Source organism: Acidobacteriota bacterium (assembly GCA_016196035.1).
Lineage (GTDB): Bacteria > Acidobacteriota > Blastocatellia > RBC074 > RBC074 > JACPYM01.
Genome location: JACPYM010000030.1, coordinates 1 through 57,671, shown reverse-complemented (window position 1 = coordinate 57,671; position 57,671 = coordinate 1). Strand labels below are relative to the sequence as shown.

General features: G+C 57.0%; 34 protein-coding genes (1 of these 34 running past the window's edge). 9 read left to right on the top strand and 25 right to left on the bottom strand.

Features of this window, described 5'->3' with window-relative positions:
• The 20 genes from HY011_10590 to HY011_10495 all read right to left on the bottom strand — a co-directional run.
• A protein-coding gene (locus tag HY011_10590; protein ID MBI3423376.1) for a M20/M25/M40 family metallo-hydrolase crosses the window boundary here: on the bottom strand, window positions 1-802 show its 5' portion. Its footprint begins 575 nt before the window's first position; 802 of the gene's 1,377 nt are visible here — the first part of the coding sequence; it begins with the start codon at window positions 800-802; the stop codon falls past the left edge of the window.
• Window positions 803-857: 55 nt separating this feature from the next.
• Window positions 858-2,783 (bottom strand): CIA30 family protein, encoded by a 1,926-nt coding sequence (locus HY011_10585; protein MBI3423375.1) that lies wholly within the window; start codon window positions 2,781-2,783, stop codon window positions 858-860.
• A 122-nt stretch (window positions 2,784-2,905) separates the two neighbouring features.
• Window positions 2,906-3,604 (bottom strand): FHA domain-containing protein, encoded by a 699-nt coding sequence (locus HY011_10580; GenBank protein MBI3423374.1) that lies wholly within the window; start codon window positions 3,602-3,604, stop codon window positions 2,906-2,908.
• 356 nt (window positions 3,605-3,960) lie between these two features.
• On the bottom strand, window positions 3,961-4,233 hold the full coding sequence (locus HY011_10575; GenBank protein ID MBI3423373.1) for a hypothetical protein: 273 nt from the start codon (window positions 4,231-4,233) through the stop codon (window positions 3,961-3,963).
• Window positions 4,208-4,651, bottom strand: a complete 444-nt coding sequence (locus tag HY011_10570; GenBank protein MBI3423372.1) for a hypothetical protein — start codon at window positions 4,649-4,651, stop codon at window positions 4,208-4,210. Before HY011_10570 ends, HY011_10575 begins: the two co-directional genes overlap by 26 nt.
• A 37-nt stretch (window positions 4,652-4,688) precedes the next feature.
• Window positions 4,689-4,880, bottom strand: a complete 192-nt coding sequence (locus HY011_10565; GenBank protein MBI3423371.1) for a hypothetical protein — start codon at window positions 4,878-4,880, stop codon at window positions 4,689-4,691.
• A 487-nt stretch (window positions 4,881-5,367) separates the two neighbouring features.
• A complete protein-coding gene (locus HY011_10560) occupies window positions 5,368-6,906 on the bottom strand; it encodes a glucose-6-phosphate dehydrogenase (protein ID MBI3423370.1) in 1,539 nt (512 codons plus the stop codon).
• Window positions 6,907-6,964: 58 nt separating this feature from the next.
• Window positions 6,965-7,948, bottom strand: a complete 984-nt coding sequence (gene gnd, locus HY011_10555) for a decarboxylating 6-phosphogluconate dehydrogenase (protein ID MBI3423369.1) — start codon at window positions 7,946-7,948, stop codon at window positions 6,965-6,967.
• A gap of 201 nt (window positions 7,949-8,149) precedes the next feature.
• Window positions 8,150-9,256 carry an SMP-30/gluconolactonase/LRE family protein gene (locus HY011_10550; protein ID MBI3423368.1) on the bottom strand — a complete coding sequence of 369 codons (1,107 nt, stop codon included), beginning with the start codon at window positions 9,254-9,256 and terminating at the stop codon, window positions 8,150-8,152.
• A 111-nt stretch (window positions 9,257-9,367) separates the two neighbouring features.
• Complete coding sequence (locus tag HY011_10545) at window positions 9,368-12,793, bottom strand: caspase family protein (GenBank protein ID MBI3423367.1); 3,426 nt, start codon at window positions 12,791-12,793, stop codon at window positions 9,368-9,370.
• 17 nt (window positions 12,794-12,810) lie between these two features.
• On the bottom strand, window positions 12,811-20,790 hold the full coding sequence (locus tag HY011_10540) for a hypothetical protein (protein MBI3423366.1): 7,980 nt from the start codon (window positions 20,788-20,790) through the stop codon (window positions 12,811-12,813).
• A 259-nt stretch (window positions 20,791-21,049) separates the two neighbouring features.
• Window positions 21,050-25,564, bottom strand: coding sequence for a hypothetical protein (locus tag HY011_10535; GenBank protein ID MBI3423365.1), 4,515 nt, complete (start codon window positions 25,562-25,564; stop codon window positions 21,050-21,052).
• Between the two features lie 20 nt (window positions 25,565-25,584).
• Window positions 25,585-29,373, bottom strand: coding sequence for a carboxypeptidase regulatory-like domain-containing protein (locus HY011_10530; protein MBI3423364.1), 3,789 nt, complete (start codon window positions 29,371-29,373; stop codon window positions 25,585-25,587).
• Window positions 29,374-29,684: 311 nt separating this feature from the next.
• Window positions 29,685-32,960: an NAD(P)-binding domain-containing protein gene (locus tag HY011_10525; protein ID MBI3423363.1), complete on the bottom strand. Its 3,276-nt coding sequence runs from the start codon at window positions 32,958-32,960 to the stop codon at window positions 29,685-29,687.
• A gap of 104 nt (window positions 32,961-33,064) precedes the next feature.
• A complete protein-coding gene (locus tag HY011_10520; protein MBI3423362.1) occupies window positions 33,065-35,653 on the bottom strand; it encodes a cyclic nucleotide-binding domain-containing protein in 2,589 nt (862 codons plus the stop codon).
• Between the two features lie 71 nt (window positions 35,654-35,724).
• On the bottom strand, window positions 35,725-36,735 hold the full coding sequence (locus HY011_10515) for a hypothetical protein (GenBank protein MBI3423361.1): 1,011 nt from the start codon (window positions 36,733-36,735) through the stop codon (window positions 35,725-35,727).
• 56 nt (window positions 36,736-36,791) lie between these two features.
• Window positions 36,792-37,871 (bottom strand): hypothetical protein, encoded by a 1,080-nt coding sequence (locus HY011_10510; protein MBI3423360.1) that lies wholly within the window; start codon window positions 37,869-37,871, stop codon window positions 36,792-36,794.
• Entirely contained in the window at window positions 37,868-38,386 is a 519-nt protein-coding gene (locus HY011_10505; GenBank protein ID MBI3423359.1) for a cytochrome c3 family protein, read from the bottom strand. The genes HY011_10510 and HY011_10505 overlap by 4 nt, the downstream gene beginning before the upstream one ends.
• Window positions 38,387-38,393: 7 nt before the next feature.
• Window positions 38,394-42,485 (bottom strand): hypothetical protein, encoded by a 4,092-nt coding sequence (locus tag HY011_10500; protein ID MBI3423358.1) that lies wholly within the window; start codon window positions 42,483-42,485, stop codon window positions 38,394-38,396.
• A 121-nt stretch (window positions 42,486-42,606) separates the two neighbouring features.
• Window positions 42,607-44,958: a cytochrome c3 family protein gene (locus HY011_10495; protein MBI3423357.1), complete on the bottom strand. Its 2,352-nt coding sequence runs from the start codon at window positions 44,956-44,958 to the stop codon at window positions 42,607-42,609.
• Window positions 44,959-45,869: 911 nt separating this feature from the next.
• On the opposite strand from HY011_10495, the gene HY011_10490 reads away from it, so the two are divergent.
• Window positions 45,870-47,357, top strand: a complete 1,488-nt coding sequence (locus HY011_10490; GenBank protein ID MBI3423356.1) for a heme-binding protein — start codon at window positions 45,870-45,872, stop codon at window positions 47,355-47,357.
• Between the two features lie 408 nt (window positions 47,358-47,765).
• Here HY011_10490 and HY011_10485 read toward each other — a convergent pair whose 3' ends face one another.
• Window positions 47,766-48,305: a hypothetical protein gene (locus tag HY011_10485; GenBank protein MBI3423355.1), complete on the bottom strand. Its 540-nt coding sequence runs from the start codon at window positions 48,303-48,305 to the stop codon at window positions 47,766-47,768.
• A gap of 208 nt (window positions 48,306-48,513) precedes the next feature.
• Here HY011_10485 and xerD point away from each other — a divergent pair, with 208 nt between their 5' ends.
• The 6 genes from xerD to HY011_10455 all read left to right on the top strand — a co-directional run bounded on the left by xerD (window position 48,514) and on the right by HY011_10455 (window position 55,665).
• Window positions 48,514-49,410 (top strand): site-specific tyrosine recombinase XerD, encoded by an 897-nt coding sequence (gene xerD, locus HY011_10480; protein MBI3423354.1) that lies wholly within the window; start codon window positions 48,514-48,516, stop codon window positions 49,408-49,410.
• A 104-nt stretch (window positions 49,411-49,514) separates the two neighbouring features.
• Complete coding sequence (locus HY011_10475; GenBank protein MBI3423353.1) at window positions 49,515-50,669, top strand: methionine adenosyltransferase; 1,155 nt, start codon at window positions 49,515-49,517, stop codon at window positions 50,667-50,669.
• Window positions 50,670-50,696: 27 nt separating this feature from the next.
• Window positions 50,697-51,959 (top strand): adenosylhomocysteinase, encoded by a 1,263-nt coding sequence (locus HY011_10470; protein MBI3423352.1) that lies wholly within the window; start codon window positions 50,697-50,699, stop codon window positions 51,957-51,959.
• Between the two features lie 327 nt (window positions 51,960-52,286).
• Window positions 52,287-52,742: a helix-turn-helix transcriptional regulator gene (locus HY011_10465; GenBank protein ID MBI3423351.1), complete on the top strand. Its 456-nt coding sequence runs from the start codon at window positions 52,287-52,289 to the stop codon at window positions 52,740-52,742.
• A 94-nt stretch (window positions 52,743-52,836) separates the two neighbouring features.
• Window positions 52,837-53,241 carry an ImmA/IrrE family metallo-endopeptidase gene (locus HY011_10460; protein ID MBI3423350.1) on the top strand — a complete coding sequence of 135 codons (405 nt, stop codon included), beginning with the start codon at window positions 52,837-52,839 and terminating at the stop codon, window positions 53,239-53,241.
• A 42-nt stretch (window positions 53,242-53,283) separates the two neighbouring features.
• On the top strand, window positions 53,284-55,665 hold the full coding sequence (locus tag HY011_10455; GenBank protein ID MBI3423349.1) for an LptF/LptG family permease: 2,382 nt from the start codon (window positions 53,284-53,286) through the stop codon (window positions 55,663-55,665).
• A 181-nt stretch (window positions 55,666-55,846) separates the two neighbouring features.
• Here the strand turns inward: HY011_10455 and HY011_10450 are convergent, their stop codons facing one another.
• From HY011_10450 to HY011_10435, 4 genes are all read right to left on the bottom strand, one after another.
• Entirely contained in the window at window positions 55,847-56,074 is a 228-nt protein-coding gene (locus tag HY011_10450) for an IS3 family transposase (protein MBI3423348.1), read from the bottom strand.
• On the bottom strand, window positions 55,977-56,210 hold the full coding sequence (locus HY011_10445) for a DDE-type integrase/transposase/recombinase (GenBank protein MBI3423347.1): 234 nt from the start codon (window positions 56,208-56,210) through the stop codon (window positions 55,977-55,979). The genes HY011_10450 and HY011_10445 overlap by 98 nt, the downstream gene beginning before the upstream one ends.
• A gap of 9 nt (window positions 56,211-56,219) precedes the next feature.
• Window positions 56,220-56,567, bottom strand: a complete 348-nt coding sequence (locus HY011_10440; protein MBI3423346.1) for a hypothetical protein — start codon at window positions 56,565-56,567, stop codon at window positions 56,220-56,222.
• Window positions 56,568-56,718: 151 nt separating this feature from the next.
• Entirely contained in the window at window positions 56,719-57,048 is a 330-nt protein-coding gene (locus HY011_10435) for a transposase (protein ID MBI3423345.1), read from the bottom strand.
• A 32-nt stretch (window positions 57,049-57,080) separates the two neighbouring features.
• On the opposite strand from HY011_10435, the gene HY011_10430 reads away from it, so the two are divergent.
• Both HY011_10430 and HY011_10425 read left to right on the top strand, forming a co-directional pair.
• A complete protein-coding gene (locus HY011_10430; GenBank protein MBI3423344.1) occupies window positions 57,081-57,545 on the top strand; it encodes an RNA polymerase sigma factor in 465 nt (154 codons plus the stop codon).
• On the top strand, window positions 57,517-57,671 hold a 155-nt coding region (locus tag HY011_10425), incomplete at its 3' end, for a transposase (GenBank protein MBI3423343.1). The genes HY011_10430 and HY011_10425, both read left to right, overlap by 29 nt.

Genomic DNA, 57,671 nt, shown 5'->3' with positions numbered 1-57,671 from the left:
AATTGACGAAGCTATTGAGTTCAGTTTTCGTCACCTGCCGCACGTCTTCGTAAAAGCCGGGAATCTTCACCTTGCCCGTCTTGGCGTCGTAACACTGGCTGATGACCTGCGCCAATTCGCCGATGGGATTGCGCGCGGCCCCGCCGACCAGTCCCGAATGCACGTCCTTGCCGTGCGTTTGCAGTTTGAACAAGAACGCTTGCAGACCGCGTAAGCCGTAGGCCACCGCCGGATTTTTGCGTGAAATCCAGATCGTGTCTGACACGAGGAAGGAATCAGTCCGTAAACGGGCTTTGTTGTTCTTGATGAAGTGCTCGAAATTCGGGCTGCCGATTTCCTCTTCGAGTTCCCAGATAAATTTGTAGTTGAGCGGGATGCCGTGTTCGACCGCGTAACGCACCGCGAGCATGGCCGTCAGCGCTGGGCCTTTGTCATCGGTGGTGCCCCGGCCTTCGTAACGGTCGCCTTCTTTGAAGAAAGTGAAGGGCGCTTTGTTCCATTCGTTCGCGTCGGCGGGCTGCACGTCCATGTGGTTATAGATCGTCACGGTCGGATGGTCTTTGCCGGTGACGAGCGAACCGAACACGACCGGATTGCCGGGCGTCGGCACGCATTCGGCTTCTGCGCCGAGCGCGCGCAGATATTGTGCCGCCGTCTCGCCGCATTTTTGGATATCGGCTTGGCAAGTGGGGTCGCTGCTGATGCTGGGGATTTCGACCAGTGTGGCGAGTTTGTCTTCAAACTCGGGGCGCACGTCACGAATGTAGCTCGTCAGGTTTTGATAAAGTCCGTTGGTGCTCAAGGGGTCACTCCTTCATTGATAAGGTTAGTTGACAAAGTTAGTTGTTAATGATGCGTTACTTATAAAACTGCACGTTGTCCAATTCCAGCCAGGCAAAGCTCCCGGCAGGTCTGGCGACTTCAAAGCTCAGCATCAGCAAGTCCGCGCCAGTCCAGACGACCGGGTTGCGCGCATTGCTTTGCTTTAGCGTGGCAAAGTCAATCGAAACAGTTTGCCATTGTGCCGCAGCCAGGAACGGCGCTTGGAAAATCGCATTGTCGCGCACGTTTGCCGTCGGCACGAGCAGCGTGTAAGCGCCTTCGCCCCGCGCGTCGAAGCGCACACCGCGAAATGCGCGCGCATCCACGGGTTCAACCGCACCGCGACTGAGCGGCACGCTGATGCGCAAATAGGGGCGCTCTTTTTCTGATAGGCGACCACTGATGGAAAGCGCGTGGTTGCCTTCCTCTCTGCCAGTTGGGCGCAAGATGCGTCCGTATGTCATCTGCGACGGATCCATTCCGGCGTCTGTGCCATTGACCCAGCGCGTATCGAGCCGGCTGCGGCTATTGGCGCTCTCAAAGTCGTCAATACGTTCCTGCGCCGCGATGGCTGGAAGCCTGGTGATGCCCGGCGCGGCAATGTCGTGGGCCAGGGCCGCACGGTCGAGTTCGCGCCCGCCCAAAAACAGGTGGCGAATCTTTTCGATGTCCTGGATGTTGCGGTGCGGCGCGCCTTCGATCAGCAGCACATCCGCCAGCTTGCCGGGCGCAATCGTGCCGCGCTCTCCATCCACGTGCAGCGCTTTGGCGGCATTGCCGGTGGCGGCGGTGAGCGCTTCGAGCGGCGTCAAGCCGCCCGCGACCAGCAACTGCAATTCGCGTTGTGTCGCCCAACCGTGATGTGTGCCTGTCACACCTGCATCCGTGCCCGTGCCAAAGCGTATGCCTGCCTTGCGCAAGGCTGCCGTGTTGCGTTGCAACGTCGCCCAACGGCGCAAGCGCGACGCATCGCCGTTTTCAGCGGAACCAGCCGCTGGTTTAAGCGGTGGATTCTGAGGCGGCACCAGCGGCGGATTGATGCGCCGCAAGACAGCCGGTTCTAGCACTGCGTTGAGCAACGGCGTCAGGATGTCCCGCCCGCGCGGTTCATATACCGCCAGTGTCGGCGCGTAAGTCGTGCCTTTCTCACGCATGAGGTTGAAAAGCTCTTCATCCGCATCCTTGTCGCCGACGCCGTGGGCAATGACGTCCACACCGGCGCGTGCGGCAATTTTCGCTTTGTCTAAAGAGACCGTATGCGTCAGCACTTCCAGATTATTTTTGTGGGCCTCGTCCACAATGGCGGTGATGGCGTCTTCGTTCATGCTAGTCATATCGGATGCCGCGCCGTAGCGCCAGCCATCGGTGAAAATTTTGATCGCGTCTGGTTGATAGGGCAGGATGTTTTTGACGGCGGCGCGGGCTTCGCGTGGAGTCGAGACTTCGAGCGAAAAGAAATCGCCGCGCCCACCTTCGGCGCCGTGGCCGTGTGGTGTGGTCATACGCACGGCGAAATGGATGCGCGGTCCAACAATAATGCCCGTCTTGATCAGTCGCCGCATCGGCTCGAAAGTTTCCGGGTATGTGCCGAATTCAGTGACCGAGGTAACGCCGCAATATAGATACGCCTTCAAATGTTTTGGCCAATCACCGCTGATGCCGGCCGCCGAGGCGTAAGGCAAATGAGTGTGAAGATCGAATAAGCCTGGCGTCAGTGTCATGCCGACGGCATTGATCCTGCGGGCATCTGCCGGAATGTTGAGGCTTGTGCCCACTGCTTCGATGCGGTCGGCGCGAATGAGCACATCCGCCTGGCGCGGTTCTGCGCCGGTGCCGTCAACCAACGTCGCGCCGATGATGGCGATGGGCACAGCGCTCGGCGTTTGGGCGCTGTGCGGCGCACCGGTGCGTAACAGCAGAAGCTGCATCAGCAAAGCGGCCACTATGAATACGCGAATCATGCGATCTCCGTTTGCAAACAAAAACAACTCTGTACTCGTCTTTCGACCAGCCCGCGAATAAGAAATGGCGCGAATTGTTGAGGCTTGGCTGAATACTGAATGACACCGTCGTCATGGCTGACTTAACACGCGAATTTGAGCGTGGTCTCGCCGATCTTTACCAAATCACCGTTCGCCAGCACCGCCGGTTGCTGCGGTTTCAGCCGTGCGCGGCCATTGATAATGGTGCCATTGGCGCTGCCCAAGTCTTCCAAATAAAACTGGCCGCTCCTGACAGTGATGCGGGCATGGCGGCGCGAAACACGCGAGGCGGGGTCGTACTTTGAAAGGTCAACAGCCGGGCGAATGCCGCGATGTGGGTCGAGCCGCCCGATCAAGGTTTCGCCTTCGAGGTTGATCGGGAATTGCACATTGCCGGCTTCGACATCCAGCACGACCAGGCGGGCGTTGGCGGGTTCGAGCTTGGGCGAACGCTCGCCGAAATAGACGCGGTATAAATCCGCCGGTGTCATTTCGTGGCCGCAATGGTAACAAGAGACGCGCGTCAGCGTGCCGGAGCTGCCGATCTGGGTTGCATACATCTCTTCTTCGCGGATGACTTCATCAAGGAAGGATTCGCGCTGCTCTTCCGACAGTGAGTCCCAGTTCTGATGGCGCGCGGTCGCCAGTTGCCGCAATTGCGCTTCAGCAAAATCCAAGCGGGCCGCGCGCAACAGCTTGTCGTCCTCGGCCAGCATCAGCAACAGTATGTGTTTGTGTTCGGGGGCGAGTTGTCCAACCCAGTCCCGCAGTTGTTGTTCAACAGAAAGTCCGCTCGACATATTGCCTAACCTTTAGCAATTCGTGGGATGCCGCGCGCATTCTAGCCCGGTTTGAGTTGAGAAGAAACAATTGCGCAGTTCTTTTTCCAAATCTATTACTGATTCGTTTGCGCCGCATTTTGCTTTGGCTGAATAACCAGCGTGACCGGTTTGACAGGGAAGCCCGAGCGTTACGGCGAAGCAGTTTCGATCCAGCCAACCACGTAAATCGGCTGTTCCATTGCCTGCCCCCAAGGCCCCGCACTCAACTCGACGCGCGGTGTTTCTTCCACACGGCGCGCGCAGGGCGCACAGGGATTGAATCGCCCACGCCGCCTGCGCAATTGAAGCCTTGCCACGCCGGCTCGGCGCTCATCCTATGTCGAGCACCGGGGCGGAAAGAAGCCAGCGACGATGGGCAACTCACCGATATTCAGCCGATAGGCCAACTGTAACGGCGGCCCGCTCAGCGGTTGACCGGCTTTGTGCTGGCTGGTCAAATGCAATATGTATTCGCTCTCCGTCTTGAAGGCATAGGCCAACCATGCATTGCGCTGGCCGTTGCGTTCCCACCCAAACGCGCGGCCGTTGGCCGATTCCTGGCTGTTGTTCACCATGACGTTGCTAAAAGGGAATATCCAGGTCTTCATCAATAACAAAATCGTCCTCACGTTCACGCGAGAGCACGGCGGGCGGCACCTCGCGCGTCATGCCGGCAGCTAAATCCTGCCGCATCCCTTCGATCAATTGCGGCAGGTTGAAGGCGGCGGCGCGTGCCTGACGAAACAAATCGCGCACCAGCGTGGAATAGCCCGTGGCAAGCTGGCTGGTCGTCAGCTCTTCGACAATCAACCCTTCGCGCGTCAGTAACGTCGCGACATATTTGGCCGCCAAACTTTCCTCATCCGCTTCATTGCTGGACAAGTGAATGATGCCCTGGCCCAGCGCCAGGTAAAAATCGCAATAGGTCGAATGCCGAGAGCGTTTGGCCGGTTCCCAGCGCAGCGCTTTTTGTTCGCCGGATTCGTAAAGTTGTTTGAGCATTGCTAAAAACTGCGGACTTGCCATGGGCCTACTCCTTTCGGTTGTAAGTGGCTTGGTTGACTCAAAAGTCGGTCGTGACTCTGATAGAGCCATTTGGGTCTTCGACAAAAATCACAAAAGGGCGGTTGGTGTTTGCCGCTTCAATCACAGCGAACGCTTCCCGGAAAGACGTGCGGTCGGCGATGAACTCCTTGCCATTGAGCGCCACCCATTGATGAATGTATTCACGCCTATATTCTCGTAACCATCGCAACTCTTGTGTTCGGTGCCGAAACGGTAGCAGCTTGCTCCTCTGACTGGAATCAATTGAACGGGTTGGTAAAACCACTCGGAATATAGCGCAAAGCCGCGTGCGCGACTAGGCGAATGCCGGCGGCAACTTTGCATTGACGATTTCAGTCGCGAAGTTTTTTCACTGCCCAGCAATTATTGCTGGCATCCAAAGCCTAATTTCCGTATATTCCGGTTCGTGCCTCGCAAGACCCCGCAAGCGTTACCTCTTATCACATTCTGATCGCAGTTTGGATCAATCAATGGCTTCTTCCTGGCGAATGCTTTGCCTGGTTTGATCAGAGTGCTTCATTGCTGAAGCTCACAGGATTTGTTTGCCAAACGGCAGACGCGCAGGTTTCTCGCACGATAACCTCACCCCATCATGTGCTGAGAAAAGGATGCGCTGCGTTGAGCGGCTGATTGTCAGCGACTCACGCAGCGCATTTTCTTTGTGGTTTGTCGTTAACCTATTCGTCCAGCTTGCGCCATTCACGCCCGTCACGCGCCAGCATCTCGTCCGCTTCTTTCGGCCCCCACGAACCGGCAGTGTAATTCGGAAAGGCGCGCGGCGGCAGCGCCTGCCAAATATCCAACACGGGTTCAATCACGCTCCAACCAGCTTCGACCATGTCGGCGCGTTGGAACAGCGTGGCATCACCGATCATGCAATCGTAGAGCAATCGTTCATAGCCAGTGCTGGGTGTGCTGCCGAAATAGTCCACGTAATCAAAATCCATCTCAACCGCCCCCATACGCATAATCGGTCCCGGTACCTTGGCGCCGAAACGCAGCGAAATGCCTTCGTCGGGTTGAATGCGAATCACCAGCCGGTTGGTGCGCAGGCGGCCAATCTTGGTTTCGCGGAAGAGCACAAAGGGCGCGCGTTTGAATTGAATGGCAATCTCGGTCACACGCTTGCCCAGGCGTTTGCCGGTGCGCAGATAAAACGGCACGTCGGCCCAGCGCCAATTGTCGATCATCAGCTTGAGCGCCACAAAAGTTTCCGTGGTTGAGGTGGGCGCCACGTTTTCTTCCTGCCGGTAACCGGACACACGTTCGTCTTTCATTTCGCCGGGGCCATATTGTCCGCGCACGGCGTCGGTCAGCACTTCTTCGGGCGTGAAAGGCGAGATGGCGTGCAGAATCTTGGCTTGTTCGTCGCGCACCGCATTCGCCTCGAATGAAATAGGCGGTTCCATCGCGGTCAGTGAAACGAGTTGAAACAGATGATTGGGAATCATGTCCCGCATAGCACCGGAGGTTTCGTAATAGCCGCCGCGCTTTTCGACGCCCACGGTTTCCGCCGCCGTGATCTGCACATGGTCAATGTAGCGGCGATTCCAGATCGGCTCGAAGATGCCGTTGCCAAAGCGGAAGACCATGATGTTTTGCACAGTCTCTTTGCCCAGGTAATGGTCAATGCGATAAATCTGTTGCTCGTCCAGCACCTGTTTGATTTCGGTGTTGAGGGCCTTGGCCGAATCCAAATCGTGGCCGAAGGGTTTTTCGATAATCACCCGACGCCATTGGCGATTTTCTTCCTGCGTCAATCCCGCCGCGCCCAATTGCCGCACGCTTTCGCCGAAAAACTGCGGCGCGGTTGCCAGATAGTAAAAGTAATTGCCTTTGCAGTTGTGTGCCTGGTCGGCCTGCTGAATAACTTCTTTCAGCTTGGCGTAATTCGCGGGGTCTTGCAGATCGCCGCCGGTGTAGTAAATGCGATTCAAGAACCACTCCCAGATGTGCGGCTCGACCTCAGCCGTGGCGTAAGTTTTGATGTCCTGGCTGAGTTGTTCGCGAAAGGTTTCGTGCGTCAGTTCCTGGCGCGCCGTGCCGACGATGGCGAATTCACGCGACAACAGATTCGCTTTGGCGAGGTTATAAAGGGCGGGGAAGAGCTTGCGTTTGGTCAGGTCGCCCGTGGCGCCGAAAATGACCATCACACAGGGCGGCGCGGGTTGACTCGGCAGTTCGAGCATCCCGGTTGCATTCACGTTTGCATTCATAGTTTCCTCTTGAAGGATAAGCCGATGAGTAGTTGGTGCAATTCAAGCCAGCGTTTGTTTATCCTCCTGAAGGCTTCTCGATATGCCCCCCGAATTTATTCCGCATCGCCGAAAGTATCTTGTCAGCAAAAGTGTTCTCTTGCCGCGAACGGAAGCGCGCGAACAGCGAGGTCGCCAAAACATCCACGGGCACGGCTTCTTCGATGGCGGTTTGAATCGTCCAGCGCCCTTCGCCTGAGTCTTGCACGAAGCCCGTGAAATTCGAGAGCGACGGATTTTCAGCTAATGCTGACGCGGTTAAATCCAGCAACCATGAACTGACCACGCTGCCGCGCCGCCAGACCTCGGCAATGTCTGCGAGGTTGAAATCGTAGCGATGATCTTCGGGCAACTCGGGTTTGTTGGCGCAGGCGAACAAGTCAAAGCCTTCGGCATAAGCTTGCATCAAGCCGTACTCGATGCCGTTGTGCACCATCTTGACGAAATGGCCCGCGCCCGCTTTGCCGCAATACAGATAGCCTTGCTCGGCGGTGCTGGTCATGCCTTCGCGGCCCGGCGTTGCGCCGATGGAACCAGGGCCGGGGGCCAGGGTTTTGAAGATGGGGTCGAGGCGCGCGACGGTTTCCTGCGGCCCGCCAATCATCATGCAATAGCCGCGTTCCAACCCCCAGACGCCGCCGCTGGTGCCGACATCCAGATAGTGAATGCCTTTTTCGGCCAATCCTTTTGCCCGGCGCACATCGTCTTTGAAATACGTGTTACCGCCGTCAATCACGCTGTCGCCGCCAGAGAGAAAGCGCGAGAGGGCGTCAATCGTCTTCTCGGTCGCGTCGCCCGACGGCACCATCACCCAGGCAGCGCGGGGCTTGGTCAGCTTGTTGATGAAATCTTCGATGGAGCGTGCGCCTTTGGCGCCTTCATCTTCCATCTTCTTGACGTTGTCGGGATTCATGTCGAACACCACGCATTCGTGTCCGCCGCGCATCAGGCGGCGCACCATGTTCGCGCCCATCCTGCCGAGACCTACCATGCCCAGTTGCATATTCGCTGCTCCTTGTTTGAGGAAGAGTTGTTGATTGAATGTGAATGACGAATGGCAGTGTAGTTGCTCCGCGAAGTGCTGGCAAGGTTGCTGAGGGGCTTGCCAGCGGGCTTAAACGCGGCTCCGCCAATTCGCTGGTAACGCGGCGTGCGGCGAAATAAATAAGCCGCACGCCGCGTTACCGTCTTATTTGAAGAGCGGTTAAAAGCCCAAACCTTTCGTGCCAGTCTTGACGCGAATCAGCGCCGTATTAGCCGTGATGTAAAGCGTCGTTCCGTCGTCGCCAAAGGCACAGTTGGCTGTCGGGACGCCCGTTTCAATTGAACCCAGATGCGTGCCGTCTGCCGCAAACACATGCACGCCGCCAGGGCCAGTCGCCCACAGATTGCCGTCTTTATCCACCTTCATCCCATCGGGCAAACCCTTGCGGCCTTCTTTCACCCAGGCCGTGACGTCTTTGAATACTTTGCCCGCGCCTAGCGTGCCATCGGGCTTCAGGTCATACACCATCCAAATCGCTTTGTCGGGGTCGGAGCTGGCGACATACAGCTTCTTTTCATCGGGCGCGAGCGCGATGCCGTTGGGGCGCGTGATTTCTTTGGTCAACAGCGTGAGCTTGCCGTCTTTGCCCAAACGATAAACGCCGCAATAATCCATTTCACGTTGTGGATCATCCACGCCTTTTGGCAGGCCATACGGCGGATCAGTGAAATACAGATCGCCGTTCGTTTTGAACACCAGATCATTCGGACTGTTGAAGCGTTTGCCATTGTATTTGTCGGCCAGCGTCGTTTTGGTTTTGCCGTCCGCCGCCAATTGCGCGATGCGCCGGTCGCCGTGCTCGCACGAAACCAACAAGCCGTCTTTGTTGTAGGTCAGGCCATTTGTCCCCGGCTCTTTGCCCGTGAAGGGAGCCGTGCCGGTGTACCCCGCCGGTTGCAAAAAAAGCGCATCGCCTTTGCCTTCCTGCCATTTGTAAATCGCGTTGTTGGGGATGTCCGAATAGAGCAGGTAGCCCTCTTTCTTATTCCACACCGGCCCCTCGACCCATTTGTGGCCTTCGGTGAGCTTTTCGATCTTGGCGTCGGGCGCGATCAATTTGTCGAAGCGCGGATCAAGCCGCACGATTTTGCCCGTGGCATAAGGCGCGGGCAGTTTCTCTTCGGCAGATGCGGGGGAAGCGGCGGCGGTTTGGCCGGCGGTTGTTGCGGGTTTGGCCGGTTCCGGTGATGAACAACTTGCCAGGGCCAGGGTAGCGGCAACGAGCAACGTAATAAACAACACGGCGCGCGGATGGAAGCGATTCATCGGGGTTTCTCCTCTGGTTGTGATGTTGTGGTTTGCGTGAATGCAAAAGCTGGTGTGCATTATCCCGATGACTGAGGAAAGGTAAATAGCCAGTTCAGTTTTTGCCGATGATCATTTTCCGACAATCAAGGGCTGGGCTTCGGCTTCGCGGCGATAAAAAACGCGCGGGCGTTGTACCTCGCGCATCTTCAACAAGCGCACTTTCGCCAAGCCCCGCCCGGCATATTTCTGATCGCTGTTGACGCGGGCTGTAACCATCTCCGGCACGGCGCTCGAAGCGAAATCGAACCATTCGCGCAAGACGACCTGCCCATCACGCGGCCGCCGATCCGCCGCCATCTTGCGCAACCCGTCTTCGATCAGCGCGTAGGTCAAATAGCCATGCCCCAAGGCCGAGTTCTCTTTGGCGACTTGGTAACTTTGGGCGGCGGTCAGAATGTTCATGCCCTTTTCATAAGCCAACTGCGCCAGTCCTTTCGCATTCATCGGCCCGCGCCGTTTCTCTTCGGCCTCGAGCGCTTGGCCGGAATTGCAGGCGTCGAGCACGAGCAACATAGTTCCGGCATCAATCGGCTCAAATAACCGCTCCAACTCTTCATCGGAGATCGCCAACGGCAAGACACGGCGCATCGCGGCATCGGTCAAATCTTCGCGTTTGCCTCTGTAGCCGAGTTCATAAGGCAACAAATAAAAACGCTGCTCCAGCGCAATGCCGTGCCCGGCAAAATAAACGACGATGCCGTCTTCGGGTTGGGCCGGTTGTAACTTTTGCAGCGCAGGCGGCGCATTGGCTAGCAGTGGCGCGCCCGCCAGGCGTTGCAAGGCGGCGACGAAATTCGCCTTGGTCGCTTGCGCATCGGTCAGCAACACCGGCTCGATCCGCGCGAAGCGCTTGAGCGCCGTTTGCTGCTTGACCCATTCGTCGCTGAACAATTGCGCATCGGCCACGGCAAAGTTCAGATTGAAATTCGGATTGGAATACCGATTGATGCCGACGGCGATCACATACGCCGTGCCCCGCCGTTGCAACGCTGCCGCGCCCTGCACCAACAATTGCGCATCGGCGCTCTTGATGTTCGCGCGGTTGAAGGCATACGCCGTCAAGCGATTCTCACCCGCCTGCAAGGTCACTTCACTTTCGAGCGTGGCGCGGGTTTGACCTTTCAAGACGTCGCCGTGCCAAACCTTGACCAGCGCGCCGTTGCGGAACAGCCGCACATCCTGCGCACCGCTGCCTTGCGTGTGCTGGTTGTCGGCGGCAGCCTCGGCAATCTCAAGCCGCACTTTCAGCGTGCGCGCACTGGTTGCGTTGGCGCTGGTTGTACTTGGCAGCGCGAGTTTGACACTCGGTTGCCGCCGGTCGAGTTGCGCGATGTTCTCTTTGGGCGGGGGCCGCCGATTCGTCAAAATGTCGGCCAGCAATTCGGGATAAAAGAAATCGCTGAAAAACGCTTCGACCGGTGCAACGTTGAAGGTGTTGCGCGCAAAGCGCCAGAGGATTTGATTCCACGCCACCGGCGAGCCATCAAACAATCCATCCGGTGTGACGACGATCCAGTCCTGCTTGTCCGGGTTGTTCGCGCGCAAAGCCGCCAGTGTCGCGGCTAACGAGTAATTCGCCAGCCCCCACAATCGCGCGCTGCCATCCTCGCTGCCCGACACCAGCCAGCCGCCTTCAGGATGAAAACTCAGCGCATTGACCGCGCCAGTATGTCCGCTGAGCGAAGCGCGAGGCTGCCAATTGTCCGTCTCCCACAGTTGAATAACCGCGCCGCTCTGACCAGCGGCGAGCGTTTTGCCATCGGGAGAAAACGCCAGGCTCAGCACGCGTCCATTGGCGTTGAGCGTGCGCATTTCATTCCCAGTACCAATGTCGCGAATCTTTATCGCACGTTCAGCATCGCCAGTCGCCAGCGTTTTGCCATCCGGCGCAAGCGCCACAGCCAAGAGCGGCCCGCCTGCACGCGCAAAGGTGCGCAGCAATGCGCCTGTCGCGACATCCCACAGTTTCGCGGTTTGATCGGCGCTGGCCGAAGCGAGCAGCTTGCCATCGGCACCCAGACTCAGCGCCGTGACCTCGCCTTGATGACCTGTCAACCTAGCCAACTCCCGGCCTGTGGTTGGCTCCCAACTTCTGATCGTCGCGTCCACGCTGGCTGAAAAGAGCCGCTGTCCATCCACTGAAAACGCCAGCGCGTTGATGCCGTCGTTATGCGCCTGCCAGCTTTTGAGTTCGCGCGCAGCCATGACTTCCCACAACTTGATGACGCCGCCATAACTGCCCGACGCCAGTGTTTGATTGTCGGGACTGAAGGCCAGCGCATTAATGCTGCCCGCGTTGCTATAGAGTGTGCCCACCGCGCGGCCCGAAAACGTCTCCCACAACGTGATCGAAGTATCCTGATTGCCCGTCGCCAGCCAGCGGCCATCTGGGCTGAAGGCCACCGCTTTGACCGGATTGACGCGGCTCGTCAACGCGAACGCTTCAGCCGCGCCCGTTGTCTGATGCATCATCACGTCGCGTGTGCCATCGCAGACCGCCAGTGACTGTCCATCCGCGCTGAAAACTGCCGTCTGATAACGGTTGAGATTTTCGCCGTTATCGAGTTTAGTCTGTTCAATTTCGTTGGCGATGATGTTGGCAGAGCCGGTGCTGTTGCTGTTGGCGAGAGCGAAACGTTTGCGGGTGTGATCGTTGGTGCAGATGAGCAATTGTTGGCCATTGGACGCAAAGGCTACGGCCACGACGGACGCGGGTTGAGTTGGCAGGCTTTTCAATAACTGGCCCGTGCGTGGTTGCCAGAGTTGAATGACGGCATCGTTGCCGCCGGACGCCAAACGCTCGCCGTCCGCGCTGAAGGCCAAGCTGCGAATGCGGTCTTTGTGCGCGGTGAGCGTGTGTTGCAACGCACCGGTGTTTAGCTCCCAAAGCCGTAACCCGCCTGCCGCGTCACCAGAAACGAGCGTCTGGCTATCAGGGCTAAAGGCCAAAGCCGTAACCCAGGCCTGATGGCCGGAGAGGGAATGCACTGCGTGTTGCGTCGCGACCTCCCACAGTTTCACCGTCTTGTCATCCGTTCCGCCCGAAGCCAGCCAGCGCCCGTCAGAACTGAATGCCAGCGCCAAAACGCCTTTGGGATGGCCGTCAAAAACGGCGCGCTCTTGCCCCGACGCCGTATCCCACAAACGCAGCTTGCCATCGTTGCCGCCTGAGGCGAGCAAGCGTCCATCCGGGCTATAAGCCAACGCCTTGATGCCCGTGCCGCCGTTCAAGGCGCGCAGTTCGCGGCCCGTCAGCGCCTCCCAAATTTTGATGGTGCGGTCAGAACTGCCGGTCGCGAGGTAGCGGCCATCGGGGCTGTAGGCGATGGCTTCGATCTTTTCGGCGTGACCGGTTTGCAGGATCAACTCCGGCTTTTCGCCGGGCGTTTGCGGTGCGAAAGAGGCGCACAGCAAAGCGAGCAAAAAAAGGGCGCGCCTCAACACTGCCGGGAGCGCAGTGTTGAGAGAATTAAAACTGGCTGGCCGTTTTTTCATATCTTGCAACCGCCTTGTTACTGAATCGAGACCTGCACCGTATTTGCCGCGCGGCCTTCGACGGTCAGAATCAGATTCACGTTGCCACGCCCGGCCAAACTGCGTGGCAAAGGCCCCAGATTGATTTGATCCAGTCCCACCAGATCGCCTTGCGCGCCTGCAAAACCCACGTCAACTGCCGTGCCCCCAATCGTGCAAGTCACATTGTTCAACGCGGCGCGGTAGCGAGTTCCCGAGCCGAACAGAATCAAAAACACCTGATCGGTCACTGGGCCAAGATTAATCGGGAGCGGAACAAAGCTATTCGTTGCCGTATCGAAACGAATGACTTGCTCAACGCGCTGCGTGCCGCCCGTCGCGCGAATGAGGATGGCCGCCGGGACGCCGCGCCCATTGGCGTTGGCGGTGAAAATGCCAGCCGCCGTTGGGGTCACCTCGACCTGTCCACCCGAAAGCGTGCCATCGAGCGCCGTGATCGTGATCGTCGCGGTACCAGCGGCGGTGCCGGTTGGCAATAGATAATTGATTTGGGTCGGCGAGACGAAAAAGAGCGGCGCTGCGCGCACAACGCCCGCACTGTCGCGCACGAGCATGCGCGTGCCTGCCAATGTCGTCGGCAAAGGAACCGCGTTTGACGCCTCGGTGCCTGTTGCCAGCTTCGCGCCAAAGCAGGCGATGATCGAGTCCGGCGCGAATGAAACTGCTGTAAAGCTGGCGGCTGAAACATGGGCCGTGGCATTGACGATGTTTAGCAGCATTTCGTTAGAAACGCTGCCGCCGGTCAACGCGACCGTGATGCGCGCCACGCCCGGGCTGGCGATGTCGCTGGCGGGAATTTCCGCCGTCACGCGCATGGCATTGACCACCGTGGTCGGGCGTTGATTGCCATTGACGCGCACCATCGCGCCACTCGTCAGGTTGCTGCCAATCACAGTTAAGATGAAACCAGGCCCGCCTGCAATCACCTGATCCGGCACGATGCTGTTGATGGTGGCACCCGTCGTGATGGTGAAACCCTGTGCACCCGATGTGCCGCCGCCGGGCGCAGGCGAAAAGACCGTCACATTGGCGTTGCCAGCATTGGCGATATCACTGGCCGGAATTTGCGCGGTCAGTTGCGTGCTGCTGACAAAGGTCGTGACGCGCTCGCTGTTGTTCCAACGCACGACGGAGCCATTGACGAAGCCGCTGCCGTTTACCGTGAGCGTAAATTGACTGCCGCCTGCGGCCAGCGCACTCGGAGAAAGACCGGTCAATACGGGCACGGGATTTGGCGCTTGATTGATCGTGAAGGTCGCGTCGCTCGAAAGGCCGCCACCTGGAGCAGGATTGAACACGGTGATGGTGGCCGTCCCTTGCGCCGCAATATCCGTGGCCGGGATCACGGCGGTCAGTTGCGTGGCGCTCACAAATGTCGTGGTGCGGTCGGCACTGTTCCAGCGGATGACCGCGCCGTTGACAAAGCTCGCGCCATTCACGGTCAGCGTGAATTGCCCGCCGCCCGCCTCGCGGCTGCCGGGATTCAAGCCGGTTATCTGTGGCACAGGGTTCTGCACAATAAAGCTGAGCTGATTTGACGCGCCGCCGCCGGGTGGCGGATCAAACACATCAATCGTGAAGGTGCCCGGCGCGGCTAGATCCGCCGTCGTGAGCGTCGCTGTCAATTGCGTGGCGCTGACAAAGCTGGTCGCGCGCTCGCTGCCATTCCAGCGCGCCTTGGCGATGTTGGTGAAGTTCACGCCCGTCAAGCTCAGCGTCAAACCGGGCGTGCCGACCACGGCGGAAGTTTGACTCAAGGCATCAATCCGCGCGGCCAGGGCCGTCCCGGTTTCCGTGACGTTAAAACTCAATCCCGCGATGGTCAGCACACCGCTACGCGAAACCGTGCCGGTGTTCGCCGCCACATTGAAATTGACGCGGCCATTGCCAGCGCCCGAACTGCCAGAACTAATCGTCAGCCAATCGGCATTGCTCGACGCCGTCCATGCGCATTGGCTGACCGTGGCGGTCAGGTCAACAAACCCCGTCCCGCCCAGCGCCGTGAAGCTGGCGCTGTTCGCCGACAAGGCAAAGGCATTCAAGGTCAGCATGGCCGCATTCGAGGTTTGCATGCCGCAGCCGCTGTTGATGACCACATCGTAACTGCCCGCGTCATTCGCCGCCGCCGCGTTCAGCATGAAAGAACTGCCAGTCGCGCCATTGAGCGCCGACCCATTCTTGCGCCACTGATAGCTGAGCGGCGCGGTGCCGTTGGCCGTCACGCTAAACGTCACCGCCGCGCCGGCACAGACGGCTTGGCTAACGGGGTGCGCGCTGATGTTGAGCGGCGGATTTACCGTGACGGTCGCGGGGTCAGAGACAACGCTCTGGCAGTTGCTGGCGTTGGTGATTTGCACGGTGAACGTGCCCGCTGCGGTGACCGTGATGGACGGCGTGGTCGCGCCGTTCGACCAGAGATAGGCGGCGGCTCCCGCAGGCGCTGAAAGCGTGACGCTTTGGCCTTCGCAAATCATCAGCGAGCCGTTGGCGGTGATCGTTGGTTTGGCGGGCGGTGGATTCACCGTGACAGCCAGCGTGTCAGATGTGCTGCTCTGGCAACCGCTGGCATTGGTGATGCGCACCGTGAAACTGCCGGAAGCCGAGACGTTGATGGTTTGCGTGGTTGCGCCATTCGACCACTGATATGCAGCGGCTGCGGGCGCGCTCAAAGTGACACTGCCGCCTTCGCAAAACGTCGTCGGCCCGCTGGGTGTGATCGCCGGTTTGGCGGGCGCGGGATTGATCGTAATCGTGAGCGCATCGGAGGTCTCACTCTGACAGCCGCTGGCGTTGGTGACGCGCACCGTGAAGTTGCCCGCCGTGGTGACGTTGATGCTTTGCGTCGTTGCACCGTTCGACCATTGGTAACTGGCCGCGCCTGCCGGAGCGGTGAGCGTGACATTGCCGCCCTCGCAAAACGTCGTTGGCCCGTTGGGCGTGATGCTGGGTTTCACGGGCGCAGCATTGACCGTCACCGTGACTGCATCGGACGGCGTGCTCTGGCAACCGCCGGCATTGGTCACCCGCACCGTGAAGCTGCCCGCAGTGGTGACATTGATCGTCTGGCTCGTTGCGCCATTCGACCATTGATAGCTGGCCGCGCCTGCCGGAGCCGTCAGATTGACACTGCCGCCCTCACAGAAAGTCGTTGGCCCATTCGCGGTGATCGTGGGTTTCGCGGGCGCGGAATTGACGGTCACAATCACCGCATCCGAAACTACGCTTTGACAGCCGCTGGCATTGGTCACTCTCACCGTGAAGCTGCCCGCACTGGTGACGTTGATGCTTTGCGTGGTTGCGCCGTTTGACCATTGATAGGCGGCTGCGGCGGGCGCGGAAAGCGTGACGCTGCCGCCTTCGCAAAACGTCGTCGGCCCGCCCGGCGTGATCGCGGGTTTGGCGGGCGGTGGATTGACCACGACATTCACGGCGGCGGAGCGCGTGCTGGCGCAACCACTGGCGTCGGTGAATTCGACTGTGTACGCGCCGCCCTGCGTCGCGGTGATGGATTTGGTGTTGGACGCTGTCGGCGTGCCATCGCGGAACCAGCGATAGGTTGCGCCCGCGTCGCCATTGGCGGTCAGCATGACGGAGCCGCCTTCGCAAAAGCTGACAGGGCCGCTGGGCGTGATGGTGGCCGTCGCGGGCGTGCAGGCGGTGAGCGCCGTGATCTTCAAATCATCGCGCGAGAGCAGCACGCGGTCGAGCCGGATGGAGTCTTCCGGCGGCAGACCCGGCGGGGAAGCGGCTTGGTAGGAAAAAGTGTAGTTTGCTCCGTTCACCACGGTGCCAGGCTTCAGCACGACGTTCGCGCCATTGGGCACATCGCTGACGGTGAACGTGCCATTCGTAGGCATCGGATAATGGCCAAGGATGGTTTTGCTGCACGAACCGTCGGGGTTGAGCGGGGAAGTACAGGAACACCTGTCTTGCGGGCTGGAAAGCAGCGGATTGGTGCTGGGTTTGGTGCAAAAGTCGCCCTTCGCGGTTTTCGCGCCGATGGTGCAGGGCACATCGTTGCCGTCGTCGTTGCCGTTGTCTTTGCAAGACAGCCGGTCGTCATAGATTTCGTAGGGCACCGAAAATTCCAGCATGACATCCGACACCGCTTGCCCGTTTTGCCTCAGCACCGCCACGCCCAGCGTCGAGGTCGGGCCGCGCGTAGAGAAAACGTTGTTGATGCAGTTGAAACAGCTCACTCCGCCTTGCGTGGGTTCCGCCAAGCGCGCGGCTGGCCCGCTTGGCACACCGCCGGTCGTCATATTGAAAATCGCGCTGGTCGGATAAAACTGAATCTGCTGACCGCTGGAGATGGCGCTGGGCGTGACCTGGTAGCGGCACGCCGCAGTCTGTTCCGGTGCCGTGGCGAGCGCGGGCGGATTGCTGGCGACCGGCGGCATTGCCTGCTGAAGCGTCTCAACCGCAGTGTTGTTGTTCAGCATAATTGCTTGCACCAGCGAGCCGTGCGTCAACAACGTGCGCCAGGGCGCGGGCGTCAACCATTGCAGCGCGCTTTCCCGCGCCAGTTCAGTTGCGCCCGGAGCGCCAATGCTGACTGCGGAACAGGCGGCGGGCGGATTTGCTTCGACGCCGCGCGCCGGATTTTGCAAACCGATGGTGCCCTGCACAATGACGCGAAAGGTGCAGGTGTTGTTTTGATTCTGCGTGACCCGGCACGTCACCGTGGTCGTGCCCAGCGGGAAGACTGCGCCGGAAGCTGGTGTGCAGGTCGCGCTGAACGAAGCGGGTTGTACGGTGGGCGCGGGATACGTGACAGCCACACTGGAGCCGGAAGTCGAACGCGTTTGATCGGGGGGACATTGAATGTTGGAAACCGTCATGGGGAAGCTGCATGAAACCGTCCCACCGCTGTTCGTGGCCGTGCACGTGACGGTCGTTACGCCGTAGGCAAAGAAGCTGCCGGATGACGGATTGCAACTCACCGCCGTGCCCGCCGGGCTGACGGTGGGATTGGTGTAACTGACCAGCAGGCCGCCATTCGCGCTGGTGGTATTGGTGACTTGCACCGTGCCGCAATTGATCGTGGGTGTGGGCGCGGGTGTCGGTGTGGGCGCAATCACCAAATCGCGGAAGACAAAATCCCCATTCGGCGCGGCGGTCAACGTGCGCGCCACCGAGCAAGCGGCGGGCGCGCCCGGCACTGGCGTCAAGGTCAGATTGGCGGCGATGCCTTCGCCGTTATGAAAGAGCACGCGCCCGCTGATGGTGCCGGTGGGCGCCGCGCCGGTGTTCAAATTGCCGCCGTTGCCCGCCACTACGAGTGCCGTGCTGGGGATGCCGTTGGCGTAAATCGTCAACAGCGCCGGGCCGGGCGGGATGCCGGTGAACGGGTTGTAATTGAAACTGGAATTGCTCCAGCCCGCCGCGCTATTGAGTGGAATGAACGCCAGTTGCTCATTGCCCAGGCTGCGCAATTGCGCCACCGGATAGCTGCTGGCCGAGCTTTGCGCGCCGTGCCCCGATGCGTCAGAGATGCCCTGAAAGTGTCCGCCATTGACGGTGAACAGATTCCCGCTCGCCGCAATAAAGCTCAACGTCGGTCGCCAGTTTTCCTGATAACCCAGCCCCAGTTTATACAGTTCAGACTCGCGCAATGAATTCGGCAAATAGCCTTGCGCCAAACAGGCCGGTGTCATCTCGCCTTCATTCCCGCCCGCCAGCAACACATCGCCATTGGGCAACAGCGACGCCGTGTGCGCATTGCGCGCCTGTAGCGGCGCGAGCGGATCGAAAAACTGCACCACCGAGGTTGATGAACCCAACGGCACGCTGGGATCAAACAGCGCGGCCTGCGGCGCAGAGATCGGATTCAGGCAATTCGACGTGCTGGCGCTGCTGGTGTACCCACCCACCAGCAACACCCGTCCATTGGGCAAGAGCGTAGCCGTGTGATCCACGCGGCTGCCAGTGATGATGTTGCCGATTTCAAAGCGTTGGCTGGCGATGTTGTATAGCTCTGAATAGCCGAGCACGGTTTGTACACCGCCCGAAACCGGGCCGAAGCCGCCTGCGATCAGAATGCGTCCGCCCGGCAACAGCGTCGCCGTATGCGCAAAACGCACGGCGGGCAACTGTGACGCGGAGTTGGCGCTGAAGCTCAAATTCGCCCAGTTGCTGGTGGCCGGATTGAAAATCGCACCTGTGTTGAGCCGCACATTCGTGCTGCTCAGGCCGCCGAAGATAAAGACCGTGCCGTCGGGCAACAGCGTCGCCGAATGCTCCGCGCGTCCGCCGGTATTGGTTAAATTCGTCGTGCTGCTCCAACCGCCCGCGGCGCCTGCGGACGGGTCGTAAAGCAAGGCGCTGTTTTGCGCCGTGTATCCGCCCGTTACCAGCACGCGCCCGTTGGGCAACAACGTCGCCGTATGCCGGTAGCGCCCCTGTCCCATCGTCGGTGTAGGCGTCCAAACGCCTGTGACCGGATCGTAGAGCGCGGCGGAACTCAATGGAGCGGCAGCATTGCCGCTGATGACATAACCGCCCGCGACCAGCACTTTGCCATTGCCGAGCAGCGTGGCCGTATGCCCGGCGCGCTCGGTCTCCATTGCATTGATGCTCGTCCAGACGCCGCTGGCCGGGTCGTAAAGTTCAGCACTGCGCAGATTGGTGACCGCGCCGTTGCTGATGCGATAACCGCCCGCGACCAGCACGCGCCCGTTGGGCAAGAGCGTGGCCGAATGGCCGACCCGCGCCGTGTTCAACTGTGTCACGGCATTGCTGGCATCGCGGGTCAGATTCCAAGAGGGCCGGGCGTATTCGTAAAGCTCTGCGCTGTTGAGCGTCGTATTGCTCAGGCCCACGCCGCCCGCCAGCAACACTTGCGCGTTGGGCAAGAGCGTGGCCGTGTGTTCGCCGCGCGCGTTGGCAAGCGCGAAACTGTCGCTGGCATTGGCGGGCGGCGCTGCCGTCGCGCTGCCCCAGATGCGGCTGGTGTAGTTGTAAGCCTCAACGCTGCCGAGCGGATTGCCGTTGGCATCCCTGCCGCCCACGGCTACGACACGCCCGTTCGGCAAGAGCACCGCCGTATGTGAACGCCGCGCCGTCAGATTGCCCGCCGCTGTCCAGAGCAGGGTCGCCGGGTTGAATGTTTCCGAGCTGCCCAAGGCGGTCGCACCATTCAGCCCGCCCGCCACCAGCGCCGTTCCATCGGGCAAGAGCGTCGCCGTATGCAAGCGGCGCGCGGTCAGCAAGTCGCCGGCGCGCCGCCAGCGATTGGCATTCGGCTCAAAGAGTTCGGCGGTTGACAAAGCCGCCGTGCCGTTGAAGCCGCCCGCGACTAACAAACGGCCATCCGTCAGCAGCGTCGCCGTATGCTCGGCGCGCGCGTCGGTCAGATTGCCCAGGCTGTTGTTGTTGGCATCGGTGCGCGTCCAGTTGCGCGTGGCCGGGTCGTAAAGCTCGGCGCTGCGTTGTGCGCCATTGCCGTTTGTACCACCTACTACTAACACCCGCCCGTTGTTCAAGAGCGTGGCTGTGGCGTGGTAGCGCGCCACATTCATCTGGCTGTTCAACGCCGGTTTCCACGAATTGTCGCTGGGATCATAAAGCTCCGCCGAACTGAGAAAGCCGTTGCCGCCTTGTCCGCCGCTGATCAGCACCAAGCCTGAACGCAACAGCACGGCGGTGTGGCCGTAGCGCGCATTGGTCATGGCGTTCGCGGTGGGCGCCCATTGGCCGTTCACCGGATCGTAGATTTCGGCGCTGTTGAAAATGGCGCCGCCATTGCGCCCGCCCGCGACCAGCACTTTGCCGTTTTGCAGCAGCGTGGCGGTGTGGCCTTCGCGCGCGGTGCCGAGTACGCCGGTGGCAATGTCGGGCGCAAAATTCTGGCTGTTCGCGTGATCGTTGGAAGATTGCGCGTGTCCCGGCAGCCATTGCCAAACCGCGCACAGGGTGATCAGAGAGCAAAGCGTGAAGCGTAAAACGGGGGATTTCATCAGCGCATTCTCCTTTATGTTGATGGGCGACAGCCTCATCGTGTGGCAAAGGGGCAACTCTCCCCAGGGCTTTTGCAAAGCCGCCAACAAGAGCACTCGAACGGCTTGACTGATTCCTGATTCCTGATCCCTGACTCCTGATAGCTAGAAAATCAGCCGACATTTTCCGGTTATCAGGAGTCAGGGATCAGGAATCAGTGTCTTTGGCGGGCGTTTCGAGGGCTTTGCAAAAGCCCTGCAACTCACCCGGACAAATACATCACTGAATTGCAACCACCAACGGATTGGCGTCACGGCCTTCGACGCGCAACGTCACGTTCACAGTGCCGCGTCCAGCCAGCGCGCGCGGCAAGGGACCGAGATTGATTTGATCGGTTCCCACCAAACTGCCTTGCGCGCTCGCAAAGCTGACGGGCGTGCTGATGCCATCCACCGCGCCCTGCACATTCGCCAGGCTGTTGCGGAACCGCAGGCCGGTGCCAAACAGAATCAAATAAACCTGATCGCTGACAGGCCCCAGATTGATTGGCACCGCCACCCAGCGTTTTGCCACATCGTCGAAGCGCGCCACCGCTTCAAAGGTTTGCGGGCCGCTCGCGGGCACACGCAACAGCACGGCGGCGGCCACGCCCGTCCCGTTGGCACTGGCGCTGAACAACCCCGGCGCGGTGCGTTCGACTTGCAGCAGCCCCGCCGAAACGACGTTATCGCTGGTGGTAATGGTCACAGTGGCCGTGCCCGCCGCCGTATCTTTGGGCAGCAGGAAATTGACTTGCACGGGCGAGACGAAAAACAGTTGCGCCGGGCGCGTGACGTTTGCGCTATCGCGAATCATAACCGTCGTGCCGCGCAATGTTTCCGGCAAGGGCAGTGTCGTGGCCGTATCGCTGCCGGTCGCGAGCTTTGCCCCAAAGGCCGCGACGATGGATTCGGGCGCCTGCCGGTCGGCAAAGAAACTGGCGGCGGAAACGGTTGTCACGGCTGCCAAAGCACCTGTGCCCGGTTGTGTGACGGTGAAGGTGCGCCCGGCAATAGACAGCGTGCCTGCCCGCGCCACTGCGCCGGTATTGGCTGCTGCGGTAAAACCGACACTGCCGTTGCCGATGCCGGGATTGCCCGAGGTGATCGTCAACCAAGAGGAATTGCTCGCCGCGCTCCATGGGCATTGGCCGCTGCTGGCGGTCACGTTGACACTGCTCGAACCGCCGCCCACCGGCACGCCTAGAGCTGTAGCCGACAGCGTGAACGAACAAGTTGCATTGGCGGTGATCAGCAGATTGTCGTAATCCAGCGACACTTGATCAATGCGAATGAAACTCTCGGTGGGCGCGCCCGGCGGCGCGAGCGGTTGCACCGTGTAACTGTACTGCGTGCCCGCCGGCAAATTGAACGGCGTGATAACGGCATTCGCGCCATTCGGGATATTGGCGAAAGAGAATAACCCAGCGGCGGGCATCATTAGCCGTCCCAGCACGGTCTTTTCGCAAGTGCCGTCTTCGCGCAAGGTGGTGCAAGAGCATTTATACGCCGGGTCGGTAATCAGCGGGTTGGTGCTGACTTTGGCGCAAGGGTCGCCAAAGATCGTCGGCGCCGCGCCCGCACAAGGCACATCGTTTTTACAGGTCAGCCGGTCATCGAAGATTTCGTAAGGCACCGAAAATTCCAGCGTGACATCGCTGACACCGCTGCCATCAACACGTTGGACATTGCCGTTCAAATTCCAAAACGGCCCGACCGAGACAAAGACGTTGTTGATGCAATTCAGGCAGGTCAAATTGCCTTGCTCAGGCGCGGCCACGGTGTTCTCTTCGGGAGGCGCCGCACCGCCGCCCGCATTGCTCATCGTAAAGATGGCCGAGGCCGGAAAGAATTGAATGGTGTCGGCCAGCGGCGTGACTTGATAGCGGCAGAAGGTGCGGCCCTGATCGGGCGTTACCAGCAAATCGCGGAAGCTGAATTCGCCGCTGGGCGAAGTCCGCAGCGTCAACGCAGTGTTGCATTCCCTGGGCGCGCCGCTCACTGGCGTCAGTGTGATGCTGGCCGCTGGGACAGCCGTGTTGTGATAGATCACCCGCCCGCTGATCGTGCCCAGGGGCGGCGCATTCGGCAAACCGAAATTACCGCCGTTATTGGTAACCACACGCGCGTGGCTGGGAATGCCGTTGGTGAAAACCGTCAGCAACGCTGGCCCCGGCGCGAAATTGCCGACGGGGTTGTAGCTGAAGGTGTTGTTCGACCAGTTGAGCGGCGGGATAAGCAAGAGTTGCTCGTTGCTCAAACTCAGCAATTGAACAACTGGGTAATTGCTGGCCGAACTCGCCGCCCCATCGCCGCCCGCTTCAGACACGCCCTGAAATTGCACGCCGATCAGATTGGAGCCATTCGGCGTTGTGGCGACGAAGGCTGGCGCGGGCCGCCACTCTTCCAGAAAATCCAGCCCTCCATCAAACAACTCGGATTGTTTCAGCGTCACGCTGGAACAGTTGGGCCGCACCTCTTCGCTCAAGCCGCCCGCCCATAAAACCAGGTTGTTCGGCAACAGCGTCGCCGTCTGGCTGTTGCGCATTTGCAGCGGGTTGGAAATCGTCACGACCGCATTCGGCGTGCCCACGGGAACCGATGGATCAAAGAGCACTGCCGCCGGAACCGCGCCCGGATTGAGACACGCGGGGGTGCCGGCGGCGCCGCGAATGCGCCCGCCCGCCAGCAACACTTTGCCATTCGGTAACAAAGTCGCCGTGTGCTCGAGACGTGCACCGATGTTGGGTTGGACGGTTTCAAAAACGCCCGCCGTGTGGTTGTAGAGTTCAGCTTCGGGCGGCAGGCTCAACAGATCGCTCGGCGTTTTGCCGCCCTGGCCGCCCGCGATGAGCACGCGCTGATTGGGCAACAGTGTGGCCGTATGCGCCGCGCGATAGAGCGGCGGGCTGTTGAAACTGCGCGGCGTCCAGCTCCCGGCAGCAGTCGTATAGAGCGCGGCGCTGTTGAGCAATTGGTTGTTGACCGAAAGGCCGCCAAAGACGAACACCGCGCCGTCCGGCAGCAGCGTCGCCGTATGCGCGGAGCGCGGTTGCGGCAAATCTTTGGTCGTGCTCCAAGCGCCTGTTGTGCCGCTGTTCGGATCGTAAAGCTGCGTGCTGCTCGTTGGCGCGCCGCCATTGCTGACGCCGCCCGCGATCAGCACTTGACCCGTCCTCAACAACGTCGCCGTGTGCGCATAACGCGCGACACCCGGCGTCGGCGTATTTGTCCAAGCGCCGGTGACGGGGTCATACAACTCCGCGTTGTTGAATACCGTTTGATTGGCTTGGCCTCCCACCACCAGCACGCGGCCATTGGGCAACAGCGTGGCGGTGTGGTTATAACGCGGCAAGCTCATTGCGCCGGTCGCCGTCCACAAGCCTGTGCTCGGATCAAAAAGCTCGGCGCTGCTCAACGCCACTTGAGCCTGATTAAGCGACACCAGCCCGCCCGCGACCAGCACCTTGCCATTGGGCAAGAGCGTGGCGGTATGCTTAAACCGTTCCGTCGCCATCTGCGTGGTTGCATTGTTGGCGGCGCTTTTGGTCAAGGCCCATTTGCCAATGGCGTATTCGTAAAGCTCGGTGGTTTTCAGTGCCGCATTGCCCGTGCTGAGGCCGCCCGCAAAAAGCACTTTGCCGTTGGGCAAGAGCGTGGCCGTGTGTTCGCTGCGTCCGTCAGCCAGCACAAAGAATTGGCCGATGGCGGGCGGCCCCTGTGTGGCCGTGGCCCAATCGCGTTTGACCAAATCGTAGCTTTCCGCCGAATCGAGCGTCTTGCCGCCGGGTTCGATGCCGCCCACAACCAACACGCGCCCATTCGGCAAGAGCGTGGCCGTATGCGCGCGCCGCCCGATGTTGAGCGTGCCGGTCAGCGCCCAGCTGCTGCGCGCTGGGATGTAAATTTCGACGCTGTTGAGCGCCAGCGTGCCATTTGCGCCGCCCGCCACGAGCACTGTGCCATCCGCCAGCCGTGTGGCCGTATGCTGGCGGCGCGGCGTGCCCAAATCGCCGGTGCGCCGCCAACGATTCGTGTTGGGATCAAAGACCTCCGCCGTTTTGAGGCTGGCCGCGCCGTTGAAGCCGCCCGTCACCAGCACGCGGCCATCATTCAAAACCGTCGCGGTGTGTTCGACGCGCGCTTCGGTCAAGCTTGCTAACGACGTCCAGACGCGCAGCGCCGGATCGTATAGCTCGGCGCTGCGCAATGCGCCGTTGGAATTTTGGCCGCCGGTCACCAGCACGCGGCCTGTGTTGAGCAAGGTGGCGGTGAAATGAAAGCGCGCCGCGTTGAGCTTGTTGCTTAACGCAGGTTTCCACGCATTGTCGTTGGGATCATAGAGTTCAGCCGAATCCAAAAAGCCGTTGCCTTGTCCGCCGATCAACAGCACCTGGCCGTTGCGCAAGAGCACGGCGCTGTGGCCGAAGCGGGCCGTCGTGAAGTTGGGCGTCGCACTCCAGCTTCCGGTGGTGGGGTCAAAGAGTTCGGCGGAATTATAAATCGTGCTGCCATTGCGTCCGCCCGCGACCAGCACTTTGCCGTTTTGCAACAGCGTGGCCGTGTGGCCTTCGCGGGCAAGGGCGAGCGTGCCGGCCAAATACTCAGGCGCAAAATTTCGATTGCCAGCGGGAGCGCCAGAGGGTGAGCCAGAAGAGTGCACGCGGCTCGGCAGCGCCGCCCAAGAGGCCAGCAAACACAGTAAGGAAAGAGGGAAGAATTGGCGCAGTAAGATTAAGGATTTGTGCGATAACACTGCATGCTCCTCTCAAGGCGCTAGAACTCATACTTCAATGCAAACTGAATGCGTCGCGCCGGCGTGACAGTGCGCGTCGCCAGCCCAAACCCGGGGGCTTCGAGCCAACGCACCGGGATGCCGAAATTCGCGCGATTGAACAGATTGAAAAACTCCGTGCGCACGCCCAGCTTTCGCCCGGCAAATTGAAACTGTTTGATCACCGCCAAGTCAACGACGGCCAAGCCGCCTGCACGGAAGGTGTTGCGCCCGATGCGGCCATCACGTCCCAGCGGCGCGAGCAGGCTAACAGTATTTTCAGTTTGCAACCGCAACGGCTGGCGGCCCTCGCCCGTGCGCGCGATCCCGCTAAGTGTGTCCAAGCGGTCGGTCAAATTGCCGTCGAGGTTGATGTCGAAAAGGCTATTCACCGTGAAGGGCGGCCCGGTGTTGAATTGCCCTGTGCCCGCCAGTTGCAAACCACGCAACAACCAATGACTGCTCAACGTCGAAAAGTCGTAGATGTAATAGGTGCTGAAACGGTGCCGCACATCGAAATTGGCCGCCCCGCGTTCATCCAACGCCAGACTGTTTTGCGACAGTGCCGAAGCCCCCGCCAGATCAAAGACATCCGACACATCATCCACCGCGTGCGCATAGGTGTACGCCAACTGGTATTGCAAGCCGCGCTGCAAACGTCCGTGCATTTGCACTTGCAACGAGTCATAGCGCGATTGCGCCGCCGCTGCGTACAGATACACCGCACCCGCGCCGCTGACAGGGCGTGTGGGCGCCAGCAAGCGGCCATTGATCGCGGGCACACCGCCTGCCACCAAACTCAACGGCGCGACCACCGCGCTTGCGCCGCGATTGGGGGAAGTGAACCGCAGCAAGTTGCGCCCCAACGTGCCCACATAGGCGGCAGAGATGGTGGCATTCGCGTTGAGTTGCTGTTCGACGGCAAAGGAATAGTGGTGCGCCAGCGGCGTCTCAAAATTGCGCGTCGGCAAGGTCAGGCCCAGCGCATCGGGGAAGGCCTGGCCGCCGGATGTGCCCACGCCGTTCAAATAATTGAGCGTCGCGGTCAAACCCACCGCCGGGTTGAGTTGATTGAGCGTGCCCGGTTTGACGAGGGGCTGCCCATTGAGGAACGAGAAACGCGCGGGCGAATTGAACGTGATCTGCCCGTTGGTATTGGCAACGCGGAAGCCGCCAAAGTTGAGCGTCAAAAACGTGGGGAACACGTTGCGCGATTGGCTGACCACCGCGCCCAGCGCCTGATCGTAAAAGACGCCGTAACCGCCCCGAAAAACCGTCACCCGGTCGCGCCCGAACAGCTTGGGCGAGTAGGCCAGCCCGAAGCGTGGCGCAAAGTTGTTGCGATCCGGTTCAAAGATTTCGGTGCGCCCGCCAATGAACGTGCGCAAGGCGGGGACTTGATTCAATGCCGGGTCGTTGAAGGTGCGTTCGATCAAGTCGTGCACCTCGTGGGGCGGCGTGTTGTATTCGTAACGCAGGCCGAACGAGAGCGAAAGATTGGGACGCAGCTTCCAATCATCCTGTCCGAAAAAGTCGCGCTGGTAATAACGCAGCCCGATATTCGCGCCAATGCCCGCCGTGTCGAGCGTCAGGAAAAACGCGCTGGGCGCATCAAGCGCCACCAAATCTTCGGCGCGCAAAAACGGCGTGGGGTCAGTGGCGGTTGGCAAGCGCACGCTGCCGCCTTCATTCACCAAACGCGGCCCGCCGTTGTAATTGACCAGCGTGCGCGCCACGCGCGGCAATTCGCTGTTCAATTCGCTGCGCCGCGTGTCCAGGCCAAACGCCAGATTGTGATCGCCGTGCCGCAGCGTGAAAACATCCGCGAGTTGATAGGTGTTGTTCACCCGGCGTTGGGGGAAGTTGTAGACATCCACGCCCAGCGGCGCAAACCCCGCGACATTGACCTGCCCCAGCGGAAAATCCGCCGCGAAGTCGGGCCGTTCGAGCAGATAAACGATGTCGGGTGCGGTGGCCGTCGAGGGCGTCGTGATGTTAGTCAGCACCGGCGCGTTCAACAGAAATGGCGTGCTGGCGGGTAACAGGAATTGATTGTCGCGCACTTCATCAAACTGCAAGCGCGTGCGTCCATACGAAAGCCGCACTTGATTGAATTTCTCGGTCGCGGCGTTGGGCGCGCTGACCTGGCTGTTGAAAAAGAAGGAAAAATTCTGCGCCCGCACACGCGGCTTGAGCGCCGAAAAGAGCGCGCCGCCCGTCACCGGAATGGTGCGCTGGTCATCGGTCAAATTGTAACGGCCCGTCGCGCTCTGTGTGCGTTCAGCGAGTTTGAAGTTGTGCTCGAGCTTGGCCGAAAACACATTGCCGCGCGCGTTCGCCGGCAACGTTTGCGTGAAGGTGTTGCGGCCATAAACGCCTTGCGGATTATTGGCGAAAGGGAACAGGCTGAAAATAATTGGCGCGTTAAAACCTACTGGGCGCACGCGAATGCTGGCCGTGCTGTTGCTGAAGGGGTCGCGCGCAATGCCCGTCGCGCCGCTGCCAAAGGCGCCGCGTTGCTCGACCGTCGGCACCGCAAAGCTTTCTTCCTGCGTCGCGTTGATGAGCTGTTTTTCGTAAGAGAAAAAGTAAAAGGTCTTCTGCTTGACGATGGGGCCGCCCAGCACCGCGCCCAAATGACCGAGCGTAAACGAATCCTGACCGCCGCTCTGATTGGTCACCGTGATCGGATCGTTGCGCACCGTGCCGTTCACCAACTGGCGCAGGATCACGCGCTGATTGCTGGCTGACGTTAAAGGCGTGGTGGCCGCGCCATTCGCCGTATCAAACGGATTGCGGGCATTTAGTTGGCTGGCGTTGAAAAAGCCATAAGCATTGCCGTGCATCTGGCTGCCGCCGGTTCTGGAGACGGCATTGACGTTGCCGCCCAGGTTGCGCCCGAACTGAGCGGGCGCGAGCAGGGTGATGGTTTGGTATTCGCGCACCGATTCGACAGTTTGCGGCACCAGCGCCGTGAAGCCCTGCCGCCGCACGCCGATGTCTTCGTCGTTATTGTCCGAACCGTCAACCGTGAAATTGTTGCCGCGTGAACGAAGCCCATTGACGGCGAATTGCCCCGACGTGCCCACGCCCGCGCCCTGGCCGGGGCCTGCCGCTACGCCCAAGGTCGGCGGCGCAGGCGCAACGCCAGGCAGCAACAACGCCAACTCATCAAAGGTGCGCGTCAACGTCACGCCGCCCAGCGGCAGCAAGGTGAGTTGGGTTTCATTGAACGAGCCGCTACGTTGTCCGTCCAGCGTATTGATCGAAGCGCGCACTTCGCTGACCGCCGCCGCCGTGGCGGGCGGTGTCGTGCCCGTTGGCGTGGGTGGCGTTGGTGTTGCGCCCGGCGGCGCAGTGCGCGGCACGGGTTGGCCCGCAGTTGGCGGTGTCGTGGGCTGCGCCGGTTGATTCGGTTGGGTTGGGGTTGCCGGAACGGCTGTGGCGGGTTCGAGGCTAACGGGAACCGGGACGACTTCGCCGGTGCGGGCAATTTGCAAACGCTGCAAGACTTCCTGGGTTTGATAACCGGTTTGCGAGACGCGAATGCGGTAGACGCCGGGCGTAAGCAGGCCCTGATAAAAGCGCCCGCGCGCATCGGTCAGTTTGGTGAGGGTGATGCCAGTTTCGATATTGGTGATTTCGGCGGTTGCACCCGCGATGGGGTCGCCGGTCTGGCTGTTGGTGACGGTGCCTTCAAAGGCGCCTGTGACCGTGTCTTGCGCCCATACGGTGAGCGTTGTGAGGAAGCCGCAAAGCAGGGTCAAGAGCATTTGCCGAACTAAGTTCATACCGTTCTCCCAATCGTGTCTGACGAAGTGGTGTTAATGAGTTATTGAATAGGTGTATGTAGTTTCGCTGCAAAGCGTTTCATTCGGCTTCGCGGTGACGCCTGCCACTTACCGTGCCGGTTCGCCGCTGAGTTTTCAAACGCCTTGGGGAAGGCCGTGGCAATATCGCACGCACAGATGAGCCTGGCAACAGCCTGGGTTGTCCGTTAGCTCCATTAGATCAGATGCAGTGCGCCGGGACGGTACCGCGCGCGTGAGCAAGCGGAGGCTGCGCGCCCGTGCCGCTGCGCCAGACTTGATGCGCCGCTTGCTCACGCGCGCGGTACTTTGCGTTTGCCCAGAATCTCGATCCCCAGCTTTTCGAGAAAGGTGGTCGGTTTGTCGCCGCCGATTAACGCGAAGACGAAATCGCAGGGAACGGTGGCTTTTTCCGCCTCGGTTTTCGCGTCCATCAAGACGACCGTGTCCGCTTCAATGCGTTTGATGGTCGTGCGGAAATACGCCTTGATCCGGCCCGCGTCCAGGCAATCATAAAAATTCATCTTGTTGCCGAGTTTGAGATCGCCTTTCAAATCGCTGCGCACAATCAGCGTGACCTCGGCGTCGTTGGCGAAGCTGATCTGATCACCTTGGCGTTCAAAGCCGGTCAACGCGACGGCCACCTCGATGGCCGAATTGCCCGCGCCCACCACCGTGCAATGTTTGCCCATGAATTCTTTGGGATCGCCCAGCTTGTATTGCACCTTGCTCTCTTCGACGTTCAGCACGGGCAGCTTTTCGCCGCACTTGGCGCAAAAGGCCTGTTCGCCATGGCTGGCTGCGCCGCAACTGTTGCAGAACCGGCCCACCCGCTGTAGCCGAACTTTCAACTCTTCGCCGGGAGCTTTTAACAGCATCGGCGTGCCGCGATTGCCGATGGCCAGCACCACCTTGCGCGCGGTGTAAGCCGCAGGCTGTTTGAGCGTGCCTTTCTCGGTGAGGATGCGGAACTGACCGTCTTCGCGTTGCAGGTCTTTGCAGCTTTCGCGCTCGTTGATCTGTATGCCTTCGCGTTTCAGCGTGGCTTGCCAGCCTTCCAGCATCGGCTCTTTGAAATTGCCTTCTTTCTTGTTCGGATCAGGGAAGAGCGGCAGGCCGCCGCGCACTTCGACCGTGTCGGGCTTATAAAAAACGAACTTGCCTTTGCCGTAGGTGTTTTGAATCGTCGCCGCGACTTGATCTTGTTCGAGCGCCAGGTAGCGCAGGCCCTGTTGTTTGGCGCTGACCGTGGCGGACAAGCCCGCTGGCCCCATCCCGATGATCGCGACGTCGTAGTCGGCTTGGCTGGCCGAGCCTTCGTGCGCCAACTCGGTCTTGACGGCTTCGATGACCTGGGCGCCTTCGTTGATGGCGTTTTTGATGAGCGGGACGCCACTGACATCGCCGATCAGATAAATGCCGGGCACGTTGGTCATGAACTGTTGATCGCGTTTGGGCACCTGGCGGTCGGGAATGATTTTGGTGGTATGCACAACGACGCAAGCCTTGGGGCTGGTCGGGCATTCGACCTGACAACTGGTGTCTTCCATGCATTGGTCGGCATTGACCGGCGCGGCGACGCCATCCGCCGTGATGGCCAGCACATCGTGTGGGCAGGCTTCGACACAGGCGTGGCAGCCGATGCACAGCAGCGGGTCAACCACCGGGCGCGGGTAAAGCGGCCCTTCGTCTTTTTGCTTTTGCTGGCTCGCGGTCAGTTTGATTCGCGTGGTCTTCGGCGCGGCCAGCGTCTCTTCCGTTGCAGGCGGTTGGCTGAATTTACGGCGCACCGCATCCGCCGCTACAAACAGCAATCCGCCCACGGGCAACAGCGCCAACAAGGCCAGCCAGCCGTACCAGGGCAGCGCGCCGAAATTGCGCCAACTCGGCGCATCGCCGCTTTGCCGCAACGCACTGGCTGAACCAATACGCGCTTGGCCGGCACGTCCTTTGAGGTTGAATTCGGCGACCGTTTTGGCTCTGGGGCTGAGCAGCGCCAGATACTTTTGCAGGTCGGTTTCGGATTCCGGCGCGAGCGTGACCGGTTGCGAAGTCCGCCCATGCTGTTGATGACAGGTGTCGCATTTGGCCAAGCCGCGCACCACGCCGGTGGCGGCCTGCGGTTCGGCGTGGCATTTACTGCACGCCTGTTTGGGCGCTTCGTGCAAGCCGTAGTTGCTTTGAATCTCGCGTTCGCCTTGCTCGTTGAAATGGCAGGTGGCACAGAGCCTGGGTTGATCGAGGCCTTCCATGTGCAAGTTGTGAAATTGCTGCTTGGAATCGCCGCGACTGAGCACTTCAGCGGTTGGATAAAATTTCTGCGGCGCTTTGGCTTTCCAGCGCGCCACAATCTGGCTCCATTTGTTTAACGAGAGTCCCCAGTATTCAGGCGCGAAGCCTTTGTCCTTCACTTTGACATAACCGACCGCGCCGCCGTGCGGAATCGGCAAGATGTCGCCCGCCTGACGACTTTGCCCAGCCTGCTTCAGCCGATAGACGCCGTTATGGCAGTTGTAGCAAAGCCCGTAATGCAACAGTCCGGTTTCGTTTTGCGGCCCCATGTGTTCGCTGTGGCAATCCAGACAGCCGAGGCCTTGGTTTTCGTGGCCTTTGATATAAACCGCTGGCGCGAAGCCAGGCCGCGCGGCGGTCGCTTTGGTTTGATGGCAGGCGATGCATTGATCCAGCATCCCGGCCTGCGGTGTATGGCAGCTTGTGCAGGCGTTGCCATTCGACCGGGCCGCCAGGTTGCGTTGTTGCAAACTCGCGGCTGATAACGGCTGGGCGTGTGCGGTCGAGAGCGGCTTGGGGGCGTAGGCGTTGCTGTAAGCGAATGCGGCGGCGACTGCCAGGGCCGCCGTCACGAGCGTGCCCCAGACGAAATAAGCCGAGCGCCAGAGCCGCCGCAGATCAAACGTGGGCCGCCAATTGAATTGGGCCTTGCCGTATTTTTGGCCGAAGCGCGGATGCAGCGGCGATTTGGCTTCGATCTTGCCCGCCTCGCGTTTGCGTTTGTCCCAGAATAAATCCAGCGCTTGTTTGTCGAGCGAGGGCAGGTACCCGGTCAACAATCCCTGCCCGGAAAGCATTGCCGTGCCTGGGCGGCCAGCCACCGTCGGGAACTTGATGAGCATGGTTTTGTCGCCGTCTTGCCCGGCGGGGAGTTGCAGCAACGCGGTGCGCTTTTCCAACGGCTGCACTTTCAATTCCATCTCGACTGTCAGCGCGAGCGCATCGTCCAGATAGTTGACCTTGAGCAAATACGGGCCGATTTGAATGACATCGCCATCAAAGAGCGCCACGTTCTCGACGTTCTCGCCATTGAGCAGGGTGCCGTTTGAGGCTGAGAGGTTGAACAGGAAATAGGTTGCGGCTGTTTCGGCGGCCTCGGCCAAGCTGGGAATATTCGCGGCGTTGGCGATGCCCGCATGCGTGCGCGAGACGGCGCGATGATTCAACACCAAATCATTGCTGATGAGCCGCCCAATCGTCAGCCCTTCGCTGTCGAGGAAGGCGTCGTCCACCTCGCTATCTTTTCTGCGGATGATGTATCTGCTCTTGCTTGCCATAGTTCAAAAGTTACCGGTGCGGTACAGGGAGCGATAGCGACCTAGTGCTTGCGCAGGTGCAACTTGCCGAGAAACCAGATCGCTACTGCTCTCTGTACCGCATCTTAACGGGCGGCAAAATAGATCACCTGAATAATGTGCACGACCAGCAACGCCAGCATCAGCGCCGTCGTCCCCACGTGCGGCGGCAGCCAGAGTTTTAAGCTTCGCTGCAAATAAATCAGCGCGTCCAGGCGTCCCAACGCCACGGCCGCCGCGATGGCCTGATCCAACTGCCGCAAGCCCAGACGCACTTCTTCGAGCGCCTGTTTGAACTGGTGGCGCTCTTCGGTTTGATTGAAGGTTGCCAGGACGGCTTGTTCCGATTGCGGTTCGCGCAACACTTTTAAGGCCGTTTCCAACGAATCGAGCAGGTCGGCCCGTTTTAAGGCGGCGCGTAAAACCTGCCCGCCGGCCTTGCGGGCATTGGCCGTCCAGTCCTGCTTCGCGCTTTCCGTCAACTCGTCGAGCGGTTCACGCCTGAGATATTGCCGCAACAAAAAACTGAGCGAATGATAATGCGGCACGATACGTTTGGTGATTAAAGCTGAAAAGTGCGCGGGCGTTTGGGCCGCCAGCGCGGCTAATTCCTGTTGCAGTTCGTGGTGCCGATTCAACAGATCATCCAGCAACAGCGGCGCGCCTTCAATCTTGGTGAGCAAGCGCGGCACAAGCACATAACAAAAAATGCCAAAGACGCCGGTTAGGATCACGCCGTCAAAGGCCAACATCAACGCCCTGGTCAACAGTCCGCCCGCGTGATTGCCGCCGTGCAGAAACAGTTGAATGGCCGCGATCACGCCAAGATAGGTATGCGTCAACAGCCAATAGCGCAAGGCTCCCGCGCGCCGCGTATAAATCACACGGCGGTAGGGATAAAGCATCACCCCCACAATGCCAAACAGCCCCGCCAACCCGGTCAGCCAGCGCATGTTGAGGAAACCGACCAAGGGCTGGCCCAATTCGTAACGCCGAATGCCGTACCAGGCGGCCAGCGTGGTGACGAGCGTGAGGCCAATCCCCAGAATGTGCAACAAACGTTTGGGCCAATCGCGCAGATGTATGTTTTGCCCGACTGCCTGGTGCGGCCCGGTCATTGTCAATTTGCCGTACTTGCCTTCAAGCTGGCTGATCTCGCTGAAGTATTCGCGCGGATTGATGCGGGCCAACGCCCCGGTCGGACAGTTTTCTTCGCAACTATATTTCTGTGTTTGGCTGCCCGGCGGGTTTAACGGTTTGCGGTCGCTGCACAGATTGCATTTGACCGCGACCAGATCATCGAGCGTTTCAACCGCGGGCGGCAACGGTTCGGGCGGGAGGCGCAATAGATCAATCAGCTTTCCTGCCGCGCCAGCTTTCGCCGCGCCTTTTTTGGCGCGCGGGATCATCGTGATCGCGTCATAAGGGCATTGCGTGGCGCAATCACCGCAGCCGATGCAACTGCCCTGGTTGATGTCAATCTGGCCGTCGCGCAACCGTTCGATCGCGCCCGTGGGGCAACCCGTCAGGCACTCCGGGTCTTTGCAATGCATGCAAACTTCGGGTGAAAGCACGCTCTGCACGGCGCTCAGCGTTGGCTGTTTCAAGCGCGTGATATGCACGCCGCGCCGCACCAGTCGTGACTGCCCGTGCGTGCGATGGCAGGCCAGCGAGCAGTTGCCGCAGCGCACACACAAATCCATGTCCATCACCAACAGATTGGTAGCGTCAACCAAACCGGTCTCGATCAGGTCGCGTTGCGCAGTGTGCGTCTTGGCCTTGACCTCGGCGGAAAGTCCATCCCGGCGGGTTTCTAGCGCAGGTGGGGCGTAGCCGGACAAGGCGTCAAATAACGTTTGTCCGCGCTCGCTGAACTGGCGCAGTTTGACCACTGAAATTTCAAAGACTTCAGTGCGGCCCAACAGCGTGAGCGTACACGGCCAGGTGACATTGCCCGTCGCGGCGTCCAGGCCGAAACAATATCCGCCGCCCAAAAAATCACTCTGTTCAATATCGTCTTCTTGCCAGCTTCGTTGTAACCAACCGGTTTTGATCAGATAGATGCGCGAGACCGGAGCGCCCGCCCGCGCCAGCACGTGGTTTTTGGGGAAGGTGCGAAAGCGCGCGATGCCTTTGAGTTCCTGGGCCAGTTCGGCGGAAAGCGAGAAGCGCGCCTTCAACTCTTCGACCATCGCGTCGCGGCCATGCACGCGATAATCCTCATCCAACTCTTCGGCGAATTTCGATAGCTTGCGCAACAGGCGCAAGGCCGGGCGTTGCACTTCCAGCACTTGAACTTCGTGACCGGCGGGCGCTTTGACCGTAGCGTTGCGCGGCACGCCGGCCAGCAAGGACATCTGGCCGAACATGGTGCCCGGCTGTAAGGCGGCCACTTTGGTTGGCCCGACCATTACATCAGGTTGGCCCGCGACGATGATGTGAAAGGTGTTGCCGCCCCATTCGCCTTCGCTGACGATGCTTTCACCGGGCTGATAATCAAGCAGCCGCACGTATGGGCCGACTTTTTTGCCGTTGTAGTTGCGGCCATACACGACGACTTCCAGATCAAGTTCGTAATCGTAATGGCCTTCGTGTTGATCGAGCAGGGAAGCGATGGAAGGCACGCTTTGAATGGCGTTGATGACTTCACGGCGGCTCGTTTGTTCAGTCGGCATAGGGGGTAAACAGCATTATGCACGGGGACAAAGATGCAATGTGTAATGTTGGTTTCTCTCGTTCGCTAAATTCAAAAGACATTCGCCCGAATTGCCGGTGGCGGCGCGGTATGGCATTTCGTGCAAAGCGGCTCCTTGGCCTGTTGGTGGCAAGTCCAGCAGGCCGAGGTGTGACGCAGCCCCTGGCCCGTGCTGATTTTCAAAATATCCACCCGGCTCGTGCTAAGCGGTTCCTGCGTGTGATGACAGCGGTCACAGGACGCCGCCTTCAGATGTGCCGGACTGTGGCGAAAGCGGAAGGCTTTGAACGGTGCTTCGGGGCCGCGAATAAAACTAACTGCCAGCGCCGTGTTGATGTGACAGACGCTGCAATCGCCCAGCTTCTGTTCGGCCTGATGCACGTGACAGGAAAAACATTCCTGGTGGTGAGGAAAAGAGGCCTGCACGCCTTGTCCATCAAACCGGTGGCAGGTTGAGCATTTTGCCTTGTCCGCCTCCGCGCTCATTTTCTGCGCATCAGTATGCGTTCGGTGTGAAAAGCCTTTGGCCGCGCCCGCAATCCCCAACAGCCCAAACTCATTCAAGCGGCCCGGATAGGACGCTAGCAACGCTTGATTGTTATTCGTGATTCCGCCGCGATGACACGAAGCGCACATCGGGCTTTTGTTCAGTGTGCCCGGATCGGTTTGTTGAAACGCTTCCGCCGCGTGGCATTGCGTGCAAGCATCGTGAAAGGGCAGCCACGTTCCAGTACGTCGCCCCGGTTGATTCAATTTCGCATCGCTGGCTTGCGCCTTGTCGCGTTGATGACAGCTTGTGCAACCATCCAGCGGGCCATTCGGTTTAACCCGATGCTCTTTGCGCAAATGATCAAAGAAGCCTTTGCGCCGGTCGGTGACGACCTTGGCTTCCTCGGCAGAAGCTTGCGCCGTCTTTGGCGAAGCTTGCGCCGCCGCTGGCGCTGGCCCTTCAGTCACCGGTGCGGACTTGCGTTGTGACCCGCGACAGGCCGCCAGCCCCGTCAACAAGCTCAGGGTCAGACAACCTAACGCCCACAGTTTGTATTTCCTCGTGCTTCTCATACCGCTTTATCCATAACGCCGGGCACAGGGGCACAGGCTTCGTTACGTCAAGCCTTTCAATCATTGCTTCTGAGCGTGCGCAATACTGCCGCAGTCAACGGCTCAGGTAAACCGGGGCGGCGTTTGTCATTATGACAACTCGTGCATGAACCCAGCCCCGGTGCCTGGATGTCGTTCAAACGAACCGCCTGCGCGACAACACTATGGCATTCGGCACACAAAGAATCTGGCGCTTTAACCACACTTGCCACATTCTTTTTGACCGACCGCGTATCCAGTTCGTGATCCAGATGGCGAAACTCCGCAACTTTAAAATGTTGAAACAAGCCTGGCGCGCGCAGTTTTTGGCCACTAGAGTCCGATAACGAATGGCAAGCTTGGCAATTGCCGGAAGTGGGGAAGTCTTTGCCGGATTGCGTTGTTTGACTGACCGGTTTTTGAAGATGGCAAGTGAAGCAGGTTGGGTGACCTGTTTCGACGGCCAGTTCCGGCTGGTCAGCCTTGAATTGGGCAAAGCTAGTTTGCAGCTTGGCGTGGCAATCGGTGCACAGCGGAGCGCTCCCGCTTTGCAATTGCGCCTTGGCCAATGAGCTTGTGCGGTCATTGACCGGCGCGAGCGTCAGCCCACTCGGCAACGCTTGTTTGTGCGCGACGTGTGAAAAGGCAATGCCAAAGTCGCTGGCCAGCCGCGCCGTTTGAAAACGGTCAAAGACCCCCGGTTGCGTGGGCGATTCGGCATTGCGTTCGTGACAGACGCCGCAAAAAGCGGGCTTGGCAAATGACATCAGCGCGAAGTTGTGACAGGCCACGCAACTGGCGTGGCCTGGGAAGGGCGTGGCCACCGCCGGATTGACGTTGGGACTGGGCTTGCCCGTGACTTGGTAAGGCGGTTGCAAGCCGATCAGATGGCAATCCGCGCAACCCAGATCGCGATGTCCTTTCAAGCTTTGTTTGCCTGCCTGCCCGTGCGGAAACTTGCCGCCTTTCTGCGGCATTTGCGCTGGCGTCGCCAGGGCTGCGAAATCTGCCTTGAAAATACACAGCCCAGCGTAGCCGCCCAGCCCCAGGCCACAGGCCACGATCAGGATGCTGCGTTTTAGTCTGTGCAAGTCCATGCGTATGTCCGCTTCGATCATTGACGCGCGGCGTGACAACCGCTGCACGTTATGGGCGCGCGCTTGACGCGCGTTTGCTCGTTGTTGGCGCGATGACAGCCAATACAACTGTCGTGGAAAGCACGCTCGAAATACAACTCATCGCATTGGCAGTTTTTCGGATTCCCGGCAGTCTCGCACTGCTGCCCGCAGCGTTTGTTGATGTATTGCCCCGCGCCTTTGCCTTCGGCCCTGCCTTCTGTTTGATGGCAAACAGTGCACTTCCATAATTGCGGGACACCGGTTTCGTTACTCGTATGATGGCAGCCGGTGCAAGACGCCGTCGCACTCGCTTTGAAGGGCGCGGACGGATCGGGATTGAGGCGGCCCTGGTGCGCCTGATGATCGAAACGCACTGCGCCGCGTTCACGCGCGCCTTTGACGTTGAGCACAATGATCGAGCCATCCGCTTGCAGACTGGCAGACTGCGCCAAGGCTGCCCAAGCAACCGCAAACGCCAAACCGAATAACCCGATTGTAATTAGTTTCAGTCGCATCGCCACTTCATTTTACCAACGCCGTTGTCGCCGCGCCTTTGCGCGGCGCGCCATACTTGCTGCGAATATCGCGGTACTGTCGAATGCCGTTGACCAACTCAATGTTCTTGTCGTTGATCTCTGGCACCGTGAACAACTGCCATTGCGCGCCATTCTTCCAGGCAAACAGCCGCATCATCTCGTCGTAGTTAAAGGGCCGTGCGCCGCGCCGCCCAAACACCGCCAACTGATTGCCGCTCTCATCAATCGCCCGGTCGCGGTCAATACCTTCTGAGACGGCCAGCGCGGGGCCAACGGTATGCCCCGTCGCGATCAGCTTCGGCGTCGGGCGCGGGCTAAAGCCGTAATGCCCCGGCGTTTCTTCGGGCGACGTGAGTTGAACGACGCGTAAGCCATTCTTTCCATCGGCAACGTAAGCAAACAGGCTCACATTGGTCATCCCGACTTTGACATCGTGTGCGTCGTTGATTGCGCCGTTGGCATTGAAGGTTTGATCCAGCCGTGGTTTTTCGGGATTCTCAATATCCAGAATCACCAGCCCCTGCTTGCCCGCCGCAACGTAGGCATACGTCCGCACCAGATAGAGGTTGTGCGCGTCTTCGATTTTGACCGCCGCGCCAGCGATCAAGTGCGCTTGGGCTGGATTGGTTACGTCCACAACCTTGACGCCTTCGCCGTCGCAAACAAAAGCGTAGCGAAATTGCACCTGCACCGCGCGCGCGCCGCGCAACGGAAGCGTGGCGACGGCCTGCGGTTTGAGCGGATCAGTGATGTCCACAATGACCAGCCCTTTGTCGCAGGTGATGTAAGCGTGCGTGCCCGCAATGACGATGTTGTTCGCGCCTTTGAGCAAGCCGTTCGGGTTCCAGGCCAGCGCGCGTTTGATAAAGTTGTTGTTCGGATCGCCATCCAACAACGTCGCGACGCCCGGCCCGTTGTCTTTCTCATCCAGCGGATTGCCGATAACAACCAGGCCTTCTTCGCGGTCAGTGCCGTACAGGAAAGCGTACAGCGGATGTATCGGTTGTTTATCGTCGCGGTAAATGCCTTCTTCGTTCTCTGGGCGATGCCGCCGCCGTTGCGGAATCTTCAAAACCGCATCCACCGTGGCCGACGGATCAACCGCCAGTGTCGAAGGGGAAGCCAGCGCCGTGGCGTATTTCGATTTGATATAAAACTTCTGGCCCAACGGTGAGAATGGCGCGGTTGTGATGCGTTCGGAAAAGCCCTTCTGATCAATGTTCGCCGCGTCGTAAATGCGGAAGCCACCCTTGCCGCACGCCGCATACAGATACTCGCCGCGCAATTGCACGCTCAGCACTTCGGTGTCGCGTTTGAAGCGCAAACTGTCGCCGATGTCATTGCCGGGATGCTCGTAAACCTCGTGCAATTCCTGATGCACGGCTTCGTGTTTTTTGAACTCCTCGGGGAAGGCGACCTTGTGCAGGTAGCTGCCGATGACCGCCTGCGGTTCGTCGCGTTCGGTCGCCACGATGGCCTCGAAGCCGTGATGGCCGGTGGCGACGTAAACGAACCGCCCAATCCAGTTATAAAAATTCGTGCCTTGCATCGTCGCCATCGCCAGCCAGGCGTTGTTGTCATTCTTTTCAGCCAGGTGGCAATCTGTGCAGCCCTTGGTTTCTTTGGTGCGGACGGTGTGCGGGAAGTGCGAAGAGAAAGACTGCCCGCTGTAACCTTCCTGTGAGACAGTTTGCTGTTGCGAATAAATCCACTCGCGCAGCGCGTTCTGTGAACTGACCAGCACGGCGCAGGCTGAACGCACCGGCGCGACACGCTTGCCTGTGACCGTGCCATCCTTGCCCAGCATAAAGACGTCATCACGCAGGGTCTGGAAGTTGTACGAAGTCCAGTTGCGCAACTCCGGCTCGCCTTCGTTGTGCAGCATCGGCTTCTGCTCGTTGGCTTCCATCTTCAAATGACAACCGAAACAACTCGGCGTCCACGAGAGATGGCAGGTGTAGCAGGTCATGCTCTGATTGCCGTGCGCCAGGTTGTCGCCCATTTGCGGCGCACCCCAGGTCTTGCCGTCTTTGTGAATCGTCTTCGCCAGCGCGGCCTTTTCGTTGTAATGACTGCTGGCCGGATCAACCGTATCTTTGACCTGCACGACCGGCCATTCCTGGCCTTTTTCGACCGCCGAGCGTTGATAAAGCTGGCCGTTCCGCCAGAAAAAGCGATCCTGCTTAAACGGCGTCATGCGGTAATCGAGCATGCGATTGCCACCTGCCGCCGCCGAAGTTTTGGCTTTGGCGGAAGTCGGGTCGGCGCGGTCAAAGACGGTGCCGTGGCAATCTACACAATCAATTTCGATGGCCGCGCGCACTTCGCCATAAAGCTTGCCATTGCCGTGGCTGTCCTGTTTGAAATGGCAATCCACACAATGCATGCCTTTTTCGAGGTGGATGTCTTTCAGGTGCACCGGCACGCCCTCGCGCGTTTCGGGATTGTCAGTCGTTTCTTTGGTCGCGCGTTGCAACAACTCCGGCGTGACTTTGCTCTGGTCAATCACGCTGCCGGTCGCATCCAGCAGGTTGCCTTTGCGGTCACGTTTGAACACATCGCGGAAGATCCAGCCGTGCCCGTTGAAATCTTCGAATTGCGTGTTTTTGCGGTGCGGGCTGCTGTTGAGCTTGTCCAGGTTATCCAGGAATCCCGCATCGCCCCATTTGCCGCGTAGCGCAGACTCTTCGGGGTTGCGCGCCAGAATTTGCTGTTGCTGTTCGGGACTCAGCTTTTTCGGGTCGTACATATCACCCGCGTCAGTTTCCAAATCCCACCAGGTCGAACCGTAATAGGTCATCAGCACATTCGTACCAGGATGCACGTGACACACGATGCACTGGCTGGAAGGAATCGCGCGCGTGAATTGGTGGCGCACCGGATGGCCGCGTTCGCCCTTGTTTTGTGCCGCGCACAAGGCCGCATCGCCCGACGCGCTCTGGCCCGTATGGCCGAATTGCGCGTATTGCCCTGAATGTTGCGGGTTGCGGTCGTTGGCGTAAACAACGTGACAGGCCGTGCAACCGCTCGAACGGTAATCGCCCGGCTGATCATTTGTGCCCATCATCGAGAGCATGGGGTCGAGCAGCCGCGTCTTCTGCAAACCCAGATAGACTGGATCGGTCGTCAGTAATGACCCCAGTCCGCGCGGGCTGAGCAAGTTTTGCGTTGGCTTGCCGGATGACTCTTCGGATTGCGGATTGCCGATCTCGGCGGCTTTGCGCCCGCCGCGCTCAAAGGTGCGCAGGATATTGCCCATCTGCGAAATCTCCCAACGCGGTAGTGGATCAATGTAAGGCAGCACGCCTTTGCTTTGCGTGGTCGCGGCGTCGGGTTGCGGATTGGTTTGCAGGCGCTGCTGTGTGCCATCCGGGCCAAAGCTTTCGCCCCAGCGGGCATCTTTGAATTGAAAGCCGCCGTTGTTGTAAAGCGCCGCGCCCCACAGCATCGAGCCCGTCGTCATCATGCTGCGCTTGACGTTGTGCACGTCATTGGTATGGCATTCGGCGCTGGCGCAGGTCAGTTGGCTGATGCGCAGATCGCCGGGATTGACGAAGCGAATGAAGTCCGGGTCTTCTTTGAGCGTCAGCGTTGCCGGGCGCACGGGGTTGCCGGAGTTTTTCCAAGCTTCGGGATAACGCGGCTGCACGTGGGCCTTTTTAGTTAGCCCATCGTATGGCGCCGATTTATAGGCAATTTCTTGCGAACGTCTGACTGTCGCATCACCGCCGTGGCAATCAATGCAACCGAGGCTGATTGCGCCGTTGTGCATGTCTTCGATGCTGCTGTGGCAATCGTTGCAACCACGGCTCCGCAATTCGGCGGCGCAAGGCGTCATGTTCCATTTGGCCGGATTGGTGTCTTTGGCGAGGTGTTCGGCTTCTTGCGCTGAAAGCTGAGGGTCGCAGGGCGAAGGCGCGCGGTTGCGTTGGGCGTCGCGGTCGCAGGTGGTGCAGTCTTTCGCCGCGCCTTGGGCCTTACCCGTCAGCAGCAGACGCGGGGAATTGACGAAGCCATAGAGACAGAGCAGGGCCAGAATCAGCAGCGATTTCAGAATGTTTCTTTGCGTGTCTGTCATTTGAACTTCTCACCCTGGGTACGCAGCGCTTCCAGCGTGCGGACTCGGCGTCAGACCTTTTTCTGCCGGAAGGAAGACGTCCGCCGCCGAGTCCGCACGCTGGAAGCGCTGCGTACCCAGGTCAATACGTAAACTTCACCTTCACAAAAACCGAATAAAGCATTTGCGGTTTCGCGCCGCAGCCTTGCCCCGCGCAATTGGAGCTGAAGATGTCTTTGAAGCCGGTGCCGGGCAGCAGCGATGAATAGCCGCCAGTGACGATCACATTTTCGCTCAACAAGGGGCGATACAAAAAGCCGACGCCGTAATCCAAGCCAATGGGCCGCCGTATGCCGGGTTGAAACAGCAACTGCGACAATGGCTCGGTGTGATGGAAATGCAGATAATTCAAATTCAAAATCGCGCGCAGCTTCGGTTTCAATTCCGCTTCCAGCCCTGCGTTGTATATGAAAATGCCAGGATTGACGAAATTGGATTGGCCCTGCGTCTTGCTGCTGCGCAAACTCGGCACCAGGCTTTCGGGCGTGGTCAGCAAGACGCCCGTATTCAAAAACGGAATCGCTTGGCTGTTCCAAAAACTGAATTTGCCGCCCGCGAATTCAGTCAAATCAAGGATCGAGTCAAACCCGCGCGCCTTGCCGTCGAACGGCTTGCTGTCACCCGAAGCCCAAAACACCGAACCTTTGAAGCGCAGCCAGTCGCGGTCACGCGAAAGCTCTACGGCGGCCATCTGGGCATTGATGTCAGTTTTGCGCCCCGCAATCGGGTTGAATGAGTCGCGCCCCAGCACTTGATAGAAAGCGTGGTTGATATTCGTCAAGCCGATATGCCCATCGCCGGTAAAGCCCAGGTAATACGATTTCACGCCATGATCTTTGATCGTGCCGATCAAGGCCGGACGCACCAGAAAATCATTCTGATCATACACACGGCTGGGCCGGTCATCGTTGTAATGGAAGCTGAACTGCGTGGTGTAGCCTTTCCATTTGGTGTCTTGCCGGTACAGATTGGCGATCACGACCAACTGGTTGCGCCATTCGTTGCGCCGATCATTGGCCAGGCGCGTGAAAAAGCGCGTGTTCAACCCGCTGTTGGTGTCCTTGTCCAGCATGTAGAACGCCGCCGCGTTAAAGTTATAGCGGTTGTTGGCGAACTGGCCAAAGAGGCGGCCACCGAGGTTATAGTCGTTGAAAATGAAGCCGCGAAAGTCGCTGTTGAATTGCTGAATACCCGCGCGGATAAAGGTCGAGTCGAAGTGCGGACTCTTGCCGTCTTGGTTGCCCTTGCCGCGCAACCAGGGAATGAACTTGGTTGTATCGCCCAGCCGCGCCTCGCCGAACAATTCTTGAAAGCCGATATAGCTGTCGAAGCGGCTCGCACCGATCACCGGGTTGATATTGACGATGCTGCGCTCCTGCGTGTGCAGCAGGTTCAGATTGAAAACCGGCGTGAATTTGAAACGGTAATCAACCGGTTTGAAGGACGTATCGCCGTGAAAGAATTCGACCGAGGTGATGAAGTTCTGGTTGAAAAAGACCTGCCCGCCGCGCCCAAAAAACTCTGTGCTGTTCGGGCGTTCCGAACTGACATTGCTGGGCAGCGGAATGCGGCGGCCATTGAACATGGATTCGCTTTCCAGCGTCAGCACCAAATAGTTGTGTTGCCCAAAGATCGGATAATCGCCTTTCAACACGTTTTGATTATAGGGATTTTTCAACGCGCCCTTTTTCAGGCGTGGATCATCAGGAAAACTGATGCGCCAGCGATCGGGACGCGCAACGGCATTCGCGTCAGGCTCCCCTTTAAGATCAGGCTGCTCAATCCGTGATTTCCCAGCATAGCCTTGCGGCGCATCCACCGGCGTGCTGACAGAGCCAGTGGGCAAGGGCTTAGGAAGGCCTTCGCCTGTCGGAGCATCATCGGCTGGTGGCGGAATTAAACTGGAGGCGACGATTTCCGGCGCGGTGGCATTGCGGTCGTGGCATTCGTTGCAGGTGACCGGAATTTTCTTCGTGGCATTTTCGGCGCGCGGTTTTTCGTCGCGATGACAAGAGATGCAAAGGCGATGAAAAATTTCGCGGGAGTTGAGTTCGATGTCACGGTCGTCTTCGCTGCGGACGTTTTGCGCGGCGGGCACAGGGTTATCAGGAAAGCCCTGCGCGCGATGGCAATCGCTACACTTTTGAAACTGTTCGCGTTTCAATATGTTTTGTGTCGTGTGATGACAACCCACGCAAGCGAGTGTCGGCGGCGCCTGATGGGCTAAATTGGGCGCGCGCGTGAGCAGCCCTTCGTGCTGTTTATGATTGAAGCGCACGAGGCCGCGCTTGCCATTTCGATCAAAGAATAAATCGGCGGTTTGCACTTGCGGCAACAGCGCGGCGCGCACGTTCAGCAGGGAAGGCAATGAAGGCAAGGCTGGCCAGGCGAGCGCCAGCAAATAGAGAACTGTAATTAACAGCTTTAACTTCATTGAGCTTTGCGCCTGTCCCGTCAAATTACCTGCGAATCGAAACGTTTTACAGATTCGGTAGAGCTTGAGTAGAGGAGAGAATTCACGCCAACGACGCGCCGATTATCGTCTTGCGTGTGCCAAAGTCAAGATTTCTGGGCCAGACAATAGAAAGGGAATTTGCCGTGGTGATTTTGCCGCTGCCAGGACTATACTGTGCGCCGCAGCATTACCTGGCTACGCGATCTATCGTCAAAAACTGGAAGGTTGGGCCAATGAAACGCAAACATTTCCAAATCACCCCGCGCCTTGGCTTGATTCTGTGCGCGCTAAGCTTGATCAGTATACTGTGTCTCAACCTTAATCCAAGCGCCCACGCTCGTTTGGTAAACAGAGATGACCCTTTAAGAATTGATGCGCAGGATTGTGTTTATGACGGCACGCTTCAGCGCTTGATCATCAAAGGCGCGGCTTTCTCGCCAGCCCTGAATGTCACGCTCGAAACGCCCGCCGGGCCGCTGCCAACATCCGCCATTCAGTTTGCCGGGGTCACGACGCTATATGTCGAAGGTGTCAACGAAGCCACCTTGCAACAAGGTCTGCGCATCACTTTGCACGATCCCGTGCTAGGCAACTCAGTGACAGCCAATTTGAATGCCATCCCCACGGTGTTCAGCATTCCGGCCAGACGTAGCGAGATGGGGCGTCAAACGGCTACACGCGACACCGCGCAAGCCAATCAACTCTCCGTTGCCGAGGTTCAACAGATCATCGCGCAAGCCGTAGCCCAAGCCGAAGCGGATGGCTTGCGCGCCGTCATTGCCGTCGTGGATGCCGAGGGAAATTACCTTGGAGTTTTCAGCATGACAGGAGCGCCCGAAACAGCGCGCGTAGGTTTATTGCGGGCGGGCTGTACACCCAGTGACGGGACTTTGAATTTTCCTTTGCCGTGCGGTTTGGAAGGGGTACGCGTGCCGATCTGTACGGCGGCTATTTCCAAGGCAGTGACGGCTTGCTTCCTGAGCAGCAACGGGCACGCCTTCACGCCCCGCACGGCCAGTTTTATCGTGCAAGAGCATTTCCCGCCCGGCATCAGCTTCCAAGGCAGTGGCCCGCTTTTCGGCGTGCAGTTTTCGCAATTGCTTTGCAGCGATGTAAACCCGAAAGCCCCACTCGGATTATCCGCCGGGGCTGGCGCTTTACCGTTATACAAAAACGGCATCAAGGTCGGAGCCATCGGTATTGAAGGCGATGGCCGTTATGCCTTCGACCCGCTTCCGGCTGACCTGGATATTGCCTTAGAAGAAGTGGCGGCCTTGGCCGGCGCGCGGGGGTTTGAGCCTCCTTCTTCAATTACGGGCGATAAAATTATCGTCAATGGCATTCGCTTTCCTTATGTGGATGCCGCCGCTCCTCCGGCGCTACCACTCAAGCCGTTTAATCAATTGCCGGGGGCGATCACTGCTTGCTGCTTGCGGCAGGATGTCCCTGATTCATGCATTGCTCCTACCAGTGTGATCGCTAGCAAAGCCACCGAATTCATCACGGCAACGGTGGGAGACGCACCTGCCGGGCGCATCAATACAAGGCTGTTTCCCAGCGGAACAGCTTCGTTTGGCTCAACCCCTGATCTCGCGCGCGATGAAGTTATTCGTATCCTGACCCAAGCGGCCAAACAGGCATCTATCACGCGTGCCGCGATTCGCCAGCCTCTGAATAGCGCCGCAGAAGTGAACATCACGGTATGCGACCCGAATGGCAAACTATTGGGCATTTTCAGCACGGCTGACGCTCCGCAATTTGGCTTTGATGTTTCGGCGCAAAAGGCGCGCACGGCAGCCTTCTTCAGCAATGGTGCTGCTGCCACATTGTTACGGCAAGTAGGGCTGGGAAAATATGTTGATGCTGCCGCGCGTGATGGATTACGGCTGGACGGTTCAGTTGCCTTTAGCGACCGGGCCATTGGCTTTTTAGCTCGACCGCTTTATCCGGATGGGATTGACCGCACCTTGCCGGGGCCATTCTCTTTACCCTTAACCGATTTCAGTCCTTTTAACGTGGGCTTTCAATTGGATGCGATACGAGAAGGCTATTTCGAGAATATCCTCAAGTTTGTCAGAGACAAAGACATTCTTGCGCTCAAGGATGCCATTACCACGCCATGTGGAAATCCTTTGCTAAGCGCGGCGGTCAACAATGGCTTTCAAATCTTTCCAGGCAGCGTTCCGCTTTATAAAAACGGAAAATTAGTCGGAGCAATTGGCGTCAGCGGCGATGGTGTGGATCAGGACGATCTGATTGCGACAATGGGAAGCACAGGATTTGAAGCCCCCGCCAATATACGCACAGACCAAATTTTCGTGCGGGGAACACGCTTGCCTTACGTGAAGTTTCCGCGTCAGCCAAACCGGGACTTATGACCCTTGGCTCTTGAAACTGAGTTGGACCTGGCCTGAACGAGGCAAACAATTTACGACATGCAGTCGCGCAACGGCTGTGCGTGTGGTGTCGGTATGCCATAACCGCACCCAAAAGGTTCTTGTCGCACCGTTGATGATGAAAAGTGAGTCGCTTTGCACTAGAGGAACTGGCTTGACGGCGCCACCCTCGCATAGGGCGGAAAATAGCTCTGGCAGATATGCTTGGAACTCTTGTCGCTCAACCGTAGCGCCCTGTTCATCAACTTCGGCGGGCGGCAATTCTACTGGCTCACACGACTCCAAAATCACGCGCGCAACCGCCCGGCCAAATTCCTCACGCTTCCTTTGAATCGCCATAAGTTAGTCACTCCCTGTCGCGGGAAAACAATTTGAAGCTCGTGGAAAGGCTTAGGTTTTGCGCTGCTCCGCCTCGTATCGAGTACGCAATTTCTTCGCCCATTTTTCAATGTACGGGCGCAAGGGCTTAAACATTTTGGCGCGCCAACCACCCTGCGCTTCACGCCAAAGCTCATGGTACTTGTCTGAGTATGAGCGGATCTTGCCTTCATACTGATTCTTCTTAATTCCGTGCGCCAAGGTGAAATGATAATGCTGGGCTTGCAAAGAGATCAGCAAATAAGCCAGGTTGGCTTTGAAATTTAGCTTGGCAGCCAGCCGCTTAAAAAAACTATCCGGCGGTAAAAGAGCGCTTACAGCAATTTCCAGCCAGGGCTGAACAATGCCTTGTTTAGGGTGATAAAGGCCTGGCAGGTTATTATTGCCAGCCATTGTTGCCAGCCGGGCATCCATTGAGATCTGGTCAACAAATACGATGCGTTGCAGTCCACGGGTGTGTTCAACCGGAATGACTTGAAAAATACTGGCGACGGTTTTGTCCAAATCGCCGGGAATTTTGATGGTTGCTTTATTCTCAATTTTTAAGTTCATAAGCTACGTTGTTCCCCCAAAGGTTTACTGGAGGTTTCCTAAAGTTTCATGAATAAGACAAAACTATTTACGCATAAATCAGGGTCTGATAATATAAAATCACTTATAGATAGGAGCGCCATACTAAGTAGACTGATGCTGTTGTTCAAGAGGAGAGAAAAAAATGCTAAGGAAGTCGCGAAGCGCTGACAATAGAGCACCACAAAAGATGCTACCGGCTGCGGTAGAAAATGAGTATGTTCGGCGCTACCTTGCTTATCTAAAAGTTGAGAAAGGCTTGGCGGCCAATACGCTTGAGGCATATCGCAATGATCTCTCCAAACTAAGTTGCTTTGCGGAGGAACATGAAAAGGATCTACTTTCGATAGAACGTAGTGACCTGATTGAATTATTTGCGGAGCTCAAGGATGGAAACGCAGGTGACGCCTCAATGGCGCGCTTCACTTCGGTCATCAAAGGGTTTTTCAAGTTTCTACTTGCCGAGGGAATTCTTCGGCGTGACCCTTCAAGCCTGATCGAATCACGTAAATCATGGCAAACCCTACCGAGCTTTCTAAACAATGACGACGTAGAGCGACTTTTGGCTCAGCCCACGCTAAATGACGATGTCGGCTTGCGTGATAAAGCGATGCTGGAAGTCTTGTATGCCACGGGGCTACGGGTTTCAGAACTAATCAGTTTGAAACTAAGTGATCTGGATTGGGATAGAGGGGTGATCAATTGCTTCGGCAAAGGCACGAAACAACGGCGCGTGCCAATCGGCAAATCCGCAGTTGATTATCTGAAGCGCTACTTTGCCGCGCGGCCAAGATTGCTACAGGGAAAGGGTAGCGACTATCTATTTGTTGAGTTTGGCGGCGCTCCGCTCACCCGCCAGAAGTTCTGGAAGCTTATTAAAGGTTACGGACAACAAGCCAAGATTGATTACGTAACTCCTCACATGATGCGGCACAGTTTCGCCACAGTTTTGTTGCGTAATGGCGCTGATTTACGTTCTGTTCAAATGATGCTCGGACACAGTGACATCAGCACCACCCAGATTTACACACACGTCACCAACGAAAATTTGCAAGATGCGTACAAGAAATTCCACCCACGTTCCTGACTGCTAAGGCGCTCCTTGACAGATTGTCGACCCTATGACACCCTCACCGACTTTACTAGCTAAGCTCCATTCGCCTGTATAGGCAATCATAAATCCAGGAGGAAATTGTGAAACAGCACGGACGTTTTTTGTTTACTTCGGAGTCTGTCACCGAAGGCCATCCAGACAAGATTTGCGACCAGATTTCAGACGCTATTTTGGATGAGGTGTTACGTCAAGACCCCACTGCTCGCGTGGCTTGTGAATCTTTCGCGACAACGGGGTTGCTTTTAATTAGTGGTGAAATTACTACGACCGCTCGCGTTGATTACGCCAAGGTGGCGCGTGAAACGGTACGCGAAATTGGCTATGACAATGCAGAATATGGATTCGATTGCGACACTTGTGCCGTGATGTCCGCGATCAACACGCAATCACCAGATATCGCAATGGGCGTAGACACTGGCGGTGCAGGAGACCAAGGTCTTATGTTCGGTTATGCGTGCAGTGAAAATCCAGAATTGATGCCAACCCCGATTCAACTCGCACACCATTTGGTACGGCGCTTAAGCGAAGTCCGCCGCGACGGAACACTACCCTATTTAAGGGCGGATGGTAAGTCACAGGTGACTGTGGAATATGAAAATGGGAAGCCTATACGCGTTGACGCAGTTGTCGTTTCCACCCAACACAGCCCTGAAGCGGGGGCCGACCAGATTCGCGAAGACATTATTGACCATGTCATCAAACCAGTTATTCCTGGCAATTTGCTGGATGCCAACACGAAGTATTACGTCAACCCCACAGGACGTTTCGTGGTCGGCGGCCCAATGGGTGATACTGGATTAACGGGTCGTAAAATCATTGTGGATACATACGGAGGAGCGGCCCCGCATGGTGGTGGCGCTTTCTCTGGCAAAGACCCGACCAAGGTGGATCGCTCAGCGTGTTATATGGCGCGCTATATTGCGAAAAACGTGGTAGCTGCTGGCTTGGCGGACCGCTGCCAAGTTCAATTAGCTTATGCTATTGGGGTGGCAGAGCCAGTTTCGGTTTATATAGACTGTTTTGGTACTGCGAAAATTGACGAAGAAAAGCTTGCAGAAATAATTCGCGCCAATTTTGAATTGACGCCAAAAGGCATTATTAGTTCACTAAACCTTCGTCAGCCAATCTACAAAGCCACGGCTGCGTTTGGCCACTTCGGGCGAAGGGAGTCCTCTTTCACTTGGGAGGCTACCGATAAAGCCGAAAAACTTCGTGCGGCTGCGGGTCTTTAATCGAGAAAGGATATAAATCGAAATCACATGAGTAAGCAATACGACATCAAGAATATTGAACTGGCTGACGAAGGGAAGCGACGCATTGAATGGGCTGAGCGTGAAATGCCTGTACTTCGCTTGATTCGTGAGCGATTCGCAAAAGAACAGCCACTAAAAGGTATCCGGCTAGTGGCTTGTGCGCACGTAACCACAGAAACTGCCAATCTTGTTCGGGCACTCCAGGCGGCTGGCGCGGATTCGGTACTGATTGCCTCTAATCCATTAAGCACCCAAGATGATGTGGCAGCAGCTTTAGTGAAGTATTACGGCGTCTCAGTCTTTGCGATAAAAGGTGAATCCACAGAAACTTATTTGCGCCATGTTGAAATGGCGCTTGATCACAAACCGCAGATCATCATTGATGATGGTTCCGACGTAGTGGCGACATTAGTTAAACATCGCCCCGATCAAATCCCTGACATTATTGGTTCAACGGAAGAAACCACCACTGGCATTGTTCGGCTCAGAGCAATGCTAAAGGAAGGCAAGTTGACCTTTCCCGCGATCGCCGTTAATGATGCACAAACGAAGCATTTCTTCGATAATCGTTATGGTACAGGGCAAAGCACACTGGATGGCATCATCCGCGCAACCAATATTTTACTGGCTGGTAGAACAATTGTTGTGGTTGGTTATGGTTGGTGCGGTAAAGGGGTAGCAATGCGTGGCCGAGGTATGGGGGCCAACATAATTGTCACAGAGATCAACCCTGTCAAAGCGCTAGAGGCTGTTATGGATGGCTTTCGTGTGATGCCAATTGAAGCCGCCGCAGTGCATGGCGATATTTTTATTACTGTGACTGGCAATCGTCATGTCATTGATAAGCATCATTTTTCAGTAATGAAAGATGGCGTGATCGTCTGTAACTCTGGGCATTTCGATCTTGAACTGAATCTTGTAGGGTTAAAAGAGTTGTCTAGCGAGGTAAAAGCAGTTCGGCAATGGACGGAGGAGTACCGGCTAAAAAGTGGCAAATCTGTAATCGTTTTAGGTGAAGGGCGCCTAGTCAATCTTGCGGCTGCCGAAGGGCACCCAGCCAGCGTAATGGATATGAGCTTCGCCAACCAAGCTTTGTCCGCAGAGTATCTGATCAAGAAAAAAGGCGAACTTGAACCTAATATCCATTTATTACCTGTAGAGATTGATGAAGAAATTGCTACCTTAAAGTTAGCAGCGATGGATATCAAAATAGATCAATTGACCTCTGAGATGGTCGAGTATTTGAATAGTTGGCAAACTGGCACGTAAGATTATGCCTAATTAAAGTCGCTATTAGCCGCATAAGTCAGCTACCACCGCCAGAGACAGTGGCTTGTACAGGGACAGGGCAACGGTCGAAGCCACGCGCTTACTGGGCGAAAATTGGAAATACTCCGAAATTAAATGTGATTGCCCTGGTGGCTTGTAGAAGATTGCAGTAAAGAAGGTACGCTTAGGGTCGCTGTTGCGTTGGCGACTCAAATAGATTGAGACCGAACGGGACATTATAAAATAAGCCTTGAGCATTTTTTGCCGTCCGACCAATTGGCAGCTGGTTGGCTTGCCAAGATAAATTTGGTTTGGAGGGATAGATAAATGATAGCGAATCGTGCAGACTTGATTAACGTCAAGGAACTGGGAAAACATGTGACCCGAAAGAGAGAAGCTGGACATCTTTCTCTTCGGGCCGTAGCTAAACTCACTGGAGTTAGCCCCTCGACGTTATCTAGGATTGAGACAGCAAAGGGTTTTATTCCTGATGCGACGACATTGGCAAAACTTTGCCGATGGTTAGAAATTCCAATTGAAAGGATTGTAGGGTTGGCTGATAGTCTTTGGACTGAAAGGTCTCAAATGGTGGTGCACTATCCAAATGAACCTACCCCCTCAATTGTTGAAGCGTATTTGAGAGCAGATCCAGAATTGACTCCTGAAACAGCGTATGCGTTATCAGAGCTTTTTCGAATTGCATATGAGGGGTATCGGCGTAATGTTGGGAACTCTTCGCGGCAGAACGAGGGAATACGAGAAAAGCGCGATTCAAATTCGTAATTTTGCTCAGTTAACATCCCTTGCTCGATTAAATCCATATGATCTAGCCGTCCAGCTTGGTATGAAGGTTATGTTTGTGAAGGATGTATCTGAGATGTCGGAAATTAATGCCAAAGTTTTGCTTATAGATAGTGCGGGGCATTGGTCTGGAATTTCTTCGGGTACTCAACAAGATGGTAGTGTGCTTATAGTATTGAACGCTACACAGGCACCAAACAGACTTGTTGCAACGTTAATGGAGGAGATTTGTCATGTGTTATTGGGTCATCGGCGAAATCGAATTTCTTCAGATATTGCAGGAGCTAGAGAATATGATCTCAAAATAGAGTCTGAAGCATATGGTGTAGGTGCTGCCGCACTTGTCCCCTATCATGGTCTGCGATTGATGCTTACTCAAGGATTTACATTAGCTGCGATTGCCCGCCATTTTGGAGTTAGTGAGTCATTAGCTGAGTATCGGGTAAGATTGATCAATGTTTCAGGTGATTGTAGTGTTTAATTTTCATAATAACTATTATCAGACTCGGACTTAATCATATCAATGCTTTCTGCTACCAGTATTAATCGACTAGTTCCCCGTTACTTGATTTTAGAAATACTTCCGCTTTGTCTTATCACCCTAGCGATTTTGACAATTTTAGTGCTTTGTCAGCAACTTTCGCGAAACAGCGAGTTGTTGATTTCCCCACTGATCACTTGGCAGGTATTATTCCAAACTCTAGCAAGCCTGTTACCGCCAATTTTTACCTTCACACTGCCTGTTGCCATTGTAATTAGCGAAATTGTGACGCTTTCCCGCTTCGTTGCCGATCATGAATGGGGGGTATTTGAGGCTAGCGGTCTTAATTGGCTTACTAAACAAGGGCCTTTTATTTGTATAGGTGTGGTTGGGTTTGTTTTGACCTTGTTACTGAATTGGAATATCGCACCACAAGCAATTGCTAAACTAAAAGATGCCCGAAACAATCTCGCATTAGGCAAGGCAGCAACCCAAATTAAACCTCAGACATTTGTATCGGAGTTTCCAGGGCTTTTGTTTAAAGTCAAAAGCGTTGATCAACAGACTGGAAGGTGGAACGGGATTTTACTTCTCAGGAAGGATGAGGCACAAGATAAAATTCAGTTACTTGCTGCCAAGTCAGGCAGCTTAGCACCGCTCAATGAGAGCCTAAACTTCTTTGAGCTTAGGTTGTCGAATGGAGTCCTCATCGACAACCTGCTATCCACCGAGGATCATATTACAAGTGTCTTCAAGGAAAATATAATTAAGATTACCCCTGCAAAACACCCTACTTCAATTTTACCAACTGAAGCTGAATTCGATAGCCCTGTTCAGTTATCTAGCATGAGTAGCTTAATTAGCAGGTTACAGAAGAAGAAACCAGAAGTCGCTTTACATAATGAAATCGAAAATGAAATCGAAGTCGAAGTGTTCAAACGTGTTGCTAATGCATTCGCTTGTATTTTTGCTTCGCTCTGTGTGTTGGTATTAACTAATAAGTTACATGCAAAATCTGCGCGAAGATCTTTTTTACTCCTCTCAGGTTTTCTGCTCCTCGTGATTTTCCATGCTTCAATAACTTATTGTCAGAATCTAGCATTGAGGAATAGGGTGATAAGCCATCAAAGTCTGCTATTAGGATTCTTAGCTCCTTGTTTGACCTTAGTAACCCTCAAATGGATACTGACCAAAAACTACATAAGCATGTTAAGCTCAATTAGCACTTGTTTCTTACGTTTCAGGAGAACGCTCACATTTACCTATGGAAAAAAAGATACCCTCCTAAATCGCTTTGAGAGAAGCAATAGGTCTCCATCTTTTAATTTAGGGCATTATTTAGTTATTAGCGAGTTTGCTAAATTTTTTGCGCTGATATTGGCGATCTTAGCTGCCACAATCATCCTGTTTACACTCCTTGATATAGCACCCTCTCTTGTCAGAAATAATGTTAGGCTGGGCTTTGCTCTAAGCTATTTGGCTTGGCTTTCTCCACAGGTTATTTATTATATTATTCCCTTTAGCATACTTCTCGCAGTAGCAACCACCGCAACTGCTTTAGCAAGAACCGGGCAATTGACCATTTTATTCTACTACACGACTCATCCATTACGTCTTACCTTACCTATCATTATAGCAGCTTGCTCGATATTTCTCGGTATTTTATTTTTATCCGAAACATTTCTTCCTTTTAGTAATCGGCAACAGGATAATCGCTATCGGAAAATTAAAGGTAAAACATTGGAAGATGTAACAATCGCATTTGATAGACAATGGGTGTCTGACGAAGACTCGGCTACAATTTTTGGCTATCGTTTAATTGATAACAACGGTAATCAAAGGCTAACAGCTTTAATTTTTAAATTGACCAATCCTGACTACTACTTGGATGAAGTAATTCACTTTGACGCAGTTAACACGCTCGCTAATAGCGCGTATGCGTCAGCTAGCTTTCGCTATAAAATTGGGGATAACGGACTCGCTAACTTTGAGTTTATAAACCTGAGTGAGCCGCCCCCAGAACTAATAAATCGCGAATCGCTACATGAAAGGGCCAATCATGAGGCGAATAAGATGACCTCTAACCAGCTCCAAAATTATATCTTACAAGTTGAAAGAACAGGCTTGCCCACTACTGCATTACGCATGGAACAAATGCAGAAAATCGCTTTCCCTTTCGCATGTATTACTTTACTTTTTTTAGCTTTTCCAGTTTGCCTTTTGCAGATACGAAGACAATATCAATCAAGATTTTCTTCCATTGCAATTAGCGCCGCTCTAGCTCTGCTCTTCTGGGGAATATTAAGTATCTTTGAGGCAGCAGGCAAACGAGGGACAATACCTATCTCAATTGCAGCATGGTCTCCACATGCTTTATTTTTAGCGCTGGCAAGTACTATTCAGGTCAAATTACACTACCTTTAAAAATGGCCTTAATAGTTGAATCTATGTGCTATATGTAAAACACACCTAGATGTCGGGCCGAAATTATCCGGTTTTTTGATAGTAGCCATCCACCGCTTTTCTTAAATCAGCTACGGTTGCGTGCCAGTGATGATGGCTGACTGAGGTGGTCACGTTTTGGTGGACACGTGACTCTCTTAGCTTAAGTCCTTTCTTGTAATTTGAGCGAGTCCATTTTCGCTGTTTGATAATAGGCGGCTTCAAAATCTTGTGGGCTCAGGTAGCCCAAAGCTGAATGCCGACGAATGGGGTTGTAATAGCGTTCGATGTAATCAAACGATTCGAGTTCTGCTTCGGCGACGGCGCGTTCCGCGCCGTCGCCGAAGCAGCTCCGCTTTGTAGCGTGAAAACAAGCTTTCCGCGTGCGCATTGTCGTAGGTCTCGCCCGCGCGACTCATGCTTTGTTCGTAGCCATTGGCCGCGCGCAAAGCGCGAAACTCTGCATCAACGTATTGCCCGCCGCGATCACTGTGCAGGAGCAAGCCGCGCGGCGGTTTGAGGCGCACGATCGCTTGCTACAGGGCGCGGCTGACAACGCGCGCTTCCATGTTTGCGGCCACGCACCAGCCCACAAGCTGGCGGGTCGCCAGGAAGGCCCAGCCCCCATTTTGCAGCGGCCAGTACGTGAGGTCGCTTACGAACGCCTGGCCGTGGCGTGAGTCCGTTAGCCCCGCCAGCAGAGGCGGACTCAGCCGCCCGCCGTGGCGTGAGTCCGTCGTGCGCGGCACGCAGCTTTTCGGTTGAATCGCCCGCAGCTTTTCGGCTTGCATGATGCGCCGTATGCCGCGTCGTCTGATGGCGTGTTTATCCGCCTGCAACTCGACGGTCAAACGCCGCGAACCGACCGCCGCGCGTGTCGCCAAAAGGCTTTCGTGACCGCGGGCGTCAGTTCATCAGTGGGCGCAGGCCGCTGCTGCCACGCGTAATAACCGCGGCGACTGACACCTAACGTTTGACAAAGATCCCTGATCGCAAAAGCCGTTGCTTGTGACGCGATAAACGCAAAACGCTGCGTCACGTCGGACGGCAAAAAATGCTCAAGGCTTTTTTTAAGATGTCCCGTTCTATTTCTACTTGTTTGAGTTTTGACCGCACCTGCTTAAGCTCTTGATCTTGCGCGGCTGGCTGGAGCGCTTGTTTCCATTTGTACAGCAAGCTTTCGCCCACGCCCAACGCCAACGCGATGCTCGGCACGGATTGCCCCATCCGCATCATCTGCAAGGCTTGTTGCTTAAAGGCATCATCATACTTGCGGCGCTTTTGGAAAGCTTCCACTGTGATACACGACCTATAATATAATAAGGGAGCTATAGTGTCATCATTTACAGGGGTTATCTCAATCATCCCCTCACCCCAATTTTCTGACTGATGATGAATTGATTGAGCAGGTACTAGCGGGCCAACAAAGTGTGTACGAATACTTATTTCAACGTCACCTCCGGCGCATCATTACCATTGCTTGGCACTTCTTTCGCTCGAAAGAGACCGTCGAAGATATTACGCAGGAAACCTTTTCCAAGGCTTATTTTTCACTCTCTAGCTATCGACGAGGAGCATCTTTTGAACAATGGTTAGCCAAAATTGCCATCAATAATTGCTATAATGAATTACGCCGGCGTAAAAAACGCAACGAGATGCTAGTGACCGATCTCACAGAGAATGAAACAGATTGGTTGGAGCACAAGCTCGCGACAAGCTCTTTTGCGGATTTCTTTGGACTCAATGACAGCCAAAATGCCTCAGCAACTATATATAAGCTATTGGCCAGATTACCGGACGACGACAAACTTGTGCTAACGCTTCTCCACGTTCATGACTATTCGGTGGCGGCGCAAGTATGAAGATGCCTACAAACAACAGGCCCTGGATTTGCTGCGGCTCGGCCAATCGGTGCCGACCGTCGCCCACGCCTTGGGGGTCGGGGAGGGCGTGCTCTACAAATGGAAGCAGGCGCAACGGCCGGCCGC

Bases quoted from the DNA above. Each gene is read 5' to 3' on its own strand.
- HY011_10585 (MBI3423375.1), bottom strand. From the start codon at position 2,783: ATGATTCGCGTATTCATAGTGGCCGCTTTGCTGATGCAGCTTCTGCTG.
- HY011_10580 (MBI3423374.1), bottom strand. From the start codon at position 3,604: ATGTCGAGCGGACTTTCTGTTGAACAACAACTGCGGGACTGGGTTGGA.
- HY011_10575 (MBI3423373.1), bottom strand. From the start codon at position 4,233: ATGAAGACCTGGATATTCCCTTTTAGCAACGTCATGGTGAACAACAGC.
- HY011_10570 (MBI3423372.1), bottom strand. From the start codon at position 4,651: ATGGCAAGTCCGCAGTTTTTAGCAATGCTCAAACAACTTTACGAATCC.
- HY011_10560 (MBI3423370.1), bottom strand. From the start codon at position 6,906: ATGAATGCAAACGTGAATGCAACCGGGATGCTCGAACTGCCGAGTCAA.
- gnd (MBI3423369.1), bottom strand. From the start codon at position 7,948: ATGCAACTGGGCATGGTAGGTCTCGGCAGGATGGGCGCGAACATGGTG.
- HY011_10550 (MBI3423368.1), bottom strand. From the start codon at position 9,256: ATGAATCGCTTCCATCCGCGCGCCGTGTTGTTTATTACGTTGCTCGTT.
- HY011_10545 (MBI3423367.1), bottom strand. From the start codon at position 12,793: ATGAAAAAACGGCCAGCCAGTTTTAATTCTCTCAACACTGCGCTCCCG.
- HY011_10540 (MBI3423366.1), bottom strand. From the start codon at position 20,790: ATGAAATCCCCCGTTTTACGCTTCACGCTTTGCTCTCTGATCACCCTG.
- HY011_10530 (MBI3423364.1), bottom strand. From the start codon at position 29,373: ATGAACTTAGTTCGGCAAATGCTCTTGACCCTGCTTTGCGGCTTCCTC.
- HY011_10525 (MBI3423363.1), bottom strand. From the start codon at position 32,960: ATGGCAAGCAAGAGCAGATACATCATCCGCAGAAAAGATAGCGAGGTG.
- HY011_10520 (MBI3423362.1), bottom strand. From the start codon at position 35,653: ATGCCGACTGAACAAACGAGCCGCCGTGAAGTCATCAACGCCATTCAA.
- HY011_10515 (MBI3423361.1), bottom strand. From the start codon at position 36,735: ATGAGAAGCACGAGGAAATACAAACTGTGGGCGTTAGGTTGTCTGACC.
- HY011_10510 (MBI3423360.1), bottom strand. From the start codon at position 37,871: ATGATCGAAGCGGACATACGCATGGACTTGCACAGACTAAAACGCAGC.
- HY011_10505 (MBI3423359.1), bottom strand. From the start codon at position 38,386: ATGCGACTGAAACTAATTACAATCGGGTTATTCGGTTTGGCGTTTGCG.
- HY011_10500 (MBI3423358.1), bottom strand. From the start codon at position 42,485: ATGACAGACACGCAAAGAAACATTCTGAAATCGCTGCTGATTCTGGCC.
- HY011_10495 (MBI3423357.1), bottom strand. From the start codon at position 44,958: ATGAAGTTAAAGCTGTTAATTACAGTTCTCTATTTGCTGGCGCTCGCC.
- HY011_10485 (MBI3423355.1), bottom strand. From the start codon at position 48,305: ATGAACTTAAAAATTGAGAATAAAGCAACCATCAAAATTCCCGGCGAT.
- xerD (MBI3423354.1), top strand. From the start codon at position 48,514: ATGCTACCGGCTGCGGTAGAAAATGAGTATGTTCGGCGCTACCTTGCT.
- HY011_10470 (MBI3423352.1), top strand. From the start codon at position 50,697: ATGAGTAAGCAATACGACATCAAGAATATTGAACTGGCTGACGAAGGG.
- HY011_10465 (MBI3423351.1), top strand. From the start codon at position 52,287: ATGATAGCGAATCGTGCAGACTTGATTAACGTCAAGGAACTGGGAAAA.
- HY011_10460 (MBI3423350.1), top strand. From the start codon at position 52,837: ATGTCGGAAATTAATGCCAAAGTTTTGCTTATAGATAGTGCGGGGCAT.
- HY011_10455 (MBI3423349.1), top strand. From the start codon at position 53,284: ATGCTTTCTGCTACCAGTATTAATCGACTAGTTCCCCGTTACTTGATT.
- HY011_10450 (MBI3423348.1), bottom strand. From the start codon at position 56,074: ATGCGCACGCGGAAAGCTTGTTTTCACGCTACAAAGCGGAGCTGCTTC.
- HY011_10435 (MBI3423345.1), bottom strand. From the start codon at position 57,048: ATGATTGAGATAACCCCTGTAAATGATGACACTATAGCTCCCTTATTA.